Source organism: Pseudomonas sp. IPO3778, from assembly GCF_013386825.1.
Lineage (GTDB): Bacteria > Pseudomonadota > Gammaproteobacteria > Pseudomonadales > Pseudomonadaceae > Aquipseudomonas.
On sequence record NZ_JACARC010000020.1, the window covers coordinates 638 to 45,022 of the forward strand.

Here is a 44,385-nt window from a genome sequence, read left to right on the forward strand (position 1 = left end):
CCCACAGTTGATCTCCCACATACATTGAACAATGTGCTCGCCTGGCTGACGAGGCTCAGAACGCCGCGTTCCCACAAACAAACCCGATCCAATGTGGGAGCTACTTCAGGGATGGCGCAACCGGCTCCGGGCATACACTGCCACAATCACGAAGCACCCCATGGGCAACAGGTATGCCAGGGCCACCGTGCTGTTATCCGCCACCTTGCCCATCAAGTAAGGCATCAGCGCGCCGCCGACAATCGCCATGATCATGAACGAACTGCCACGCTTGGTATGGGGGCCGAGGTTTTTCACGCCCATGGCGAACAGCGTCGGGAACATGATCGACATGAAGAAGAACACCGCAATCAGTGCGATCACCGAGATGCCTTCAACGCCAATCACTACCAGCGCACATAACGCGATATTGATCAGCGCATACATCAGCAGCAGCTTCTGCGCGCTGACTCGTCCCATCAACCAGGTGCTGAAAAAGCGCCCGAACATGAAGGCCAGCATCGCGATCGACAGCAGATAAGCGGCTTGCTGACTGCCCATCTGCGCCCAATGCTCGGTGACATAGTTGATAAAAAATGCGCCGACGCCGACCTGGGCGGCCACGTAGAAAAACTGCGTGATCACCCCTCCGACGAATTCCGGGTACTGCCACAGCCCTTTGCCGGCCACGGGTTGCAGTGCTTGTTCCTGGGCGCGCAGATCCGGTAACGGCGTGCGGGCGATCAACAGCGCCACCAGCAACACCAGCACGGCGATCACCACGTAGGTGGTTTGCAACGAACTCATGTCCGAAGCCGGTGTGCTGCCGGCGCTGAAGAACATCGCGCCGCCAATTAATGGGCCGAAGAACTGACCCAGGCCGTTGAAGGATTGCGCCAGGTTCAACCGCCGCTCGGCACCCTGGGGTTCACCCAGCACCGTGGCATACGGGTTGGCTGCGGTCTCCAGGCAGCCCAGGCCACAGGCGATGACGAACAGCGCGAACAGGAAAAACGGAAAACTCGCCGCCGCGGCCGCCGGCATGAACAGCAACGCGCCCGCCGCATACAGGCACAAACCCAGCAGGATCCCCGCCTTATAGCCGTGGCGGTCCATCAACAGCCCGGCCGGCAGCGCGATCAGGAAGTACGCGCCGAAATACGCACCTTGCAACAGCCCGGACTGGGCCTTGCTCACGTGCAGGACTTCCTGGAAGTGCTTGTTCAGGACGTCCAGCAAGCCGTAGGACAAGCCCCAGAGGAAGAACAGACTGGTCACCAGCATCAGTGCCCAGCGGTAGGTCGGCACGGCGGGTGTGCCGGCTGCCACAGGTGTGTCTTTGCTTAACATGACGCTTCTCCTGTTGTTTTTATGGGATCAAGGCGTGCGATGCAGCGGTTATCAGGGTTGGTCGGTGAGGCTGAAAATCTGTGTCAGCGGCTGCCATTTGCCGCCGGGGTCGGTCCACGGCGTGGGCGCCTGGAAACGCCACATCAGGGTCTCCCAGGCTTGCACGTCGGGGTTGGCGCGGGCGGCCTGGTCGAGTGCTTCGACGCTGAACCCGGCCGTGGTGTCCATGACCATGAACAGCCGCGTGCCCAGGCGCCAGATCTGCATCTGCAAGATGTGCTGGCCGCGCAGATGCTCGGCCACGGCGGGCCAGATGCGTTGATGCAACTGCTGGTACTCGGCGATCAATGCCTCGTCGTCGATCAGGTCCAGGGCCAGGCAGTAGCGTTGGCCGCTCATGTCAGCGCCCGATCGAGGTGGGTGTAGCCGCCGTCCACCACCAGCCATTGCCCGGTGGTGTGGGAGGCGCGGGGTGACAGCAGGAACAGCACGCTGTCGGCAATTTCCTCGGGGGGTCGTCATCCGTTTGCCCAAGGGGATTTTCTCGACGATGGCGGCGAGCTTGGCCTCGGGGTTGTCGAAGCCATCAATCCAGCGCTGGTACAGCGGCGTCAGCACCTCGGCGGGCACCACCGCATTGACCCGGATGCCGAATTCCAGCAAGGAGGCCGCCCACTCCCGGGTCAGCGACAATTGCGCACCTTTGGCCGCGGTATAACCGCTGGTGCCACCCTGGCCGGTGAGGGCCGTCTTGGAGCTGATATTCACGATCGCCCCGCGACTGGCCTTGAGGGCATCGAGGCACAGGTGGGTCATCAGGTAGTAATGAATCAGGTTTTTTTCCAGGGACTCGACGAAGGCTGCACGGCCCGCTTCCAGGCCCACACCGTCATTGACCCCGGCGTTGTTCACCAGGCCGTCGATGCGCCCGAAGCGTTGCAATACGTCGTTGACGGCGGTGCGGCAGGCGTCTTCATCGCGCAATTCGACGCGGATAAAGTGGCTTTGGCCGTGTTGTTCGAGCTCGGCCGCGAAGGCTGCCGACAAGGGTTGATGACCGACAATCACCGGGATCGCGCCTTCGGCGATCAACCCCAGAGAGATGGCGGCGCCAATCCCCGAGCCGCCGCCGGTGACGATGATCACACGGTCCTGCAAATGCAGATTCATGGGCAGTTTCCTTCAAGGTGATAGACCCGCTGGGCGGTGCCGCCCCAGATGGCCTGCTGTTCATGGGCCGACAGCGGGCCGAGGGTCTGTTGCAGCCATTGGCAGGTGCCCTGGTATTCGTCGGCCAGCAGGCACACCGGCCAGTCCGAGCCGAACATCAGGCGTTCGGCGCCAAACAGTTCCAGTGCCAGCTCGATGTAAGGTCGTAGTGCCTGGGCGTTGCGTTGATCGGGCCCGGCCTCGGTGAGCAGGCCCGACAGCTTGCAACTGACGTGGGGCAGGGCGGCCAGTGGCGCCAGGTGTTCGGCCCATGCGGCCGGGCCGTTGGCGATGTCGGGTTTGCCCAGGTGGTCCAGCACCAGATGATGCCGGTCGTGGCGCTGACACAGGGCGGTAGCGGCGTCGAGGTCGGCGCAGCGGATCAGCACTTCATAGACGTAGCCGTGTTGTTGCAGGTGCTGCAGGCCACGGGAAAATCCAGGGTCTGCCATGAAACTGGCAGGCGTGGGTTCGTCCTGAATCTGATGCCGAAAGCCCTTGAGTCGCGGTGTGTCGCGCCACTGTTCCAGGTGCTGTTCAAGGGTTGGGTCGCACAGGTCCACCCAGCCCACCACGCCAAGTATCCACGGGTGCTGGCGCGCCATTTCCAGCAGCGCATCGGTTTCCTGCTCGCCAGCCCGGGCTTGCACGGCAATGCAGCCATCCAGGCCGGCCGCGTCGAGCAAGGGCCGCAAATCCTGTGGGAGAAAGTCCCGCCGCAGGTCGGCTTCAGCCGTGCCGATCCACGGATAATCAGCGGCCCGGTAGCGCCAGAAATGCTGGTGCGCATCGAGGCTCAGAGGTGATGGGGACGACATTATTATTGTGCTCCGTCCATTCAAAGGGGTGCTTCAGGTCACGGCCGGTGGCGGAACTGCTCCCGGGACGCGGCTTTCATCTGGATCGAAAACCCCGGTGCCTTCGGTGGCAGATAGGCCGCGCCGCGCACCACACAAGGTTCCTCGAAATGCTCGTGCAAGTGGTCGACATACTCGATCACCCGGCCTTCGTGAGTGCCGGCGATGCACAGGTAATCGATCATCGACAGGTGCTGCACATACTCGCAAAGCCCCACGCCGCCAGCATGGGGGCAGACCGGCAGGCCGTATTTGGCCGCCATCAGCATCACCGCCAGCACCTCGTTGACCCCACCCAGGCGGCAGGCGTCAATCTGCACCACGTCGATGGCTTCACGCATGATCAATTGCTTGAAGATGATCCGGTTCTGGCACATCTCGCCGGTAGCGACCTTGACCGGCGCCACTCCCAGTCGAATCGTGCGATGGCCTTCGATGTCGTCGGGGCTGGTGGGTTCTTCGATAAACCAGGGCTTGGCAAACGCCAATTCGCGCACCCAGTCGATGGCGGTGTCGACTTCCCACACCTGATTGGCATCGATCATCAATTGGCGATCCGGCCCCAGCACTTCCCGGGCGATGCGCACGCGGCGCAGGTCGTCCTGCAAGTCGTGGCCGACCTTGAGCTTGACGTGGTTGAACCCGGCATCCACCGCTTCCTGGCACAGCCGGCGCAGCTTTTCGTCGCCGTAACCGAGCCAGCCGGCCGAGGTGGTGTAGCAGGGGTAGCCATTGGCTTGCAGGTTGGCCATGCGTTCGGCCTTGCCTTCGGCCCGTTGGCGCAGCAAGGCCAGGGCTTCGCTGGAGGTGATGCAGTCGGTGATGTAGCGGAAGTCGATGCACCGCACCAATTGTTCCGGGCTCATGTCGGCCACCAGGCGCCACAGGGGTTTGCCTTCGGCCTTGGCCCACAGATCCCACGCGGCGTTGACGATCGCGCCGGTGGCCAGGTGGATGGCGCCCTTGTCCGGGCCGATCCAGCGCAACTGGCTGTCGCTGGTGACATGGCGCCAGAAGCGGCCCATGTCTTCGGCGATCCATTCCAGGGTCAAGCCCACCAGCAGCGGCTGCATGGCCTGGATCGCCGCGCAGCAAATCTCGTTGCCACGGCCGATGGTAAAGGTCAGGCCATGGCCTTCAAGGGCCGGGTTGTCGGTCTGCAAAATCACATAGGCGGCCGAGTAGTCCGGGTCCGGGTTCATGGCGTCGGAACCGTCCAGAGACTGGGACGTAGGAAAGCGGATATCTTCGACGCGAATCGCGGTAATGGTGGTCATGAACGGCTCCTTGGCTCTTGTCAGGCGTCGACCGTGGTCTGGTTCTGTTCACCCAGGCCTTCGATGCCCAGGCGGATCTTCTGCCCCGCCTTGAGGTAGACCGGCACGGGCTTGATCCCCAGGCCGACACCGGGCGGGGTGCCGGTGGAAATCACATCCCCCGGTTGCAGGCTCATGAACTGGCTCAGGTAGCTGATCAATTTGGGAATCTGGAAAATCATCGTGCGGGTGTTGCCGTTCTGGTAGCGGTGGCCGTCAACTTCGAGCCAGATCGACAGTTGATGCGGGTCGGCGATTTCATCCCGGCTGACCAGCCACGGGCCCAGCGGACCAAAGGTGTCGCAGCCTTTGCCCTTGTCCCAGGTGCCGCCACGCTCCAGTTGGAACTCACGCTCGGAGACGTCGTTGATCACGCAGTAGCCGGCCACGTGCTGCATGGCCTCGCTTTCTTCGATGTAACGGCCGCCCTGGCCGATCACCACGCCCAACTCGACTTCCCAGTCGGTCTTGGTGGAGTGGCGGGGGATTTCGATAGTGTCGTTGGGGCCGACGATGGCACTGGTCCATTTGTTGAAGATGATCGGTTCATCGGGTATCGGTGCGCCGGTTTCGGCCGCGTGATCGGCATAGTTCAGGCCGATGCAGATGAATTTTCCTACTTGGCCGACACAGGCGCCCAGGCGCGGATTGCCCGGTACCAGGGGCAGGCTCGCGGGGTCGAGGTCTTGCAGGCGAGCAAGGTTTTGCGGAAGCAGGGCTTCGCCTGCGACATCACTGATGTGAGCGGACAAGTCCCGCAGACGACCGTCCGCGTCCAGCAGGGCCGGGCGTTCCTGACCTTTTTCACCATAGCGCAGCAATTTCATGGGCAATCCTCGTGTTAGGAAGTGGGCGGTCAGTTGCTCCAGCCGCCGTCAATAATCTGGGTGGTGCCGGTGGTAAACGCGCTGGCGTCGGAGCCAAGGTACAACGCCAACTGGGCAATTTCCTGGGGTGTACCCAGGCGGCCCATCGGCTGGCGCGCAGTAAAGGCGGCGTACACCTCATCCTGCTGGCGGCCTTCGCGGCTGGCCTGTTCGATGATGCGTTGTTGCAGCGAAGGGGACTCCACGGTGCCGGGGCAGATGGCGTTGCAGCGAATACGCCGGGTGACAAAATCGGCCGCGACGGATTTGGTCAGGCCGATGACTGCGGCCTTGCTGGCGCAATAGGCAAAGCGATTGGGCACACCCTTGAGGCTGGAGGCCACCGATGACATGTTGATGATCGAGCCGCCGCCCGCCGCCAGCATCCCCGGCAGAAACGCGCGGATCATGCGGTACATGGCGGTGACGTTGAGGTCCAGGGCAAAGGTCCAGTCGCTTTCGGGGCATTCGAGGATGTTGCCGGCGTGCACCACGCCCGCGCAGTTGAACAGCACATCGAGAGGGCCGATCTCGGCGGCAAGGCGCTGGATGGCGCTGGGGTCGGTGACATCCAACACCACCGTTTGCGCACCCGGCAGGCCGGCGAGCGCCTGTTGATTGATGTCGGCTGCAATCACTTCAGCGCCCGCCGCCAGATAGGCGTCGACGCTGGCGCGGCCAATGCCCTGGGCGGCGGCGGTGATCAGCACGCGTTTACCGGTGAGGTCCATGACAGACTCCCTAGATTGTTATTATTGGCTCAATGGTCAGGCCATTAAGGGCGTAAAAACACCTGCGTCTGTGGCATAGCGAACGGTTGAGGGTTTGCTATGATCAGCACACTGGAAACGATCCAATGGTCAGGCCATTGATCCAATTTTTAGCATGGGTCTTCCCGGTCAACAAGCGGCTTTTTCGCGGGTTGATCCTGTTGACCGTGCCATGCATGAATCGAGCTGAGCCTAGATGCCATTTCAAGTGATTGATAACCAACGTCTTTATCGACAAATTGCCGACCAGTTACGGGCGTTGATCGACAGCGGAGAATTTCCGCCGGGCAGCCGCCTGCCGGCCGAACGGGAGCTGGCCAAATTGTTGGGCGTGAGTCGCGCCTCGGTGCGTGAAGCCATGATTGCCCTGGAGGTGATCGGCCTGGTGGACGTGCGCGTGGGCAACGGCGTGCTGGTGTGTGAACCGGTGCAACCAACCGTCAGCCAGGAACCGGTGATGGCTCAGGCCACTCGGGATCAATGGAAAGAGTTCGATCCGGAACTCAACCTGCACGTTGACTTCAACGCCGAGATTCCGCCGTTTTCCTTGCTCCAGGCCCGTCGCCTGATTGAGCCGGAAGCGGCTGCCCTGGCTGCCAAACATGCCACGGATGAAGAACTCGCCGGTATCCGCGAGGCGTTCGAGCGCAATGTGCAGGACAACCGTGAAGGCTCCCATACCCACCCGGGTGATCGTCTGTTTCACATTCGCATCGCCCAGGCATCGGGCAATCCGGCCTATGCGCTGATGATTGCGCACCTGCTGGGGCATCGGTACGGCAGCATGTTCCAGCGGTTGCAGGCGCATTACACCTCGGACGACATGCCCCATCGCTCGGAAGACGAGCACCGCAAGATCCTCGACGCACTGGAACAACGGGACGTGGAAGGTGCACGGCAGGCCATGCGCAAGCATCTGGAAGAGGTGGTACGGATTTTCATGCGGACAGCGCAATGACCGTGTTCTACGACGCACGCGGCAATATCTACGGCGTGGTCAGCCCGGGGTTATTGCGCAGCAAAGGTATCGACGTGCCTGATGGCGCAGCCTTGGCCGCCGGTACCCGGGAGGCCTGGGCGCTGGCGGCCATTGCTGCGGAGTGCGGCTGGGGCGTTTTGCCACGCCCGGCAGAGGCCAAGGAGCATCGCTGTGACGGCCTGTTGGTGGGGCCGTTTCAGGCCGAGCCGCCTTTTGATGTGCTGATTGTGAATACCGATGGCTCTTTGGCTGAACGCAGTGGCAATGGGCTGACGATTTTTGCCCAGTCGCTGACTGACCAGGGATTGATGGCGCAAGGCTGCGACCTGCGGGTACATCACGACAAGACGGATGCCGTGTCTCCAGTGGTCACGCGGGTTGAGCCTGCGCTGTACGAACAGGTCCAGGGCTTTTGGCTGGCGCTGGGGCGCCCTGAACTCGGGCCTCTGGCGGTCGGGGCTACGGGGGTTGGCCTGGTCTCGCTGGAGGGCACCGAGGTGAGCCATGTTTCGCCACTGGCTGCGCTCAACCCTGAATGGAATTACAGCCAGTTTGTGCGCGTGGGCAACCCCCATTGCGTGACGCTGGTGCAGGATGCGTCGGCGTTGCCGGACAACGCGCAGATGCATCGCCCCGCGTTGTTTGAGCCACTGAGGGCGATCGCTTTTGCGCCGCCTGTCGGCGGCGGCCAACCGTGTATTTCCGGGGTGAACCTGCAATGGGTCGCCCGGGATTCAGGCAATCGGGTCATCGCTCGGGTTTTTGAGCGCGGCGAGGGGCCAACGGCGTCCTCCGGGACCAGCGCCAGCGCCGTGGCATGCGCTGCCTGGTCTGTAGGATGGGTGACTGCCGGTGAGGTGGCAGTGGTGATGCCGGGTGGTACGGCACCGGTTCGATTGCACGCAGAAGCCGGTGAGTTGTTGAGCGTCAGTCTGTTCGGGACTGCGCGGCTGCAATAAGGTCGAAAAGGGCAACGGCGGGCTTATTATCGTTGTCAGTCGTTTCCTTATAAGTAAGTAACTTTGATTAATAAGAGCGTAAGAGAATTCTTATTAGTGAGCATAGGCTGTTTAACTGCATTTCCGTAATTCATAAAAGACCCTTCCATTCTCGATGTACGAATCTTCTTTTTTATTTTGAAGCGGCCGAATTTCGCCTGAAATCGCTAGTATTCCTGGGGTTCAGGCACTTTTTATCGGCTTCGGATTGAATGGCTTTATCTTCGTCTTACGGAGGAAGTCATTTCAGCCCGACAATGAATGGCGGGTAACAACGGATGTTCAATACGCTTGTTTCGTCACGCTTCAAACTGATCGTTGCAGGACTAAACCAGGAACTTCAGGTGCTGGCTTTTAAAGGCAGCGAAAGCATTGATCAGCCTTTTTTCATCGAAGTGCAGTGGGTCAGTGAAAACCCCGGGCTTGATCTGGAGACCCTGCTTCATCAGCCGGCCTACCTCGATCTGGGTGAGCCGGGCGAAGGCCTCCACGGGCAAATCTACGCCATTGGCCGGGAAGACCCAGGCCGCCGGCTGACCCGTTACCACCTGACCCTTGCGCCGCGCCTGGCTTACCTGGCCCATCGTTGCGATCAGCGGATTTTCCAGCAGCGCAGCGTGCCGCAAATTATCGCGACGGTGCTTGAGCAGCACGGCATTCTCGCTGATGCCTACGCCTTTGAACTGGGGCCGGTGGTGTACCCGCCGCGCACGTTCTGTGTGCAATACGCGGAAACCGACCTGCATTTTATCCAGCGCCTGTGCGAAGAAGAGGGCATCCACTACCACTTTCGCCACAGTGCGCAGGCGCATGTGCTGGTGTTTGGTGATGACCAGACGGTGTTCCGGCGTTTACCGGCGCAGCGCTATTGTGCGGCGGGTGGCCCGGCAGCCGACGCTCGGGTGGTCCAGCGTTTCGATGTGCGCCTGGCCACACGCAGTGCTCAGGTTGTGCGGCGCGACTATGACTTCGAACACCCGTCGCTGCGCCTGCAGGAGCAGGCGGGATCTTCGCCGGCGCTTGAGGACTATCACTACCCGGCGGGATTCACGGGGCACCTGCGAGGTGGGCAGTTGGCCCGCCGTGGCCTGGAGCGGCATCAGCGGGATCGTCATCGGGCGGTGGGCCGCAGTGATCAACCCGCCTTGCGCAGCGGACATTTCCTGGCGCTGCGAGGCCACCCGGACCGGTCTTGCAATGACTTGTGGTTGATCACCAGCGTGCGCCACGAAGGCTACCAGCCGCAGGTCCTGCAGGAATCTGTGGGGGAGGTCGAGGCGTTCCATGGCTATCGCAATCGATTTACGGCAACGCCCTGGCGCGCCGTTTACCGACCGCCGCTCAAGCATCCCAAGCCACGTATCAGCGGCAGTCAGACCGCGACCGTCACCGGCCCCGCAGGTGAGGACGTGCATTGCGACGCCCACGGGCGAGTGAAAATTCGCTTCCACTGGGACCGGTTGGACAAGCATGACGACAAGAGCAGCTGTTGGGTGCGGGTGGCGTCCGGTTGGGCGGGTGACCGCTTTGGCGCGGTGTTGATCCCGCGTGTGGGCATGGAGGTACTGGTCACGTTCCTGGAAGGCGACCCCGACCGGCCTGTGATCAACGGCTGCCTGCCCAACACCCTTCAACCTGCTGCCTATCCTCTGCCGCAACACAAGACCCGTAGCGTGCTACGCAGCCGCAGTTCGCCGGGCGGCGGGGGTGCTAACGAGCTGCACCTTGAAGACCGCAGCGGTCAGGAACTCATCTACCTGCGCGCTCAACGCGATCTGGAACAACAGGTAGGCCATGACAGCCGCCTGGAGGTCGTGGGTGAACGTCAGGAAACCATCCACGGCTTGAGTGCAACCACCCTGGGGGGTGAAGAGCACCGCAGCATCGCCGGTGACCGCAAGGTCCGGCTTGAGGCGGACGATCACCTGCACGTGCAGGGCAATAGCCAGACCCGTGTCGGTCAGACTCTGGTGATCGAAGCGGGTCAGCAGGTCCATCTCAAGGCGGGTGCCAGCCTGGTGATCGATGCCGGAGCGCAATTGAGCTTCAAGGCCGGTGGTGAGCATTTGCTGATTCAGGCCGGTGGAATTTTCAGCAGTCGCCCGATCACGTTGGGCGGTGTGCCGCCGGGGAGCCGTGCAGCCAATCCCGTCGGGCCGGGTGACGTTGCGGCCTCACCGGTATTCGGCGCCGCTGTGCCGAAGGTTTCCCTTGCCCAAGGCACAATCATGGCGCTTGCCAGGCGACTGGACGCGGACTTCTGTCCGCTGTGTGAGTGCTGCCGCGAAGGCACGTGCGACTCCACGGGGAGGGCGGCTTGATGGAGAAGAGGCCGGAGTGGTGGATGGCTCAACAGCAGCAGGCGGGGCGTCGGCTGTGTCTGGTTCTACAGGGTGAAAGCGAAGCGCGCGGGGCACTGCTGGCGACACGCACGGTGGCGGAATATTGCAGCCTCTACGGTGAGACCGTCGCGGCGGAATTGGCAGCGCACGGCCCGATGATCCTGTTGCTCGACCACGTCAACGAGCCCGGGCTGGTTGGCTTGTTGCAAACCCCCCAGCGCAATTGGGGATGGTTGGGCAGCTTGCCCGGTGAAGACTTGAGGGGGGTTGCCGGGCACTGGCGAGACAGGCTTGTGGCCGGGCCACCGGGGCGGCAGGTGCTTTACCGTTTTCACGATAACCGCACTTTGGCACGGGCGTTGGATCACCTGCCAGCCGAGGGCTGGCCGGCCTTTCTCGGGCCGCTGATCAGCGTGTGTTACTGGCAGGGCGAGCGCTGGTGCTGTGGTGATAACCCGGCACCGGGGGCGTACCCGGTGCCCGATCCTGCGCCATGGCTGCAAGTGCCCAACCCTCAGGCGGGAGTGATTCTGCAGGCCAATATCCTGCGTTATCTGCTGGCCGAGTACAGCGAGGCGCTGAGTTCACTGGCTGAATTTCAAGACCCGAGAATCTGGCTGGAACAGCTTCTGGAGCAAGCCCGGGCCTGGCAGTGGGAGAGGCCGGAACAGCTGGAGTTTTTGGTCGTGCGGCAACTGGTGGAAGCCACTGGGGACGTGCTGATTCGCTGGCAGCCGTTGCGGGGGGAAGGGCCGGAGGACCATTTTCAGCGAGTGGTTGAGGAATGGCGTCGGGTGGAGCGGGAGCAGCAGGATGCGTAGGGGATTTATGTTGAGTGTGTGGCGAGGGTTGTTCGTTTGTGGCGTGGTGGTGGCTTCGGGGTGCGCGGTGAGGCCTGCGGATAGTTTTATGTTGGAGGTGGATCTGCCTGCTAATTTCAGGTTCAAGAGTGATGCAGCTTATCGGCCGGCAACGGGTGAGACCTGCACCTTGCCCAAGCGCCGGGGTAAGTGGCCGGAGGACAAGGTTTTTGACACGGTGGGCAAGCCGGTGGCCAATCGGGTGAGCTTTGAAGTGCCACTGACGGAGAAGGTGGATGGGTGTCCGTTAGTGTTGCGCAGCATTACGTTTGATATGTACGCGAAGTGGGGAGAGCGGTCGACGGATATTGGAGGGGATTTCGCATTCATCAGTGTGCTGGATCGGTTGGAAGAAGGAATGGCCGGGATGCCTGAGTCGGGTGTTCAAAAACTGCCCGGACGATGTCAGTGGTTATTCCGAACAGTCGGCCCCAAACGGGCCATTAGCAAGGTACTCAAGTGTAACTCGCTGGATGCAGCAGGGAATCTGCGAAAAGCAAGAGCAGGTGGAGCGGTGCAACGGGATGAGTTGAAAGATAAGACGTTGAGGATGGCCCTGGAAGTGACGACGGAGGAACGGCCTTACATGGGAGATAACTGGGTTCGATTCCCTCAAGGTTGGAAACGCTGTATGGGCAAGAGCCTGGAGGATCAATACGCGTTCTGTCGCGGGAATACTACCGATTTCAAATCCATCAAGATGCCTGATGGGCGTGAATGCGACATATATCCCACTTGTGCCGAATAAGGATATTCAGACATGCCTCTTGAAGAATGGAAGCAACCTTTTTTTAGCGAAAAAATGCCAGTTTGTGCATTACGCGGATGTTGGTTGAGTTTTTGTCTTGTGGATGAGTCAGGCGATGGTAAAGCTTATGGAGGTCTTGCATATGAGGTTTTTGACAGTGCAGGTCAGCAATACAAGGGGCGTTTGAACGGCGACGGATTTGCAAAGCTGGAGAATCAATATCGCGGTCCTACGGTGCTGATCTTCGAAGCAGCCTATGGAAGGCGCGACGATTATTACTCTACGTTACAGAGACGCAGCCGTTATCCATTACCCATCACCGAACTTCAAGTTCGAGCGGAACAAACGCGCTTTGTCCGGGCTGATGGTGAGCGTACCGAGCGAAACCCCGCTCAGCAAAAGGCCGGCAGGTTTTACCAAGTCGAAGTGCGTGATTTGGTCAGGCATGCAGCCCACTTACCACCCTTGGCGCCCAGGATATTTCGTCCCCAGCGACATGCGCTAAAAATGATGGCTGACCTTGGATTTGGGCCGTCCCAGTCGACCTTGGCAGGCGTTGTGTTGTTTCCCAATCAACATACCGTGCTGGAGATACGGCCGTTGCGAGCGCTGCGACCGGTGTTGTCCATCGACGACCAGTTCTGTGCCTTGAATCTGTATCAGTTGGCCTTGATGGCTACCTTGAGTTACTGCGACTTTGGACAGGAGCCACGCACACAGCCAGTAGATCAGGTCTGCTTTCCCTTGGATCCCAGTGTGGGGCGCTTCTTTTCCGAAGAACTTTCGGGTTACCAAGAGGCTTGGAAAGTTGACGCTGAGCAAGTGCAACGCTTTTATCCACTGTACGAAGACGTGCCCTATTCGAAACGGTTTGAGGTTTTGCCCTTTGATCCGGAGTTGTATGAACAGAATCGCCCAGCACAGGGGGAGGCTCAGGAACACCCGGCGCGTCTGCATTTTTTCGATGATCAGAAGCACGGCACTGATACTCAGGCATTTATCAGCCATCACGATGAGGTGATTCTGATTTCTGTGCGGGGCACGGCTAGTGGCGCGGATGCACTGCGGGATGCCAACGCGCACCAGGTAGCTTTCGGTGATGGTTTTGGCAAGGCTCATGAAGGGTTCTATAAGGCTTATAGAGCTATGCGTGATTTTGTTCTGCTTTACCTCGATCAGTTTTATGTGGGGCAGCGCATCTTAATCTGTGGCCACAGCCTGGGTGGAGCCATAGCACTGTTGTTGGCTGAAGGACTGCGGCGAACTCCCGATCGTGACTACAACATCCTCCTATACACCTTCGGAGCCCCCCGAGCTGCCGACTCCGAATTCACCGACGGAGCTTCCGCCTTGGTGCATCACCGCATAGTCAACCACAACGACCCTGTCCCGAGTGTCCCTGCACCCTGGATGAACACCACCGCCAAAATTTGGATACCTGGCGCCGTGGTGCTGTTCAGTAACCCTGCACCTGGGGGCCTGCTGTTTGCCCTGGGCCTGGTACGCCTGACCGGCAACCCTTACCAGCACCATGGTGCACAGCAGCACTTCATGCCGATCCTGCTACCGGATGGAACACAGTCCTCAGTCCTGTGGACCCCAGGCTGTGAATCCATTGAGGACGCAGCATGCAAACGCGCATTGCAGCTCAACGGCGATATGCCGGATCGCGCCAACCTGATCAAACAACTGGTTCAATCCAGCCAGCACTTCATGGTCGCCAGCTACATTCCTGCCGCTTGGGCCACGTTGCGCCGATGGCAACAAACCCTCGACACTAACGGCACCCTAGTGACCGCTACTGAATTTGAACTGATCGACAAAGCCCTGTTCACCATGCAGCACCAGTTGAGGGAGCAGCGAAAAAAACTGGATCTGCACCTTCCTGCCAACCAGCGTGGCTATGAACACCACGATCCCTTGAGCACGGAAGTAGACCGGCTCAAAGACAGCCGCGACCGCCTGGCAACCCTCCGCTGGCGCCGCCTCCAGCCCCGCGACGTCTACGGCAGCCACGCCTCATCCCCAACCCTGCAATCCAGCCTGAAACGCTGGTTCACCCACCCGCAAAACCGCGAACTCACCCAAGTGGCGAGCATCCCGCCACAACCGGATGGCGGCTGGGGAAAGCCCCAAACCCTCGATATCGACTCAATCACATGAGCCTAAAAAAACTCCACCTGCGCCGGCTGGCGCTTCATCAGCACCTTGCCTCCCCGAATCGAATACAGCGGCAATCCCTGGCTGCGAATCACTTCATAGTCGCTGTCGGCAGACAGGATCAGCAGGTTCGCCGGGCGCCCCGGTTCCAGGCCGTAACGATCTCCCAAGGCCATGGCCTTGGCGCTGTTGTCGGTGACCAGGTCCAGGGCGTTTTGCAGGTTGCGATAGCCAAGCATGTGGCAGATATGCAACCCGGCTTCCAGCACCCGCAGGATGTTGCCGTTACCCAAGGGATACCAAGGGTCCACGATGGAGTCCTGGCCGAAGCAGACGTTCATGCCGGCCTCCAGCAGTTCGTTGACCCGGGTTACACCCCGGCGTTTCGGGAAGCTGTCGAAGCGGCCCTGCAAGTGGATGCTTTCGGTGGGGCAGGAGACAAAGCTGATGCCCGAATGCCCCAGCAGGCGGAAGAGCTTGGCGCAGTAGGCATTGTCGTAGGAGCCCATGGCGGTGGTGTGGCTGGCGGTGACCCGGGCACCCATGTCGCGGCTGCGGGCTTCTTCGGCCAGCACTTCAAGAAAGCGCGAATGCGGGTCGTCGGTTTCGTCGCAGTGCACGTCCACCAGGCAACCGGTGCGCTCGGCCAGGTCCATCAGGAACTTCACCGAACTCACCCCTTGGTCGCGGGTGTATTCAAAGTGCGGGATGCCGCCGATGACGTCGGCGCCGAGGCGGATGGCTTCTTCCATCAGCTCGCGGCCATTGCGGTAGGACTCGATGCCTTCCTGGGGGAACGCGACGATTTGCAGGTCGATCAAGTGGGTGCTTTCCTCGCGCACCTCAAGCATGGCCTTGAGCGCGGTGAGGTCCGGGTCGGTGACATCGACATGGGTGCGCACATGCTGGATGCCATGGGCGGCCAGGGTCTGGATGGTTTTCCCGGCGCGGGTCTTGGTGTCTTCCAGGGTGATGGTGGCCTTGCGTTCGCCCCAGCACTCGATGCCCTCAAACAGTGTGCCGCTCATGTTCCAGCGCGGTTCGCCAGCGGTCAGTGTGGCATCGAGGTGGATGTGCGGTTCGACGAAGGGCGGCACCACCAGGTTGCCGGCGGCGTCCAGGTCGTCGGGGCCTGGCGCAGGGGCGGCGCCTTGGGGGGTGATGCTGGCGATCCGGCCGTGTTCCAGGTGCAGATCATGCAGGCCTTCACGGTTGCGCAGGCGGGCGTTGATGATGTGCATGGGCAAGTTCCTCTTGGCAAAAAACAATCAGGCAGACAGCCGCCAGATCATCAGCGCGATGCCGATGTCCAGGCGGTCATAGGCGTTGTCCAGCGTCAGCCCGCACAGGGCTTCGATGCGCTGGACGCGGTGCGTCAGGGTGTTGCGATGAACCGCGAGCCGCTGGGCGGCGGCCACAAGGTTACCATTCTCGTGGAACCAGGCTTCCAGGGTCGGCATCAGGCTTGGCCCATGGTGCAGGTCGTGGCGCAGCAGCGGCCCCAGGCGTTCACTGAGAAACTGGTCGAGCAGGGCGCGATCACGTACGCCGCTGAGCAGCTTGAGCACCCCCAACTCGTCGTAGACACACAGTCCGGCGCGCTCACTGAACCTTCGCGCAGCCGCCAGCGCCTGGCGCGCTTCATCCAGGGCCTGGGCCAGGCGAGCGGGCGGGTGCGCGGCAGCGCTGAGGCCGATAAACAGTTTCAACGGTGCCAGGCGCAGGTTCAGCGCTTTCAGCCAACCCGCCAACAGCTGACGATTGGCCAATGCCGCGCCGGCGTCCATCGCAGGCAACAGCAACGTCCATTGCCCGGCACGTCCCAGCACGGGCAGCCGCGACGGGTGCTGCGCAGAAAACTGGCTCAGGCGACGGGTAATGGCATCGTGTTGACGGGCCAGTTGCGCCTCGACCACCGGCGCTTCGCCCTGGGCAAACAGCGCATCGCTGCCGTCCAGTTGCAACTGGACAAGCTGCCAATGCCCGGCCAACGGCATGCCCAGCTGTGCGGCGCGGTGCAGCAGCAAATCCAGGGATTGATAATCCCCGGCCAGCAAGCGTTCCAATACATCGTGCCGCGAGCGCCCCAGTTGTTGCGACTGGATCAACGCGGAGCCGATGGCCTGGGTCACCAGCACCATCTTCAACGAGTACGGCTGCTCGATCAGCGGCATACCCGCCTCTTGCGCCGCGTCCAGCAAGCGTTGGGGAACGGCCTGGATATAGTCCGGGCCCGTGAGGATCACCAGGCCGGCCACCTGGCGCTGACAGGCTTCGTCCAGCAATACCAGCAGGTTGGCCTCGTCCCTTGGGTGATTGATGCCGGTGACGAACACCAGTTCGCCGCCCAGCACCCACTCGGCGATGCCGGTGTTTTCCGCGACATAGGGCCAACGCACCGTGTTCTCCAGGCCGGCTTCCCCGGCCCGCAGGCACATCGACTCCAGCCCGGGCAAGGCCAGCACATCGGCGACCGTCAGGCTCATGCCTGGGCGTCAGCCAAAGGTGCCCGCACCCGTAGCACGCTGGTCAGTACGATGTAGGTCAGCGACGCCGCCACAATCCCCACCAAGGGCGCGACCCAGGGTGAGTGAAAGGCCAGCACCGTACCCACGGCATAGGCGATCAGCCCCGGCCAGTTGAACGCTGGCAGGCGTGTGTCGGCCAGGCGCGGGTATCGGCCGCGATAGCGATAGAAGAAGTCCGCCATGATCACCCCGCCAATCGGCGGAATCACCGTGCCCAGCAGGATCAGGTAGGGCACCAGCATGTCGTACATACCCAGCAGTGCCAGCAGGGTGCCGATCACTGCGCCGGCCAGGGTCACCGTTTTGCGGCGTTTGGTGCGCAGCAGGTTGCAGCCGGCAACGGCGAAGTTGTAGATGGTGTTGTCCTGGGTGCTCCAGATGTTCAGTAACAGCATCGCCATGGCGGCCATGGCAAAACCTTGCAGCAGCAACACCTCGACCACGTCGGGCTGCTGGTAGACGATGGCGCCGTAGGCACCGATCAGTACCATCAAGCCGTTGCCGATAAAGAAACCGATCAGGCTGGCCAGCACCGCGACCTTGGCCGAGCGCGAGAACCGGGTCCAGTTGGTGGCCTGGGTCGCGCCGCTGACAAACGTACCGAACACCAGCGTGATAGCGGTGGACATATCCAGCTCACCGGTCGGCACCACCGCCAGTAAGCCATCCAGCCCGCCGACCTTGGCGGTGGCGATCCACATCGACAGAAACAGCAGAATGCACATGGCCGGCACCGCGATGTAGGACAGAATCTCCAGCCCGCGGTACCCGACATAGGCGGTGGCGCAAAACAGCAGACCAAACAGCACCATCAATCCCAGCACGCTGCCCTGGCTTAACCCGAAGTATTTGCCCAGCACCACCGCCGCGGTGGCGGTGCCCCAGGCGTACCAGCCGATCTGGGTGAGGCCGAGGATCAAGTCGCTCAGCTTGCTGCCCACTTCGCCGAAGCAGAAGCGTCCCATCAGTACCGAATTCAAACCGCTCTTGAAGGCGATGTAACCCAGGCCTGCGGCGTAGATACCCAACAACAGGTTACCCAGGGCCACGACACCGAGCATCTGGGTAAAGCTGAAGGCCACCCCCAGCTTGCCGCCGGCGAACATGGTTGCGGTAAAAAACGTAAAGCCCAGCAACACCATGGCGGTGGAGGCCAGGCCTTTGCGGGCATGCATGGGCACCTCGCTGAGAGGGTAGTCATTGCCCGGTTCGTTCTGCGTCATGTGCCTTTCTCCCTGAATGAGTGACGCAGGCCTATTGCACCCCGCGTGCCAAGTGCAAGGCAGTGACAGGCGCACGGTCAGCACTGTGCAGGTTGCACAGTATTTATAGCCAAATCAGGGGAGCACGCAGGAGTGATTGGTCTTTCTGCCCAGGCAGGCGCGAAAGCGGTGCAGGGGTGATACAAATTGGATCACCCGTTGTTCAATCGAACAGGGTCTGGGTGGTTTCCCCGCGATGAAACGCAAAGGCGGCTTCAAGGTCGCTTTCGATGGTGCGGCCACGGGACAACGGCGGCAGTTCGTCGAGGCTGAAGAAGCCGACTTCGGTGGTTTCGAAACCGGCCATCGGAGCCAGTTGGTCAACCCGTTCGCACAGGAAATACAGCTTGTAGAAGTCCCGGATATCCGGCCGGTACAAGCCTTTGGCCTTATGGGTAACGCTGTACAGCGCCTTTGCGGTGACGGTCAGCCCGGCCTCTTCGCGGATCTCCTTGATGATGTTTTCAGCGGCCGACAATCCTATATCCGCATAACCCCCGGGCAGTGCCCAGCAGCCGTCCGTCAGCTCACGCACCAACAGGATCCGGTCACCGTCGATCACTGCGCCCCGCACATCAATCATCGGCGTTGAATAGCGCTGGGCAAAATCCGTCACCAGCCCGGTGATGCGCTCCAACGGCACGTCGCCCAACTGCGCGAGCATGCTGTGGGCGATCTGGGCGATTTCCTCAAGGCGCTCGCGCTCGAAGTCATCGGTGCAGAAGTGCAGCCCCGTGGAGGCCAAGGCTTGCAAGCGCTTGGCCTGGGCCAGCCAGGTGTTTTCCATGGGGGGCTCCTTCAGTGAGCGGCAGTGAGGTCTTTTTGCATATAAACCCGACGCAGCCCGTTTTCCTCGGCCCGATGGGTTTCCACGTAACCTTTGCGCGTATACAGCGCGATGTTTTCGGTCATTGCCTCGTTGGTATAGAGGCGTACGAGGCCCTGATGGGCTTGCTGTTCGGTGAACTCAAGCAGCAGGCGCCCGTAACCCAAACCCTGGGCACGGGGGGCGACGGCGAGGTTATCCAGCAGCAGGTACTCGTCGTGAGGGATCAGCACCACAAAGCCATGCACCTGGCCCGCGCTGTCCAGCACGTGCACCCGTGCAGCAGCGACCTGTTGGCGATAATCATCCAGCATCGGCCCCGGCTTGCGCCCGATGCGTTCGATGTAAGGGGAGTAAGCGGCGTGGACGATGGCCTCGATGGCAGCGATATCGTCAACGGTGGCGGGGCGGATAAGGATGGGCATCGCTGCGGGCTTCCAGAAGTCACGTGTGGTGAGGGGAGAAGCCCTCTCACCACAGGTTTTTTTACATCATCGGCTTATTCGCCGCGATAAATGCAGCCACTGGTGCAGGTCTCATGGATACGAATCGCGCTGAGTTCCGGCAACAACGGTTTCAATTCATTCCAGATCCACTTGGCCAGCACTTCGCTGGTGGGGTTTTCAAGGCCCGGGATGTCATTGAGGTAATTGTGGTCGAGGCGTTCGTAGAGCGGCTTGAAAATCGCCTTGATCTCCGAGAAGTCACGGATCCAGCCGGTATGCGGGTCGAGGTCGCCGCTGAGGTGGATCGCCACCTTGAACGAATGGCCATGCAGGCGCCCGCACTTGTGGCCGTCGGGCACGTGGGGCAGGCGGTGGGCGGATTCGAAGGTAAATTCTTTGAAGATTTCCACAGTATTTTCAGCTCGGTCAGGTGTCTGGCAGGCGGCGAGTTTAACAGCTTGATCCCTGGCCGCGCACACCGCTTGATCAGAGGGCCAGCAGGCGCTCGCCCAATTGGCCGTTATCCGCCAGTTGCAAAAACTCATCGCCCAGCCGCTGGCTTTCACTCATTGCGGTTTGCCAGTACTTGTTGCGGCCCGGGTCGTCGCCCATGAAGCGCTTGAAGTCGCTGCGGTCCGGCAGTTTGCCGTAGGGCAGGCGGGCCAGGTATTCCTTCGACGGCGCCAGCAGCAGTACATCCTGCAGGCCCTGTTGATTGGCACGGCGCCACGGCAAGCCTTTGTCGAACCAGCCGGGGATGACCCGGTCGGTGAAGTGCGGGTACAGCACGATGTCATCGCCGTGGTAGGGCAGGTCGAGGTGGTAGTCCAGCAGGCCACCGTCGCGGTACGTGCCGGCGCCGGCTCCCGGCAGGTCGCGCACACCTTGCATCACCATGGGGATCGAGCCGGACGCCAGCAGCGCCTGGCGCAGGTTGCCCAGTTCCAGACTGAGGAAGCGCGAGGGGAAATCCGTGAGTGTATGCAGCGGCGGCGCCTGGCGCGGGTCGTGGACAATCAGCCGTTCGAAATGCCGTGACAGCCGGGCGCGGCCCCGCAGGTTGTCGGCGATCACCGAGGACAGCCCCAAACCGAGGCGGCCGCGATGATCGTCGGCGAGCAGGCCGTGGCTTTTGACCACCATGATGTTCAGCCGATAGTTCGGGTTGTCGAGCACCCGGGCATCACGGCCGGCCAGCAGGTCATCGAGCATGCGCACGCAGCTCTGGCTGACTTCGGCCATGGTCACGCCTTTGGCAAAGCGTTGTTCGTTATACAGCCGGCCCAGGTCGAGCAGGCCCTGCACCGGGTCGGGCAGGCACGCACTGGCAAACCGCCAGGAGCCAATCGAAGCGCCGATCAGCGCGCGTTCACGTGGCGCGCGGGGCAGCCAGTCACCGAACAGCGCCAGGTCCAGACCCTGGATGCCCAGGGCCTTGGGGCCGCCGGCGGCGCCGGGTAGGATGCCGACATCGGCAGGTACAAGCCCCTGCTGGCGAATGCGTGCGAAGGCGCGTTTGCCGGCCTTGAGGGTCAAAGCGGGGAACTTCATATGGATAGCTGTCATACCGGTCTCATTTACCGCGAGTGGGGCAGTATAGAAAATCTTGCCCGGTTGCAGGCAAAGGTGTTGCCCGGAATTGCCATGGTGGCAATTCAGTTTCAGTTAAGTTGGATCCAGTACGGTGAGCCCCGTAGGCAAAATATCCTGAAACGGAGACTCACCATGAAAACCCTCACAGCCTTGATCGCCAGCAGTATTATCGCCCTCACCGCCGGCATCGCCCAGGCCCGCGACCTGGGGCCGGACGAGGCACTGAAATTGCGCGACGCTGGTACCATTGTGTCTTTCGAGAAGCTCAATGCCATTGCACTGGCTAAACATCCCGGCGCCACCGTGCATGAAACCGAGCTTGAAGAGGAATACGGCAAGTACCTGTATCAGGTTGAACTGCGCGACGCCCAGGGCGTTGAGTGGGACCTGGAATTGGACGCTGTCACCGGGGCCGTCCTCAAGGATCATCAGGATACGTAATGAAGGCAAATCTACGCACCAGCGTTCAAGTGGCGCTGGTGCTCCTGGCATTTTGCTCAGGCCTGGCCGCTCGGGACCTGGGCCAGGACGAAGCGCTGCGCCTGCGCCAGAAGGGCGTGATCGCGCCGCTTGAGCATCTGCTGGGGCCCGCGTTCGAGCGCTACCCGGGCGCCAAGTTGCTCGACGCCGAGCTTGAAGAGCACAAGGACCGCCCTGTGCGCTATATCTATGAAATCGAACTGTTGACGGTGGAAGGCGTGGTGCGCGAGATCGAACTCGACGCCAACACCGGTCAACTGCTCAAAGACAAGGAAGACGACTGATGCGCCTGCTTCTGGTGGAAGACCACGTACCCCTGGCCGATGAGCTGATGGCCGGCCTCAATCGCCAGGGCTATGCCGTCGACTGGCTGGCAGACGGGCGTGATGCGGTGTATCAGGGGCGCAGCGAGCCCTACGACTTGATCATTCTGGACCTCGGCCTGCCGGGTTTGCCCGGGCTTGAGGTGTTGACCCAATGGCGGGCCGCCGGCCTGGCAACGCCGGTGCTGATCCTCACCGCCCGCGACTCCTGGGCCGAGCGCATCGAAGGGCTGAAGGCCGGGGCCGACGATTACCTGAGCAAACCGTTCCATCCCGAAGAATTGCACCTGCGTGTTCAAGCCTTGCTGCGCCGGTCCCATGGCCAAGCCAATCAGCCCACCTTGCAGGCCGCCGGCTTGCATCTGGATGAAGGGCGCCAGTGCGTGATGCGTGATGGCGAGGAGATCCAGCTGACCGCCGCTGAATTCCGGTTGTTGCGCTATTTCATGCTGCACCCCGAGCAAATCCTTTCAAAAAGCCACTTGGCCGAACACTTGTATGACGGCGAGACCGAGCGTGATTCCAATGTGCTGGAAGTCCACGTCAATCACCTGCGCCGCAAATTGGGCCGCAGCGTGATCGAGACCCGGCGCGGCCAGGGTTACCGGTTCGGCGCGAGCCCTGCATGAAGTCGATCCAGCGACGCCTGAGCCTGGGGTTGATCAGTGTGATGGTGATCGTCGGCCTGGTGCTGGCGCAGACCAGTCTGTGGTTGTTCGAAATGGGTTTGCAACGCTATCTGGAGTCCGGCTTGCGCAACGACAGCGAGAACCTGCTGGTGGCGCTGGTGCGCGGGCCCACGGGCGTGCAACTGGATGAGCAACGGTTGTCGCCGGCTTATCAGCGGCCGTTTTCCGGTCATTATTTCCGTATCGACTTTGCCGACACTCATTGGCGTTCCCGTTCGCTGTGGGACCAGGAGCTGCCGCAACTGCCCCAGGCCGGGCTCAAGGGCAACCTGCAATTGGGCCCGGAAGGCCAGAAGCTGCTGGTGTTGCGTTCGGACTACAAGCGTTTTGGCCAATCGATTTCCATCAGCGTGGCCCAGGACTACACCCCGGTCAGGGAAAGCTTTCGCCTGATGCGCCAGATTGGCCTGGTGCTCGGGTTGGCGGCGCTGTTGCTGATCCTGATCCTGCAACGGGTCACCGTGCGCCGCGCCTTGCGCCCGCTGGAGACTGCGCGTAACCAGATCGCTCAACTGCAACAAGGCCAGCGCTCGCAACTGGACACCCAGGTACCGGTTGAGCTGGAGCCGCTGGTGGCGCAGATCAACCATTTGCTGGCCCACACCGAAGACAGCCTCAAACGCTCGCGCAATGCCCTGGGCAACCTCGGCCATGCCTTGAAAACCCCGTTGGCGGTGTTGCTGAGTGTGGCGTCCAGCGAACAACTCAAGGACCATCCACACCTGAGCAAGCTGCTGCGCGAACAACTGGAGCAGGTGCAGAAGCGGCTTAACCGCGAACTCAATCGGGCCCGTTTGGCCGGCGAAACGCTGCCGGGTGCCTTGTTTGACTGCGATGGCGAATTGCCGGGGCTGCTGGCGACCTTGAACATGATCCATGGCGAACACCTGGATTTGAGCTACCGCGTACGGCCCGGTCTGCAACTGCCGTGGGACCGCGAGGACGTGCTGGAACTGTTGGGCAACCTGCTGGACAACGGGTGTAAGTGGGCGGATGCCGAGATTGTGTTGAGCATCAGCGAAACCCCGGAAGGCTTTCAGTTGGCGGTGGAAGATGACGGGCCGGGGATTCCCGAGAGCCAGCGCGATCAAGTGTTCAGCCGGGGCACCCGGCTGGATGAGCAGACTGATGGCCACGGCCTGGGGCTGGGGATCGTGCGGGATATCGTCGAGGTGTGGGGCGGGGTGCTTCTGTTGCAGGAAAGCGAACTGGGCGGGCTGAAGGTCGTTATCGACCTGCCACGCCGCCAGGGCTGATACACCGTAGAGCAAAGTGTGGGAGCGGGCTTGCTCGCGAAGGCGGCGTGTCAGTCACTGGATTAATTGACTGATACACCGCCTTCGCGAGCAAGCCCGCTCCCACATTGGATCTTCATCACAGGGTGATCTGTGTACCTCATCAAACCCTGAACTGATCCATCAGGCCCTGCTGCTGATTGGCCAAACTGTTCAACGCCTGGCTGACCCGCGCCGACTCATTTGCCTGCTCCGACAACGACTCCGTCACGTCCCGAATGGTCGCCACGTTGTTGTTGATCTCCTCGGCCACTGCGCTTTGCTCTTCGGCGGCGCTGGCGATTTGCAGGTTCATGTCGCTGATTACCGTCACCGCCTCGCCGATCTGGCGCAACGCGGTCACGGCCTGGCCCACCTGTTCGACGCTGCCCTGGGCCTGGCGATGGCTGTTGCCCATGGAACCCACTACTTCCTGGGTGCCGCTTTGCAATTGTTCGATCACCAGGCGGGTTTCTTCAACCGACTCCTGGGTACGTCGCGCCAGGTTGCGCACTTCGTCGGCGACCACCGCAAAGCCGCGACCGGCCTCACCCGCGCGGGCGGCTTCGATGGCGGCGTTCAGCGCCAGCAGGTTGGTCTGCTCGGCAATCGCACGAATCACCTCCAGCACTGAACCGATCTTCTCGCTATTGGCCGCCAGCCCTTCAACCTGGGTCATCGCGGTGCTCATGTCCGCCGCCAGGTGGCCGATGCTGGTGGTGGTGCGGTCGATCACCGTCAAGCCCACACGCGTAGCCTGATCGGCATCGCGGGCGGCCTGTGCGGCCTGGGCTGCGCTGCGGGCGACGTCCTGGGCGGTGGCGCTCATCTCGTGGGAGGCGGTGGCTACCTGGTCGACCTGGCGGTACTGCTGCTCCATGCCGGCGCTGGTTTCGGTGGCAATCGCGGCCGACTGGTCGGCGGTGCCGCGGGCGTCCTGCACCGAGCGTTTGACCTGGGCAATGATCGGCTGCAGCTTGTCGAGGAAGCGGTTGAACCAGCCGGCCAGCTCGCCGAGTTCGTCGTGCTTGTCGTAGGCCAGGCGGCGGGTCAGGTCGCCTTCGCCACTGGCAATGTCTTCCAGCATGCGTGCCACGCCGAGGATCGGCCGCGTCACGCTGCGGGCCATCAGCCACACCAGCAGCAGGCCGACAATCGCCGCCAGCAGGCCAAGGCTCAATTCCAGCAGCGTGCCCTTGGCGTTGTCGGCGTCCAGCTCGGCCTTCAGGGCTTCAGCCGGGGCCACCAGGACTTTTTCCGGCACATCCAGCAGAACGCCCCACGGTTTGCCGTCGGGAATGGGTGTGAATGGCGCCAGCACCTTGAGTTGGTGGTCGGTGCGCACACTGCGGGTTTGGGTGCTGGTCGCCAGCGAACTGATCAACTGCGCGCCGCTGGCGGTGTCGACGGTGTCGAGGCGCTGGCTGAGCTTGCTCGCGTCCGGGCTGTAACCGGCCAGCAGGCCCACCGGGCTGATGATGCTGACGCTGGTCTGGCCGTCATAGAGTTTCTGGCTGGCCTGCTGGCTGACCGCCTGCAGGCTGTTGAGGTTGATGTCCACCGACAGCGACGCGATGACTTTGCCGTTGACCATCAGCGGGAAAACGATGCTGGTCATCAGCACCTTTTGCCCGTCGATCACATAAAAGTAAGGTTCGATCACGCACGGCTTGAGGGTGGTGCGTGGGCAGGTGAACCAGGCGTTGGCTTTTTCGCCGCTGGGTCCGACGCTGGTGTCGGACATGTCGCTTTCGGGCAGCGACATTGAGGTCAGTTTGCCTGCGGTCGGCTGGGACCAGTACAGCGCAAAGCGGCCCTTGTCGTTGCTGCCCAGCTCCTTTTGATTGGCGAACAACTCGTCCTTGCCATCGAGGGCGTTGGCCTCGAACACCAGGGACAGGCCCAGCAAGTCGGGGTTGGCTTGCAGTGCGGCCTTGACTTGATGGGTCAGGTCTTCGCGCAGGTCGAAGGCATCCAGGAAACGTTTCTCGGCTTGTTCGCGCAGGAACAACACCTGCCGGGAAAAGCCGTGGCCATATTGATAGGCGTCCATGAACTGCTGGCGGATGCCCAATGCCTGGACTTCGCCCTGGGCTTTCTGATCTTCTCGGTGTCGGGCATCGTGCGCTGGCGCGACACCGACGACCTGTTCACCGAAGGCATGAAGATGATGGCAATGATCGGCTTCATCATGATCGCCTCCTCGGGCTTTGCCGAAGTACTCAAGGCCACCGGTGAAGTGCAGACCCTCGTGCAGGCTTCGGCGGCGTTTATCGGCCATAGCCGCGGTGTGGGTGCGCTGCTGATGCTGCTGGTGGGTTTGCTGGTAACCATGGGCATCGGCTCGTCGTTTTCCACGGTGCCGATCCTGGCGGCGATCTTTGTGCCGTTGTGCGTGCAACTGGGCTTCAGCCCGTTGGCCATCGTGTGCATCGTCGGCACAGCCGGGGCGCTGGGGGATGCCGGCTCGCCCGCGTCGGACTCCACCCTGGGCCCGACCTCGGGTTTGAATATCGACGGCCAGCATCACCATATCTGGGACACCGTGGTGCCGACGTTCCTGCATTACAACATCCCGCTGCTGGCGTTCGGCTGGTTTGCCGCGATGACCCTCTGACAGGGTTGTCCTACAGATTCAAAGCGCAGGGCCGATAACCTCTCAAGTCTTCCCTAATAAGAGAGAAAAGCCATGCGCCTTAGCCTGAAGGCCAAAGTCCTGTCCCTCGCCGTACTGCCCGTATTGCTGTTTGCCGTGATCATCAGCCTGACCACGGTCTGGATCCTCCAGGAGCAGGCCCGTAAGGAGGTCGAAGAAACCCGCCAAAACCTCCTCAACGACGCCAAGGCCACGCTGCAAAGTTATGTGGAAGTGGCGATGACCACCATCAAGCCGCTCTACGATGCCGCCGCCCCAGGCGACACGACGGCGCGCGCAGAGGTGGTCAAATTGCTGTCCAACACCAGCTATGGCAAGGATGGTTACTTCTTCGGCTACGACTCCGAGACCATTCGCCTGTTCAAGGGCAACAGCCCGGACGGCGTCGGTAAAAGCTTCAAGGACAACCGCGACCCGAATGGCGTCTACGTCAACCGCGACCTTGTGAAAGTCGGCAAGGACGGCACCCACTACCTGCAATACAGCTCGACGCAGCCAGGGCAAACCGAGTTGGTGCCGAAGATGGGCTATACCGAGTACCTGCCCAAGTGGGACATGGTGATCGGTACGTCGGTGAACCTGGACGGCATCGACGCCCAGGTGGCCGAGGTCCAGGTCAAGGTGGAGAAGCGCATGGAAGGCGTGCTGCTGAGCATCATCGGGATTGCCGTGGTGGTGCTGTTGGTCATCGCCGCCGTGGGCATGCTGATGGCCAATACCATCCTGCGGCCGCTGCACCTGATGAAGATCAACCTCGACGACATCGCCGCCGGTGAGGGCGATCTGACCCGCCGGCTGGCCATCACCAGCCAGGATGAGCTCGGGGAACTGGCCGGCTCCTTCAACCGGTTCGTCGACAAGATCCACGGCCTGGTGCGCCAGATCACCGAGATGACCTCCCAGCTTACCGGCCTGGTGAGCCAGGTTTCCGAGCAAGCCAATCGCTCGGAAAAAGCCATGGAGCGCCAGCGCCACGAGACCGATCAGGTGGCCACGGCGATCAACGAAATGTCCTCCGCCGCCCATGAAGTGGCCCGCAGTGCCCAAGGCGCGGCCGTGGCGGCGCAACAGACTGACGCCGAAGGCCAGGCCGCGAAAAAAGTCGTGGACGGCAGCATTGCGCAAATCCATGCCCTGGTGAACGACATCCGCAGCAGCGGTGTGTCCCTGGACAGCTTGCAACAGGACGTGTCGTCGATTGTCAGCGTGCTTGGGGTGATCCGCTCCATCGCCGAACAGACCAACTTGCTGGCCCTCAATGCCGCCATTGAGGCCGCGCGGGCAGGGGAGGCCGGGCGTGGTTTTGCCGTGGTTGCCGATGAAGTGCGTGCCCTGGCCAGCCGAACCCAGCAAAGCACCCAGGAAATCCAGGGCATGATCGACCGCCTGCAAAAAGGCACCGAAGCCGCCGTGGAATCCATGCGCCGCTCCAGCGATGCCGGCGACGGCACCTCGGCCCAGGCGAATGAAGCCGGTGCGTCCCTGGACACCATGGCGCAACTGATCGGCACCATCAACTCGATGAATGCTCAGATCGCCAGCGCCGCCGAAGAACAAACCGCCGTGGCCGAAGAGATCAACCGCAGCGTGCATCAGATTGCGGTGGCGGTGGATACGGTTGCCGATGAAACCCAACAGGGCGCCCAGACCTCTCGCAGCCTGGCGGACCTGGGGCAGCGGTTGGGGCAGTTGGTGGGGCAGTTCAGGATTTGATTGCAGGCTTGAGCCATCGGCAACGTCCTGTTGCCGACGGGCTTGGCTGGATTGATCGATCAGGTCAACAGCGCCAAACGTTCCACCGTCTCCGGAAACTTCGCCACCAGCCGAATCAAGGTGGCCGCCTGAGCATTGGGTGTGGCCCGGCCTTGCTCCCAATTTTCCAGGGTCCGGGTGTTGGTGCGCAGGTACATCGCAAACACCGAGCGCGACAGATTGAGTTGTTGACGCACAGCGACGACTTCGTCGGCAGTGAGCGGTGCCAGTTTGCTCAACTGCACCTTGTGGCTGCGCAGCGTTACCTTGCCTTGTCGTTCATCTGCCAGCGCGTCGAAGCCTTCGACCAGTTCGGAAAAGATGTCACGTTTCATGGGGGTGCCTACGTAGGTTGCGTATAGGTCGGCAACGTTACTGTGGCTCTTGAGAGGGCGATATCAGGAGAGATTGTGTGTAGGGTCAGACAACTCCGCCGTTTCTGTAGGAGCGAGCTTGCTCGCGAAAAACTGAAAGGCGTCGCGTTGTTTCAGATACTCCGCGTCATCGTTAACGACCATCGCGAGCCAGCTTGCTCCTAAAGCGGAAAGCAAAACGGCGCCCTAAGGCGCCGTTTTGTTTACTGCGTTTAACTAAGCGATCAACCCGCCATCACCGCATGCTGCACCAGGGTGAGCAACGGTTGTGGGTAAACGCCCAGGAAGAACGCCAGCAGGGCGATTGCCAGCAGCATCACGCCGCCCGCTTTCTGTTCCCAGTGCAACTCGGCGTCCACACGGCGCAGGTTTGGCTCGATCAGGTACAGGGTCACCATCACGCGCAGGTAATAGAACACGCCGATGGCGCTGCCCAGTACCAGGGAGGCCACCAACCACCATTCGTGGGCTTCAACACCGGTGGCCACGATGTAGAACTTGCCGATGAAGCCGGCGGTCAGCGGGATGCCGGCCAGGGACAGCATCATTACGGTCAGCACGGCGGTCAGGTACGGACGGCGCCAGAACAGGCCGCGGTATTCGTACAGGGCGTCGGCGTCACGGCCTTTGTAAGGCGAGGACATCAGGGTGATCACACCGAATGCACCGAGGCTGGTGATCACGTAGGTGACCAGGTACACGCCGATGGCTTCCATCGCCAGGCCCTTGCTCGCCACCAGGGCGATCAGCAAGTAACCGAAGTGCGCGATGGACGAATAACCCAGCAGACGCTTGAGGTTGTTCTGGGTCAGCGCCAGCAGGTTACCGAACAGGATCGAAGCAATCGCGATGATGGTCAGCACGTTGCTGAGCACACCGGTGTTGGCCGCCGGGGAGATCTGGAACAGGCGCACCATCACGGCAAACACGGCGACTTTCGACGCGGTAGCCAGGAACGCAGCCACCGGCGCCGGGGCGCCTTCGTACACGTCCGGGGTCCACAGGTGGAACGGCACCAGCGACAGCTTGAACGCCAGGCCGATCAGCATCATGGCCAGGCCCAGTTGGGCGATGGGCGCCGGGCTGCCGGAGGCAGCCAGGGCGTGACCGATACCGCTGAAGCTCAGGCTGCCGGCTTCTGCGTAGAGCAGGGCCATACCGAACAACAGGAACGCCGAACCGGCGGCCGACAGCACCATGTACTTGATGCCGGCTTCCAGTGAACGCTTGTTGAAGAAGGCGTACGCCACCAGGCCATAGACCGGGATCGACAGCAGTTCCAGGCCGATGAACAAGCCGGCCAGGTGCTGTGCGCTGACCAGCACGATACCGCCGGTGGCAGCCAGCAGGATCAGCAGGTACAGCTCTTCGCGGTTGCCCGGGTAACCCGTGCCGCCTTCGCCGAGGTAGGCGTGGGCGAGGGTGACGCAGGCCAGGGTGGCCACGAGGATCAACGCGATATACAGCAGCGCGAAGTCATCGACCATCAACAGCGGAGTGACCGCCAGCGGTGCGACCTTGAGTGCCGGGATAATCGACAGCAAGGCCAGGTTCAAACCTGCCACGGAAATCAGGAAGGTCTGCGAGTGGTTGCGGCGCCATGCGATCGCCAGCATCACCACCACAACGGTGAGGCTGGAGATCAGCAGCGGCGCAAGCGCGATAAAGTGTTGGATCGTGAATTCCATAGCGCTCTTACCGGGCCGAAGCGAGTTGAGTGAAGGCGGTGCTGAACCATTGCTGCACGCCATGCATCGTTGCGGCAGAGGTATCCAGGAACGGTTGCGGGTACACGCCGATGAACACCAGCAGTACCGCAAGGCCGAGCACCATGATCAGTTCGCGACCGTCCATGCCGTGCAGCACGGTGTCGGACTTGGCCGGACCGAAGTACGCACGGTGGATCATGATCAGCGAGTAGACCGAACCGAACACCAGGCCGGAGGTGGCGATTGCACTGATCCACGGTGTATGCACGAAGGCACCCATCAGGATCAGGAACTCGCCGATGAAGTTGCCGGTGCCCGGCAAGCCCAGGGAGGCGGCCGCAAAGAACAGGCTGATGGCCGGCAGGTAGGCGATACGCGACCACACGCCACCCATCTCACGCATGTCACGGGTGTGCAGGCGCTCGTACAACTGGCCGCTGAGGATAAACAGTGCCGCGGCCGACACACCGTGAGCCAGCATCTGGATCACCGCGCCTTGCAGCGCCAGTTGGCTGCCGGAGTAGATGCCGATCAGTACGAAACCCATGTGGGAAACGGACGAGAAGGCAATCAGACGCTTGATGTCGGTTTGGGCGAAGGCCAGGAACGCACCGTAGAAGATCCCGATCAGACCGAGGGTCATGGCGATCGGCGCGAACTCGGCCGAGGCATTCGGGAACAGCGGCAGGGCGAAACGCAGCAGGCCGTAGGCCGCCGTCTTCAACAGGATACCGGCGAGGTCCACGGAACCTGCGGTCGGCGCCTGGGCGTGAGCGTCAGGCAACCAGGAGTGGAACGGCACCACCGGCAGCTTCACCGCGAACGCGATGAAGAAGCCCAGCATCAGGATGTACTCGGTGGTCAGGGACATCTTGGTTTTCAACAGGTCGGCGTAGTTGAACGTGATCACGCCCGTGCTGTTGAAGTTGACCAGTACCAGGCCCAGGATCGCCACCAACATGATCAGGCCGGAAGCCTGGGTGAAGATGAAGAACTTGGTCGCCGCGTAGATCCGGGTTTTCTTGCCGTCCGAAGAGCTGTGACCCCAGAGCGCGATGAGGAAGTACATCGGCACCAGCATCATTTCCCAGAAGAAGAAGAACATGAACAGGTCGAGGGCGAGGAACACGCCGACAACGCCGCCCAGGATCCACATCAGGTTCAGGTGGAAGAAGCCCACGTGACGCTGAATTTCTTTCCAGGAGCAGAGTACCGAGAGGATACCCAGCAGGCCGGTCAGCAGGATCATCAACAGCGACAGGCCGTCGAGGGCCAGGTGCACGTTGATGCCGAAGCGCTGGATCCACACGTGCTTGAATTCAAGCGCGAAGGTGGGATCGACACCCGGTGCCGGAGCAAATGAATAGTCGCCATGGGCCCACAGCCAGAGGCCGAGCGCGAGTTCCAGGGACATGGTCAGCAACGCAATCCAGCGGGGGAGGGTGGCGCCGAAGCGTTCACCCATCCAGCAGAGCAGGCCGCCGATAAAGGGGATCAGGATTAGCCAGGGCAGAATCATGACGGGCTCGTTTCCTTTCGCAAGTTCGCAAAGTTCGCAATGTGCATAGTCAGACCGCGACCACGATGATGGCGCCGATTACCAGGACGGCACCGGCCGCCATGGAAGCTGCATACCAGCGCAATTGGCCGGTCTCGCTGCGGCTCAGGGCGGTGTGACCGGCCTTGGCGGCACGCGGGATCAAACCGATGGTCTGGTCGAGCGGGTCTTTGCGCAGTACGTGGCTGATGGCTAGGTAAGGCTTGACGAACAGTTTGTCGTAGATCCAGTCGAAGCCCCAGGCAGCGAACCACCAGGCCGAAAGGAAGCGGCCAATGCCACTGTTGGCGATGGCAGTGACGAAGCGACGCTTGCCGAGGAACAGCAGGGCAGCCAGCAGGATACCGGCCAGGGCGATGGCACCCGAGGCGATTTCCAGGCTGTGCTTGGCGGCGCCGCCGGCATGGCCAGCGCTTTCCGGCAGTACACCGGCCAGAGGCGGGGTGATCATGGCGCCGACAAAAGTCGACAGGACGATCAGCACCGACAGTGGCAGCCAGTGGGAAATGCCATGGCCTGCGTGGGCTTCAGTCTTGGCTTCACCGTGGAACGTGATGAAGATCAGGCGGAAGGTGTACAGCGAGGTCATGAACGCACCCACCAGGCCGGCATACAGCAGGCCGTGGTTACCGCTGGCAAAGGCTTCCCAGAGGATTTCGTCTTTCGAGTAGAAACCTGCGGTCACCAGTGGCAGGGCCGACAAGGCCGCGCCGCCGACGATGAAGCTGGCGTAGGCCAACGGCAATTTCTTCCACAGGCCGCCCATCTTGAAGATGTTCTGCTCGTGGTGGCAGGCAACGATCACCGCACCGGACGCCAGGAACAGCAGGGCCTTGAAGAAGGCGTGGGTCATCAGGTGGAAGATCGCGCCGTCCCAGGCACCCACGCCCAGGGCCAGGAACATGTAGCCGATCTGGCTCATGGTCGAGTAGGCGAGGATACGCTTGATGTCGGTCTGAACCAGGGCCGCGAAGCCGGCCAGTACCAGGGTCACGCCACCCACCAGGCCCACCAGATGCAGAATCTCCGGCGCCAGGGTGAACAGGCCGTGGGTACGGGCAATCAGGTACACACCGGCAGTGACCATGGTTGCGGCGTGGATCAGTGCCGAAACCGGGGTAGGGCCGGCCATTGCATCCGCCAGCCAGGTTTGCAGCGGCAGTTGTGCGGATTTACCCACAGCGCCACCCAGCAGCATCAGGGTCGCCAGGGTGATCCAGAAGTCGCCGACCTGGAATTTCTGCGGTGCCAGCACCAGCAGTTCCTGGATGTTCAGCGTGCCCACCTGTTGGAACAGGATGAACAGGCCGATGGCCATGAACACGTCGCCGATCCGGGTCACGATAAAGGCTTTGAGTGCGGCGTTACCGTTGTTGCGGTTGCTGTAGTAGAAACCGATCAACAGGTACGAGCACAGGCCCACGCCTTCCCAGCCGAAGTACAGGAACAACAGGTTATCGCCCAGCACCAGGAACAGCATGCTGGCGATAAACAGGTTGGTGTAGGCGAAGAAGCGCGAGTAACCGGCTTCACCGCGCATGTACCAGGACGCGAACAGGTGGATCAGGAAGCCCACACCCACCACCACGCCAAGCATGGTGATCGACAGGCCGTCGACGTAGAGGGCGAAGTTGGGCTTGAAGCCCTCCACCGACATCCACTGCCACAACACCAGGGTGTAGTGACCGCCTTCAGGCGGCGCGACGTTGAATTGCCAGATGACGTAGGCGGCGACAATCGCCGACAGGCCAATGGACCCCACACCGACCAGGGCCGAGAGGTTTTCCGACCAGCGTCCACGGGAGAACGACAGCAGCAGGAAACCGATCAGGGGAAATACGAAAGTCAGAAAGATCATGTTCATCCGCGCATCTCACTGGCAGCGTCGATATCAAGCGTGTGGAAGCGACGATACAGTTGCAGCAGGATCGCCAGGCCAATACTGGCCTCGGCGGCTGCCAGGCTGATCACCAGGATGAACATCACTTGTCCATCCGGCTGGCCCCAACGGCTACCGGCCACGATGAACGCGAGTGCTGCGGCGTTCATCATGATTTCCAGGCTCATCAACACGAACAGAATGTTGCGGCGAACCATCAGGCCGACCAGGCCAAGGCAGAACAGGATGCCGGCAACCGCCAGACCATGCTCCAAAGGGATAGCAGGCATCGTCATTGCTCCTTGGCTTCGTTGCGGCCCAAGTGGAAGGCAGTGATGGCTGCAGCGAGCAGCAGCATCGAAGCCAGTTCGACCACCAGCAGGTACGGGCCGAACAGGCTGATGCCCACGGCTTTCGCGTCTACGGTGGTGTGGCCGATGGCCTGGCCGCTCTGGTGAGCGAACAGCACATACAGCAGTTCACCCAGCAGCAGGGCTGCGAGGATCACCGGGCCGAGCCAGATGCCGGGCTTGAGCCAGACGCGTTCCTGGGCGACCGAAGCCGGCCCCAGGTTGAGCATCATCACCACAAACACGAACAGCACCATGATGGCGCCGGCGTAGGCGATCACTTCCAGCACACCGGCGAACGGTGCGCCGAGGCTGAAGAAGGTCATGGCCACGGCGATCAGCGAAATGATCAGGTAGAGCAGGGCGTGCACGGGGTTAGTGTTGGTGATCACGCGAAGCGTGGACACCACTGCAATACCCGATGCGAAATAGAAAGCGAATTCCATCTTTCTTCCTTAAGGCAGCAAGCTCTTCACGTTGATCGGCTCGGCTTCGTTTTGTGCGGCGCCTTTCGGCTTACCGGCAACGGCCATACCTGCAACACGATAGAAGTTGTAATCAGGGTTTTTACCGGGACCAGAGATCAGCAGATCTTCTTTCTCGTACACCAGGTCCTGACGTTTGAACTCGGCCATCTCGAAATCCGGTGTCAGCTGGATCGCGGTGGTCGGGCAAGCTTCCTCGCAGAGGCCGCAGAAAATGCAGCGCGAGAAGTTGATGCGGAAGAAGTCCGGATACCAGCGACCGTCTTCGGTTTCAGCTTTCTGCAGCGAGATGCAACCCACCGGGCACGCCACGGCGCACAGGTTACAGGCCACGCAGCGCTCTTCGCCGTCGGGGTCGCGGGTCAGGACAATGCGGCCGCGATAACGCGGCGGCAGGTACACCGCTTCTTCCGGGTATTGCAGGGTGTCGCGTTTGCGAAAGCCGTGACCGAACACCATCACCAGGCTTCGCAACTGGGTACCGGTACCCTTAACGATGTCGCCAATATATTTGAACATGGGTCAAATCCTCACTGAACCGCGCCCGCTGGCGTGTTCAACAACACAACGGCAGCAGTCACCAGCAAATTGATCAGGGTCAGCGGCAGGCAGAATCGCCAGCTGAAATCCATCACCTGGTCATACCGTGGGCGCGGGATGGAAGCGCGCAGCAGGATGAACAGCATGATGAAGAACGCGGTCTTCAGGAAGAACCAGAAGAACGCCAGCTGCGGCAGGATGCCGAACGGACCGTGCCAGCCGCCGAAGAACAGCGTGACCAGCAGGGCCGAGATCAAGATGATGCCGATGTACTCACCTACGAAGAACATGCCCCATTTCATGCCGGCGTATTCAATGTGGTAACCGTCGGCCAGTTCCTGTTCCGCTTCCGGCTGGTCGAACGGGTGACGGTGAGTCACGGCGACGCCAGCGATGAAGAAGGTACAGAAGCCGAAGAACTGCGGAATGATGAACCACAGGTTCTGCGCCTGGTACTCGACGATGTCGCGCATGTTGAACGAGCCCACCTGCACCACGATGCCCATCAGCGCGAGGCCCATGAACACTTCGTAGGAGACGGTCTGGGCCGAAGCCCGCAAGCTGCCCAGTAGGGCGAACTTGTTGTTACTCGACCAACCGGCGAACAGCACCGCGTAGACCGACAAGCCGGCCATGGCGAAGAAGAACAGCAAGCCGATGTTCAGGTCCGCCACGCCCCAGGTCGGGGTGATCGGGATGATTGCGAAGGCAATCAGCAAGGCGCTCATGGCCACGACCGGTGCCAGGGTGAAGATCACCTTGTCGGCAAACGGCGGGGTCCAGTCTTCCTTGAAGAACATTTTCAGCATGTCGGCGGCGATCTGGAACATACCAAACGGGCCAACGCGGTTCGGACCGTAACGGTCCTGCCACCAGCCCAGCAGGCGACGTTCGACGAAGCTGAGCAAGGCGCCCGCCACGACCACGGCCAACAGGATCACGATGGCCTTGACCACCGCGATGATCACGTCGATCACTTCAGGGGTGAACCAGGTCATTGAGCTGCCTCCTGCAGACCGTCAACGGTAAGGCCGAAGATCGCGGGAGGAATCCCGGCGAGGCCTTTTGGCAATGCAACCAGGCCAGCACCCAGCTCTTCGTCGATCCGCAGCGGCAGACGCAGGGTCTTGCCGGCGACGTTCAGGCTGAGCAGGGCACCGTCGTTGACGCCCAGGCGGTCGGCTTCGGACTTGGCTACGGACACGTAGGCGGCTGGAATGCGCTCTTGTACCGGCGCGGCTTTGGAAGAAGTCTCTTCGCTGCCGAACAGGTGGAAGAACGGCACAACCTGCCAGGTACCCTGGGCCGGGTTGAACGGACGCGGAACACTGGCGAACCAGTTCAGCGAGTCACCGGTGCTTTCGATCAGGCGGGTGCCCGGGTCGCCGGCACGGATGTGACCACCGACTTCGTCCTGGAACTTGTTCCAGGCTTGCGGCGAGTTCCAGCCCGGCGACCAGGCAAATGGCACCTGCTGACGTGGCTCGACCGAACCCGAGTAACCTTCCATGGAGAAGGCGAACGCGGTGTCGTTGTCTTGCGGGGTACGGGGTTCGTGCACGCTGATGTCAGCCCGCATGGCGGTACGGCCGGAGTAGCGCAGCGGTTCACGGGCCAGTTTCATGCCCTTGATGCGGAACGAGGCGGACGGTGCTGCGTCGACGATGCGTGCCAGTTGCGGTGCGGCTGCGGCTGCGGCTGCGGTCACGTGGTCGAGTTGGGTCCAGTCGATCGGCTGGTTCAGCAGGGTGGCGCGCAGGGCATGCAGCCAGCGCCAGCCTTCGTGAACCAGGATGCTGGCGTCCATGTACTTCGGATCGAACACCTGGAAGAAGCGCTGGGCGCGGCCTTCCTGGCTGACCAGGGTGCCGTCGCCTTCAGCAAAGCTGGCGGCTGGCAGTACCAGGTGAGCGCGGTCGCTGGTGGCGGTTTTCTGGTGGTCGGCAACGATCACCACTTTGGCCGCGTTCAGCGCTGCGTCGACCTTGGCCGAATCGGTGCGGGTGTACAGGTCGTTTTCCAGCACCACGATCGCATCGCTGCTGCCGTCGGTCACGGCTTGCAGGGCGGCGTCCAGGGACTCGCCACCGAGCATGGCCAGGCCGAGGCTGTTGGCCTCCGGCACGATCAGGCTGATGGAACCGTTCTTCTCGCGCAGCTTCAAGGCTTTGGCGATGTTGGCAGCGGCTTCGATCAGCGCCTTGGAACCCAGGGAGGTACCGGCAATGATCAATGGACGCTTGGCCGCCAGCAGGGCGTCGGCGATGCGCTTGGCCAGTTCAACGGCTTCAGCATCCAGGCCTTCAACGGCAGGCGCGCTGGCGTCGAGGGCGTGAGCCACGGCGAAACCGATGCGGGCCAGGTCGTCGGGGGCTGCGTGTACGCATTCTTCGGCGATGTCGTCGAGCTTGGTGTTAGTCAGGCTGGCGATAAACAGCGGGTTCAGCGCGTGCTGGCCGATGTTCTTCACCGCGGCGTCGAGCCAGGGCTGGACGCGCATGGCGTCGGCCATGTCTTCGGCCTTGCCTTTCACCGACTGGCGCAGGGACAGGGCAACACGGGCGGCGGTCTGGGTCAGGTCTTCACCGAGGACGAAGATCGCGTCGTGGTCTTCGATGTCGCGCATGTTCGGAACCGGCAGCGGGCTGTCGTTCAGAACTTGCAGCACCAGGCGGATACGCTCCAGCTCACCGGCTTCGATACCCGAGTAGAAGTGCTCGGCACCCACCAGCTCGCGCAACGCGTAGTTGCTTTCGAGGCTGGCGCGGGGCGAACCGATACCGACGATGTTGCGACCGCGCAGCAGATCAGCGGCTTTATCCAGCGCTTCGTCGAGGCTCAGCTTGGCACCGTCGGCCAGCAGTGGCTGACGCGGGCGGTCTTCGCGGTTGACGTAGCCATAGCCGAAACGGCCACGGTCGCACAGGAAGTACTGGTTGACCGAACCGTTGAAGCGGTTTTCGATGCGACGCAGTTCGCCGTAGCGTTCGCCCGGGGAGATGTTGCAACCGCTGGAGCAGCCATGGCAGATGCTCGGCGAGAACTGCATGTCCCATTTACGGTTGTAGCGCTCGGAGTGAGTCTTGTCGGTGAACACACCGGTCGGGCAGACCTCGGTGAGGTTGCCGGAGAACTCGCTTTCGAGGGTGCCGTCTTCAACGCGACCGAAGTACACGTTGTCGTGGGCGCCGAACACACCGAGGTCGGTGCCGCCGGCGTAGTCCTTATAGAAGCGCACGCAGCGGTAGCAGGCGATGCAGCGGTTCATCTCGTGGGAAATGAACGGGCCCAGTTGCTGGTTCTGGTGGGTGCGCTTGGTGAAGCGATACCGGCGCTCGTTGTGGCCGGTCATCACGGTCATGTCTTGCAGGTGGCAGTGGCCGCCTTCCTCACACACAGGGCAGTCGTGCGGGTGGTTGGTCATCAGCCATTCGACGACGCTGGCGCGAAACACTTTCGCTTCTTCGTCTTCGATGGAAATCCAGCTGCCGTCGGTGGCAGGGGTCATGCAGGACATGACGATACGACCACGGGTGTCGTTCTCGTCGGTGTACTGCTTGACCGCGCACTGGCGGCAAGCGCCAACGCTGCCAAGGGCGGGGTGCCAGCAGAAATATGGAATGTCGAGGCCTAGCGACAGACACGCCTGTAACAGGTTGTCTGCCCCATCGACTTCGAGCTCTTTGCCGTCTACGTGGATAGTGGCCATGGTTCAAAGTTCTTCGTTGGCCCGGTGTCAGCGGGCGTGGCTAATGGAATCTTGTTATTCATGTGCATCAACACAGCCATAAAGGCGTCAGCACACGAGAAGGCGAAGGGCACGGACCCTTCGCCTTTTTAAGCGTTACGCGCCGACTACAATCGGCCTTGCCAGAGGCGGGACGGCGGCGCTGGTAGGCGCGATGCCGGCTTCGAACTCCGAGCGGAAGTATTTGATCGCGCTGCCCAATGGCTCCACGGCGCCCGGTGCGTGAGCACAGAAGGTCTTGCCTGGGCCGAGGAAACCGACCAGACCCAGCAGGGTCTCGATGTCACCCTCGCGGCCTTCGCCGTTTTCCAGGGCCATCAGCAGCTTGACGCTCCAGGGCAAACCATCGCGGCATGGGGTGCAGAAACCGCAGGATTCGCGGGAGAAGAACTGCTCCATGTTGCGCAGCAACGACACCATGTTCACGGTGTTGTCCACGGCCATGGCCAGGCCGGTACCCATACGGGTGCCTACCTTGCCGATGCCGCCGGCGTACATTTGTGCGTCGAGGTGCTCGGGCAACAGGAAACCGGTGCCGGCGCCGCCTGGCTGCCAGGCCTTGAGGGTGTAGCCGTCGCGCATGCCGCCGGCGTAGTCCTCGAACAGCTCGCGGGCGGTCACGCCGAAAGGCAGTTCCCACAGGCCCGGGTTCTTGACCTTGCCGGAGAAGCCCATGAGCTTGGTGCCCATGTCTTCGCTGCCTTCACGGGCCAACGATTTGTACCACTCCACGCCGTCGCCGATGATTGCCGGCACGTTGCACAGGGTCTCAACGTTGTTCACGCAGGTCGGCTTGCCCCACACGCCCACGGCGGCAGGGAAGGGCGGCTTGGAGCGCGGGTTGGCGCGGCGGCCTTCGAGGGAGTTGATCAGTGCGGTTTCTTCACCGCAGATGTAACGCCCGGCGCCGGTGTGCACGAACAGTTCGAAGTCAAAACCGGAACCCAGGATGTTCTTGCCCAAAAGGCCAGCAGCCTTGGCTTCTTCCACGGCACGGGTCAGGTGCTTGGCGGCGGTGGTGTACTCGCCACGCAGGAAGATATAGCCACGGTAGGTTTTCAGCGCGCGGGCGCTGATCAGCATGCCCTCGATCAGCAGATGGGGCAGTTGCTCCATCAGCATGCGGTCTTTCCAGGTGTTCGGCTCCATTTCATCCGCGTTGCACAGCAGGTAGCGGATGTTGATGGATTCGTCTTTGGGCATCAGGCCCCACTTGACGCCTGTGGGGAAGCCTGCACCGCCGCGGCCTTTCAGGCCTGCGTCTTTCACGGTCTGGACGATGTCGTCCTGGGCCATGTCGGCGAAGGCTTTGCGCGCGGCCGCGTAACCGTTCTTGGCCTGGTATTCGTCGAGCCAAACGGCTTCGCCGTCGTCACGCAGGCGCCAGGTCAGCGGGTGAGTCTCAGCCGTGCGCTTGATGCGGTTGGCAGGACCGAAGGAAGTCAGGGTCATGGGTAGCCCTCGAGCAATTGGGTGACGCCAGCAGGCTGCACGTCGCCAAATGTGTCGTCGTCGATCATCAACGCCGGCGCCTTGTCACAGTTGCCCAGGCAGCACACCGGCAGCAGCGTGAAGCGGCCGTCCGCGGTGGTTTGGCCCAGGCCGATGCCCAGCTTGTTCTGGATCTCGCTGACCACGGACTCGTGGCCACCGATGTAGCAGACCATGCTGTCGCACACGCGAATGATGTGACGGCCCACCGGCTGGCGGAAGATCTGGCTGTAGAACGTCGCCACGCCTTCAACGTCGCTGGCAGGGATGCCCAGGATCTCGCCGATGGCGTAGAGGGCGCCGTCCGGCACCCAGCCACGTTCCTTCTGGACGATCTTCAAGGCTTCGATCGACGCCGCGCGCGGGTCTTCGTAGTGATGCAGCTCGTGCTCGATGGCCGAGCGCTCGGTTTCACTCAAGGTGAAACGGTCTGTCTGGATAAGCGTGCTATTCATGCTTAGCGGTCCACGTCGGCCATAACGAAATCGATACTACCCAGGTACGCAATCAAGTCCGCGACCATTTCACCTTTGATCACCGAAGGGATCTGCTGCAGGTGCGGGAAGCTTGGAGTACGGATCCGGGTGCGGTAGCTCATGGTGCCGCCATCGCTCGTCAGGTAATAACTGTTGATACCCTTGGTCGCTTCGATCATCTGGAAGGATTCGTTGGCCGGCATCACCGGGCCCCACGAAACTTGCAGGAAGTGCGTGATCAGGGTTTCGATGTGTTGCAGCGTGCGCTCTTTCGGCGGCGGCGTGGTCAGCGGGTGATCCGCCTTGTACGGGCCTTCCGGCATGTTGCGCATGCACTGTTCGATGATCTTCAGGCTCTGGCGCATTTCTTCGACGCGCACGATGCAGCGGTCGTAGGCATCGCCGTTGGCCGCCAGCGGGACTTCGAATTCGAAGTTCTGGTAGCCGGAGTACGGGCGCGCCTTACGCAGGTCGAAGTCGCAGCCGGTGGAGCGCAGGCCGGCACCGGTGACGCCCCATTCCAGGGCCTCTTTGGTGTTGTAGGCCGCAACGCCGATGGTCCGGCCCTTGAGGATGCTGTTGTCCAGCGCGGCTTTCTGGTACTCGTCCAGACGCTTGGGCATCCAGTCGATGAATTCCTTGACCAGGCGTTCCCAGCCGCGCGGCAGGTCGTGGGCGACGCCGCCGATGCGGTACCAGGCCGGGTGCAGGCGGAAGCCGGTGATGGCTTCGATCACCTTGTAGGCGCGCTGACGGTCGGTGAAGGTGAAGAACACCGGGGTCATTGCACCGACGTCCTGGATATAGGTACCCAGGAACAGCAGGTGGCTGGTGATCCGGAAGAACTCGGCCATCATGATGCGGATGGTGTCGACCTTGTCCGGTACCTTGATGCCGGCCAGCTTCTCGACCGAGAGCACGTACGGCAGGTTGTTCATCACGCCGCCGAGGTAGTCGATGCGGTCGGTGTACGGGATGAAGCTGTGCCACGACTGACGCTCGGCCATCTTCTCGGCACCACGGTGGTGGTAACCGACGTCTGGCACGCAGTCGACGATTTCTTCACCGTCCAGTTGCAGGATGATGCGGAAGGCACCGTGAGCCGAAGGGTGGTTCGGGCCCAGGTTGAGGAACATGTAGTCCTCGTTGGTGCCGGAACGCTTCATGCCCCAGTCTTCCGGACGGAAGCGTGCCGCTTCTTCTTCAAGCTGTTGCTTGGCGAGGGTCAGGCTGAAGGGATCGAATTCGGTGGCGCGGGCAGGGAAGTCCTTGCGCAGCGGGTGACCTTCCCAGGTCGGCGGCATCATGATGCGCGTCAGGTGCGGGTGGCCCGGGAAATCGATGCCGAACATGTCCCACACTTCACGCTCGTACCAGTTGGCGTTTGGCCAGATACCGGTCACGGTCGGGACGCTCAGGTCGCTCTCGGAGAGGGCCACCTTGATCATCACGTCGCTGTTACGTTCCAGCGACATCAAGTGGTAGAACACGGTGAAATCGGCGCCGCTTGGCAGTCCCTGGCGCTTGGTGCGCAGGCGCTCGTCCACGCCATGCAGGTCATAGAGCATGACGTACGGCTTGGGCAGGTTGCGCAGGAAGCTCAGGACTTCGACGAGCCTGGCACGCGCCACCCACAGCACCGGCATACCGGTGCGTGTGGCCTGGGCGGTGAAGGCGTCAGGGCCAAAACGGTTATTGAGTTCGACGACCACATCCTGGTCGTCTGCCTTATAAGGCGGGATGTACAGAGCACTGCCTGTAGTCATGGTTTTTTATCGCTTTCGGTCAACGTAAAGAATGAAGCCAGGTTTTCGTTCTATAAAAGAAGCGGTGCTGGATCAGACTTCGTCGGGGCTGCGCAGGTTGGTGACCTGAATACGCTGTTCGCGGCGCTGTTCCTTTTGTGACGGCATCTCGGCGCGGTATACGCCTTGATCTCCGACAACCCAGGAAAGTGGGCGACGCTCCTTGCCAATCGATTCCTGCAACAGCATCAAGCCTTGCAGAAATGCTTCAGGGCGGGGCGGGCAGCCAGGCACGTAGACGTCCACGGGCAGGAACTTGTCCACCCCCTGAACCACGGAGTAGATGTCGTACATGCCACCGGAGTTGGCGCACGAACCCATGGAGATAACCCACTTTGGCTCGAGCATTTGCTCGTAGAGACGCTGAATGATCGGCGCCATCTTGATAAAGCAGGTACCGGCGATAACCATGAAATCCGCCTGACGCGGCGATGCCCGGATAACTTCGGCGCCAAAGCGCGCGATGTCGTGGGGCGCCGTGAAGGCGGTGGTCATTTCCACGTAGCAGCAGGACAGACCGAAGTTGTACGGCCACAGGGAGTTTTTACGCCCCCAGTTGACCGCGCCACTCAGCACGTCTTCCAGCTTGCCCATGTAGATGTTTTTGTGGACTTGGTCTTCTAACGGGTCGGAAACGGTTTCCCGTTCGCCGATGGGGTACTGCTCGTTAGGAGCATCCGGGTCGATCCTGGTGAGATTGTATTGCATCGCCAAAGCCTCATTGTTTCAGCTTCGCTTGCCGCTTGCGACGAGCTTCCGGAGCCCAGTCAAGGGCGCCCACTCGAAATAGGTAGACAAGGCCTGCCAACAGAATTGCTATGAAAACGAGGGCTTCGACGAATCCGGTCCAGCCGCTTTCGCGGACGGACACAGACCAGGCAAAGAGAAAAAGGGCTTCGATGTCGAAGATCACGAAGAGCATCGCGACCAGATAGAATTTGGCTGAGAGCCGCAAGCGGGCGCCACCTGTAGGTAGCATGCCGGACTCGAACGGTTCGTTTTTGCTGCGGCCCCAGGCTTTTGACCCGAGGAGGCTGGAGACGCCGAGCATGAAGGCGCAAAGGCCGACAACACCGAGGAGGAAAATGGCAAAGCCCCAGTTGTGGGCCATGAGTCCTGTCGCTTCGGTCATGCTGGAAATCCTTAACAGAGAGCAAAGGTCTCTGAGCTCGAAAAAGTAACGATGCAGTGACGATATGTCGCAGCGCAATCAATCGCGGTGATTTTATGGCTAAACACCGGGCAAGTAAAATTCCTATAGCGAAATTATTCGATGGAATAAGGACATAGTGCACCTTTGTGGGGCTGTAGCCCTTGCGGGGCGGGCATTAGCGGGCATTTCACCAATTATGTTTTGTTTAAGCTGTAAAGAAGTTTTCATGCTCTAAATGATAATGAATATTGTTTGCGTGGGTTTTAAACAGCTGTTCGGGGTTTAACGGGGGAAGTTGCTGTTACTTGTGTGGGGGATGCTAGTTGGTAAAGCGGATCTTTTAGCTGGTTTTGTAGGTGGGGGTACCGCTCTGGATCAATGTTTTGATCGAAAATTGGGGGTGGGGGGTGTACATATCCGTTGTTGCGGTAACGGCGGCTATTGGTTCCGCTCTTACAGCGGGTCACTTTGGAAAAGCCCCAAAGTAACCAAAGGGCTCTGCCCCGCCTGTCGGCACCTCGCTAAGGCTCGGTGTTCCCTCACTCCGGCATTGC

General features: G+C 61.3%; 39 protein-coding genes and 4 pseudogenes. 13 read left to right on the forward strand and 30 right to left on the reverse strand.

What is annotated here, in order from left to right; all coding sequences use genetic code 11:
* Positions 1 to 105: 105 nt before the first annotated feature.
* The 7 genes and pseudogenes from HX855_RS08320 to HX855_RS08350 all read right to left on the reverse strand — a co-directional run bounded on the left by HX855_RS08320 (position 106) and on the right by HX855_RS08350 (position 6,308).
* The gene (locus tag HX855_RS08320) at positions 106 to 1,329 is read right to left on the reverse strand and encodes a sugar MFS transporter (RefSeq protein WP_177090075.1); all 1,224 of its coding nucleotides are present in this window, start codon (positions 1,327 to 1,329) and stop codon (positions 106 to 108) included.
* A gap of 51 nt (positions 1,330 to 1,380) precedes the next feature.
* A complete protein-coding gene (locus tag HX855_RS33655) occupies positions 1,381 to 1,728 on the reverse strand; it encodes an L-rhamnose mutarotase (RefSeq protein WP_177090074.1) in 348 nt (115 codons plus the stop codon).
* Positions 1,725 to 2,499 (reverse strand): annotated as a pseudogene (locus tag HX855_RS33660) (SDR family oxidoreductase). Before HX855_RS33660 ends, HX855_RS33655 begins: the two are co-directional and overlap by 4 nt.
* Entirely contained in the window at positions 2,496 to 3,356 is an 861-nt protein-coding gene (locus HX855_RS08335) for an amidohydrolase (protein WP_177090073.1), read from the reverse strand. The pseudogene HX855_RS33660 and the gene HX855_RS08335 overlap by 4 nt, the downstream one beginning before the upstream one ends.
* Before the next feature lie 38 nt (positions 3,357 to 3,394).
* Positions 3,395 to 4,672 carry an L-fuconate dehydratase gene (locus tag HX855_RS08340; RefSeq protein ID WP_177090072.1) on the reverse strand — a complete coding sequence of 426 codons (1,278 nt, stop codon included), beginning with the start codon at positions 4,670 to 4,672 and terminating at the stop codon, positions 3,395 to 3,397.
* Positions 4,673 to 4,692: 20 nt separating this feature from the next.
* Complete coding sequence (locus HX855_RS08345) at positions 4,693 to 5,538, reverse strand: ureidoglycolate lyase (protein WP_177090071.1); 846 nt, start codon at positions 5,536 to 5,538, stop codon at positions 4,693 to 4,695.
* Between the two features lie 29 nt (positions 5,539 to 5,567).
* A complete protein-coding gene (locus HX855_RS08350; RefSeq protein ID WP_177090070.1) occupies positions 5,568 to 6,308 on the reverse strand; it encodes an SDR family oxidoreductase in 741 nt (246 codons plus the stop codon).
* A gap of 235 nt (positions 6,309 to 6,543) precedes the next feature.
* Between HX855_RS08350 and HX855_RS08355 the strand changes: the two genes are divergently transcribed.
* From HX855_RS08355 to HX855_RS08380, 6 genes are all read left to right on the forward strand, one after another.
* The gene (locus HX855_RS08355) at positions 6,544 to 7,305 is read left to right on the forward strand and encodes a FadR/GntR family transcriptional regulator (RefSeq protein ID WP_177090069.1); all 762 of its coding nucleotides are present in this window, start codon (positions 6,544 to 6,546) and stop codon (positions 7,303 to 7,305) included.
* Complete coding sequence (locus HX855_RS08360) at positions 7,302 to 8,285, forward strand: diaminopimelate epimerase (RefSeq protein WP_177090068.1); 984 nt, start codon at positions 7,302 to 7,304, stop codon at positions 8,283 to 8,285. Before HX855_RS08355 ends, HX855_RS08360 begins: the two co-directional genes overlap by 4 nt.
* Positions 8,286 to 8,602: 317 nt before the next feature.
* Positions 8,603 to 10,645, forward strand: coding sequence for a type VI secretion system tip protein VgrG (locus tag HX855_RS08365; RefSeq protein WP_177090067.1), 2,043 nt, complete (start codon positions 8,603 to 8,605; stop codon positions 10,643 to 10,645).
* Positions 10,645 to 11,487, forward strand: coding sequence for a DUF4123 domain-containing protein (locus HX855_RS08370; RefSeq protein ID WP_177090066.1), 843 nt, complete (start codon positions 10,645 to 10,647; stop codon positions 11,485 to 11,487). Before HX855_RS08365 ends, HX855_RS08370 begins: the two co-directional genes overlap by 1 nt.
* Positions 11,480 to 12,274, forward strand: coding sequence for a hypothetical protein (locus HX855_RS08375; RefSeq protein ID WP_177090065.1), 795 nt, complete (start codon positions 11,480 to 11,482; stop codon positions 12,272 to 12,274). The genes HX855_RS08370 and HX855_RS08375 overlap by 8 nt, the downstream gene beginning before the upstream one ends.
* Positions 12,275 to 12,286: 12 nt before the next feature.
* Positions 12,287 to 14,437, forward strand: coding sequence for a lipase family protein (locus HX855_RS08380; protein ID WP_177090064.1), 2,151 nt, complete (start codon positions 12,287 to 12,289; stop codon positions 14,435 to 14,437).
* A 2-nt stretch (positions 14,438 to 14,439) separates the two neighbouring features.
* On the opposite strand, the gene codA is transcribed toward HX855_RS08380, so the two are convergent.
* The 7 genes from codA to HX855_RS08415 all read right to left on the reverse strand — a co-directional run bounded on the left by codA (position 14,440) and on the right by HX855_RS08415 (position 21,062).
* Positions 14,440 to 15,675 carry a cytosine deaminase gene (gene codA / locus HX855_RS08385; protein WP_177090063.1) on the reverse strand — a complete coding sequence of 412 codons (1,236 nt, stop codon included), beginning with the start codon at positions 15,673 to 15,675 and terminating at the stop codon, positions 14,440 to 14,442.
* Positions 15,676 to 15,702: 27 nt separating this feature from the next.
* The gene (locus HX855_RS08390; RefSeq protein WP_177090062.1) at positions 15,703 to 16,920 is read right to left on the reverse strand and encodes a PucR family transcriptional regulator ligand-binding domain-containing protein; all 1,218 of its coding nucleotides are present in this window, start codon (positions 16,918 to 16,920) and stop codon (positions 15,703 to 15,705) included.
* Positions 16,917 to 18,185, reverse strand: coding sequence for a cytosine permease (gene codB / locus HX855_RS08395; RefSeq protein ID WP_177090061.1), 1,269 nt, complete (start codon positions 18,183 to 18,185; stop codon positions 16,917 to 16,919). The genes HX855_RS08390 and codB overlap by 4 nt, the downstream gene beginning before the upstream one ends.
* Before the next feature lie 202 nt (positions 18,186 to 18,387).
* Positions 18,388 to 19,011: an NUDIX hydrolase gene (locus HX855_RS08400; RefSeq protein ID WP_177090060.1), complete on the reverse strand. Its 624-nt coding sequence runs from the start codon at positions 19,009 to 19,011 to the stop codon at positions 18,388 to 18,390.
* Positions 19,012 to 19,022: 11 nt separating this feature from the next.
* Positions 19,023 to 19,475, reverse strand: coding sequence for a GNAT family N-acetyltransferase (locus HX855_RS08405; protein ID WP_177090059.1), 453 nt, complete (start codon positions 19,473 to 19,475; stop codon positions 19,023 to 19,025).
* Positions 19,476 to 19,549: 74 nt separating this feature from the next.
* The gene (queD, locus tag HX855_RS08410) at positions 19,550 to 19,906 is read right to left on the reverse strand and encodes a 6-carboxytetrahydropterin synthase QueD (RefSeq protein WP_003173033.1); all 357 of its coding nucleotides are present in this window, start codon (positions 19,904 to 19,906) and stop codon (positions 19,550 to 19,552) included.
* A gap of 76 nt (positions 19,907 to 19,982) precedes the next feature.
* Positions 19,983 to 21,062, reverse strand: a complete 1,080-nt coding sequence (locus tag HX855_RS08415) for a patatin-like phospholipase family protein (protein ID WP_177090058.1) — start codon at positions 21,060 to 21,062, stop codon at positions 19,983 to 19,985.
* Between the two features lie 159 nt (positions 21,063 to 21,221).
* Here HX855_RS08415 and HX855_RS08420 point away from each other — a divergent pair, with 159 nt between their 5' ends.
* From HX855_RS08420 to HX855_RS08435, 4 genes are read left to right on the forward strand one after another with little or no spacing between them, the layout of a single operon-like run.
* The gene (locus HX855_RS08420) at positions 21,222 to 21,530 is read left to right on the forward strand and encodes a PepSY domain-containing protein (RefSeq protein WP_177090057.1); all 309 of its coding nucleotides are present in this window, start codon (positions 21,222 to 21,224) and stop codon (positions 21,528 to 21,530) included.
* Complete coding sequence (locus HX855_RS08425; protein ID WP_177090056.1) at positions 21,530 to 21,853, forward strand: PepSY domain-containing protein; 324 nt, start codon at positions 21,530 to 21,532, stop codon at positions 21,851 to 21,853. The genes HX855_RS08420 and HX855_RS08425 overlap by 1 nt, the downstream gene beginning before the upstream one ends.
* Positions 21,853 to 22,521, forward strand: a complete 669-nt coding sequence (locus HX855_RS08430; RefSeq protein WP_076016748.1) for a response regulator transcription factor — start codon at positions 21,853 to 21,855, stop codon at positions 22,519 to 22,521. The genes HX855_RS08425 and HX855_RS08430 overlap by 1 nt, the downstream gene beginning before the upstream one ends.
* Positions 22,518 to 23,837 (forward strand): sensor histidine kinase, encoded by a 1,320-nt coding sequence (locus tag HX855_RS08435; RefSeq protein ID WP_177090055.1) that lies wholly within the window; start codon positions 22,518 to 22,520, stop codon positions 23,835 to 23,837. The genes HX855_RS08430 and HX855_RS08435 overlap by 4 nt, the downstream gene beginning before the upstream one ends.
* A 142-nt stretch (positions 23,838 to 23,979) precedes the next feature.
* Here HX855_RS08435 and HX855_RS33825 read toward each other — a convergent pair whose 3' ends face one another.
* Positions 23,980 to 24,735 carry a methyl-accepting chemotaxis protein gene (locus HX855_RS33825; protein ID WP_375140067.1) on the reverse strand — a complete coding sequence of 252 codons (756 nt, stop codon included), beginning with the start codon at positions 24,733 to 24,735 and terminating at the stop codon, positions 23,980 to 23,982.
* Between the two features lie 102 nt (positions 24,736 to 24,837).
* Positions 24,838 to 25,908 (reverse strand): annotated as a pseudogene (locus HX855_RS33830) (HAMP domain-containing protein); the annotation flags it as partial.
* A gap of 39 nt (positions 25,909 to 25,947) precedes the next feature.
* Between HX855_RS33830 and HX855_RS08445 the strand changes: the two are divergent.
* The 3 genes and pseudogenes from HX855_RS08445 to HX855_RS33840 all read left to right on the forward strand — a co-directional run.
* A pseudogene (locus HX855_RS08445) lies at positions 25,948 to 26,472 on the forward strand (Na+/H+ antiporter NhaC family protein); the annotation flags it as partial.
* Between the two features lie 72 nt (positions 26,473 to 26,544).
* A pseudogene (locus HX855_RS33835) lies at positions 26,545 to 27,366 on the forward strand (cache domain-containing protein); the annotation flags it as partial.
* Positions 27,367 to 27,468: 102 nt separating this feature from the next.
* Positions 27,469 to 28,224 (forward strand): methyl-accepting chemotaxis protein, encoded by a 756-nt coding sequence (locus HX855_RS33840; RefSeq protein WP_375140068.1) that lies wholly within the window; start codon positions 27,469 to 27,471, stop codon positions 28,222 to 28,224.
* A gap of 59 nt (positions 28,225 to 28,283) precedes the next feature.
* Here the strand turns inward: HX855_RS33840 and HX855_RS08455 are convergent, their stop codons facing one another.
* The 14 genes from HX855_RS08455 to HX855_RS08520 form a co-directional block, all read right to left on the reverse strand.
* Positions 28,284 to 28,598, reverse strand: a complete 315-nt coding sequence (locus HX855_RS08455) for a DNA-binding transcriptional regulator (RefSeq protein ID WP_102604535.1) — start codon at positions 28,596 to 28,598, stop codon at positions 28,284 to 28,286.
* A gap of 263 nt (positions 28,599 to 28,861) precedes the next feature.
* Complete coding sequence (nuoN, locus tag HX855_RS08460) at positions 28,862 to 30,325, reverse strand: NADH-quinone oxidoreductase subunit NuoN (RefSeq protein WP_017476148.1); 1,464 nt, start codon at positions 30,323 to 30,325, stop codon at positions 28,862 to 28,864.
* A 7-nt stretch (positions 30,326 to 30,332) separates the two neighbouring features.
* Positions 30,333 to 31,865: an NADH-quinone oxidoreductase subunit M gene (gene nuoM / locus HX855_RS08465; protein ID WP_017476147.1), complete on the reverse strand. Its 1,533-nt coding sequence runs from the start codon at positions 31,863 to 31,865 to the stop codon at positions 30,333 to 30,335.
* 49 nt (positions 31,866 to 31,914) lie between these two features.
* Positions 31,915 to 33,768 carry an NADH-quinone oxidoreductase subunit L gene (gene nuoL / locus HX855_RS08470; RefSeq protein ID WP_177090052.1) on the reverse strand — a complete coding sequence of 618 codons (1,854 nt, stop codon included), beginning with the start codon at positions 33,766 to 33,768 and terminating at the stop codon, positions 31,915 to 31,917.
* Positions 33,765 to 34,073: an NADH-quinone oxidoreductase subunit NuoK gene (gene nuoK, locus HX855_RS08475; protein WP_003219560.1), complete on the reverse strand. Its 309-nt coding sequence runs from the start codon at positions 34,071 to 34,073 to the stop codon at positions 33,765 to 33,767. The genes nuoL and nuoK overlap by 4 nt, the downstream gene beginning before the upstream one ends.
* A 2-nt stretch (positions 34,074 to 34,075) precedes the next feature.
* A complete protein-coding gene (gene nuoJ, locus HX855_RS08480) occupies positions 34,076 to 34,579 on the reverse strand; it encodes an NADH-quinone oxidoreductase subunit J (protein WP_003219561.1) in 504 nt (167 codons plus the stop codon).
* 9 nt (positions 34,580 to 34,588) lie between these two features.
* A complete protein-coding gene (nuoI, locus tag HX855_RS08485; RefSeq protein ID WP_003174725.1) occupies positions 34,589 to 35,137 on the reverse strand; it encodes an NADH-quinone oxidoreductase subunit NuoI in 549 nt (182 codons plus the stop codon).
* A gap of 11 nt (positions 35,138 to 35,148) precedes the next feature.
* A complete protein-coding gene (gene nuoH / locus HX855_RS08490; protein ID WP_003219563.1) occupies positions 35,149 to 36,156 on the reverse strand; it encodes an NADH-quinone oxidoreductase subunit NuoH in 1,008 nt (335 codons plus the stop codon).
* On the reverse strand, positions 36,153 to 38,867 hold the full coding sequence (gene nuoG / locus HX855_RS08495) for an NADH-quinone oxidoreductase subunit NuoG (protein ID WP_177090051.1): 2,715 nt from the start codon (positions 38,865 to 38,867) through the stop codon (positions 36,153 to 36,155). Before nuoG ends, nuoH begins: the two co-directional genes overlap by 4 nt.
* A 135-nt stretch (positions 38,868 to 39,002) precedes the next feature.
* Complete coding sequence (gene nuoF / locus HX855_RS08500) at positions 39,003 to 40,358, reverse strand: NADH-quinone oxidoreductase subunit NuoF (RefSeq protein WP_063031425.1); 1,356 nt, start codon at positions 40,356 to 40,358, stop codon at positions 39,003 to 39,005.
* Positions 40,355 to 40,852 carry an NADH-quinone oxidoreductase subunit NuoE gene (gene nuoE, locus HX855_RS08505; protein ID WP_056861694.1) on the reverse strand — a complete coding sequence of 166 codons (498 nt, stop codon included), beginning with the start codon at positions 40,850 to 40,852 and terminating at the stop codon, positions 40,355 to 40,357. The genes nuoF and nuoE overlap by 4 nt, the downstream gene beginning before the upstream one ends.
* A 2-nt stretch (positions 40,853 to 40,854) precedes the next feature.
* A complete protein-coding gene (gene nuoC, locus HX855_RS08510) occupies positions 40,855 to 42,639 on the reverse strand; it encodes an NADH-quinone oxidoreductase subunit C/D (protein ID WP_177090050.1) in 1,785 nt (594 codons plus the stop codon).
* Between the two features lie 72 nt (positions 42,640 to 42,711).
* Positions 42,712 to 43,386 (reverse strand): NADH-quinone oxidoreductase subunit B family protein, encoded by a 675-nt coding sequence (locus HX855_RS08515; RefSeq protein ID WP_003219572.1) that lies wholly within the window; start codon positions 43,384 to 43,386, stop codon positions 42,712 to 42,714.
* A 10-nt stretch (positions 43,387 to 43,396) separates the two neighbouring features.
* Positions 43,397 to 43,810, reverse strand: coding sequence for an NADH-quinone oxidoreductase subunit A (locus tag HX855_RS08520; RefSeq protein ID WP_003219575.1), 414 nt, complete (start codon positions 43,808 to 43,810; stop codon positions 43,397 to 43,399).
* Between the last annotated feature and the right edge of the window lie 575 nt (positions 43,811 to 44,385).

Bases quoted from the DNA above. Each gene is read 5' to 3' on its own strand.
- HX855_RS08320 (WP_177090075.1), bottom strand. From the start codon at position 1,329: ATGTTAAGCAAAGACACACCTGTGGCAGCCGGCACACCCGCCGTGCCG.
- HX855_RS33655 (WP_177090074.1), bottom strand. From the start codon at position 1,728: ATGAGCGGCCAACGCTACTGCCTGGCCCTGGACCTGATCGACGACGAG.
- HX855_RS08335 (WP_177090073.1), bottom strand. From the start codon at position 3,356: ATGTCGTCCCCATCACCTCTGAGCCTCGATGCGCACCAGCATTTCTGG.
- HX855_RS08340 (WP_177090072.1), bottom strand. From the start codon at position 4,672: ATGACCACCATTACCGCGATTCGCGTCGAAGATATCCGCTTTCCTACG.
- HX855_RS08345 (WP_177090071.1), bottom strand. From the start codon at position 5,538: ATGAAATTGCTGCGCTATGGTGAAAAAGGTCAGGAACGCCCGGCCCTG.
- HX855_RS08350 (WP_177090070.1), bottom strand. From the start codon at position 6,308: ATGGACCTCACCGGTAAACGCGTGCTGATCACCGCCGCCGCCCAGGGC.
- HX855_RS08355 (WP_177090069.1), top strand. From the start codon at position 6,544: ATGCCATTTCAAGTGATTGATAACCAACGTCTTTATCGACAAATTGCC.
- HX855_RS08360 (WP_177090068.1), top strand. From the start codon at position 7,302: ATGACCGTGTTCTACGACGCACGCGGCAATATCTACGGCGTGGTCAGC.
- HX855_RS08365 (WP_177090067.1), top strand. From the start codon at position 8,603: ATGTTCAATACGCTTGTTTCGTCACGCTTCAAACTGATCGTTGCAGGA.
- HX855_RS08370 (WP_177090066.1), top strand. From the start codon at position 10,645: ATGGAGAAGAGGCCGGAGTGGTGGATGGCTCAACAGCAGCAGGCGGGG.
- HX855_RS08375 (WP_177090065.1), top strand. From the start codon at position 11,480: ATGCGTAGGGGATTTATGTTGAGTGTGTGGCGAGGGTTGTTCGTTTGT.
- HX855_RS08380 (WP_177090064.1), top strand. From the start codon at position 12,287: ATGCCTCTTGAAGAATGGAAGCAACCTTTTTTTAGCGAAAAAATGCCA.
- codA (WP_177090063.1), bottom strand. From the start codon at position 15,675: ATGCACATCATCAACGCCCGCCTGCGCAACCGTGAAGGCCTGCATGAT.
- HX855_RS08390 (WP_177090062.1), bottom strand. From the start codon at position 16,920: ATGAGCCTGACGGTCGCCGATGTGCTGGCCTTGCCCGGGCTGGAGTCG.
- codB (WP_177090061.1), bottom strand. From the start codon at position 18,185: ATGACGCAGAACGAACCGGGCAATGACTACCCTCTCAGCGAGGTGCCC.
- HX855_RS08400 (WP_177090060.1), bottom strand. From the start codon at position 19,011: ATGGAAAACACCTGGCTGGCCCAGGCCAAGCGCTTGCAAGCCTTGGCC.
- HX855_RS08405 (WP_177090059.1), bottom strand. From the start codon at position 19,475: ATGCCCATCCTTATCCGCCCCGCCACCGTTGACGATATCGCTGCCATC.
- HX855_RS08415 (WP_177090058.1), bottom strand. From the start codon at position 21,062: ATGACAGCTATCCATATGAAGTTCCCCGCTTTGACCCTCAAGGCCGGC.
- HX855_RS08420 (WP_177090057.1), top strand. From the start codon at position 21,222: ATGAAAACCCTCACAGCCTTGATCGCCAGCAGTATTATCGCCCTCACC.
- HX855_RS08425 (WP_177090056.1), top strand. From the start codon at position 21,530: ATGAAGGCAAATCTACGCACCAGCGTTCAAGTGGCGCTGGTGCTCCTG.
- HX855_RS08430 (WP_076016748.1), top strand. From the start codon at position 21,853: ATGCGCCTGCTTCTGGTGGAAGACCACGTACCCCTGGCCGATGAGCTG.
- HX855_RS08435 (WP_177090055.1), top strand. From the start codon at position 22,518: ATGAAGTCGATCCAGCGACGCCTGAGCCTGGGGTTGATCAGTGTGATG.
- HX855_RS33825 (WP_375140067.1), bottom strand. From the start codon at position 24,735: ATGGAGCAGCAGTACCGCCAGGTCGACCAGGTAGCCACCGCCTCCCAC.
- HX855_RS33840 (WP_375140068.1), top strand. From the start codon at position 27,469: ATGGAGCGCCAGCGCCACGAGACCGATCAGGTGGCCACGGCGATCAAC.
- HX855_RS08455 (WP_102604535.1), bottom strand. From the start codon at position 28,598: ATGAAACGTGACATCTTTTCCGAACTGGTCGAAGGCTTCGACGCGCTG.
- nuoN (WP_017476148.1), bottom strand. From the start codon at position 30,325: ATGGAATTCACGATCCAACACTTTATCGCGCTTGCGCCGCTGCTGATC.
- nuoM (WP_017476147.1), bottom strand. From the start codon at position 31,865: ATGATTCTGCCCTGGCTAATCCTGATCCCCTTTATCGGCGGCCTGCTC.
- nuoL (WP_177090052.1), bottom strand. From the start codon at position 33,768: ATGAACATGATCTTTCTGACTTTCGTATTTCCCCTGATCGGTTTCCTG.
- nuoK (WP_003219560.1), bottom strand. From the start codon at position 34,073: ATGCCTGCTATCCCTTTGGAGCATGGTCTGGCGGTTGCCGGCATCCTG.
- nuoJ (WP_003219561.1), bottom strand. From the start codon at position 34,579: ATGGAATTCGCTTTCTATTTCGCATCGGGTATTGCAGTGGTGTCCACG.
- nuoI (WP_003174725.1), bottom strand. From the start codon at position 35,137: ATGTTCAAATATATTGGCGACATCGTTAAGGGTACCGGTACCCAGTTG.
- nuoH (WP_003219563.1), bottom strand. From the start codon at position 36,156: ATGACCTGGTTCACCCCTGAAGTGATCGACGTGATCATCGCGGTGGTC.
- nuoG (WP_177090051.1), bottom strand. From the start codon at position 38,867: ATGGCCACTATCCACGTAGACGGCAAAGAGCTCGAAGTCGATGGGGCA.
- nuoF (WP_063031425.1), bottom strand. From the start codon at position 40,358: ATGACCCTGACTTCCTTCGGTCCTGCCAACCGCATCAAGCGCACGGCT.
- nuoE (WP_056861694.1), bottom strand. From the start codon at position 40,852: ATGAATAGCACGCTTATCCAGACAGACCGTTTCACCTTGAGTGAAACC.
- nuoC (WP_177090050.1), bottom strand. From the start codon at position 42,639: ATGACTACAGGCAGTGCTCTGTACATCCCGCCTTATAAGGCAGACGAC.
- HX855_RS08515 (WP_003219572.1), bottom strand. From the start codon at position 43,386: ATGCAATACAATCTCACCAGGATCGACCCGGATGCTCCTAACGAGCAG.
- HX855_RS08520 (WP_003219575.1), bottom strand. From the start codon at position 43,810: ATGACCGAAGCGACAGGACTCATGGCCCACAACTGGGGCTTTGCCATT.